This window comes from Actinoplanes italicus, from assembly GCF_003001815.1.
Taxonomy (GTDB): domain Bacteria; phylum Actinomycetota; class Actinomycetes; order Mycobacteriales; family Micromonosporaceae; genus Actinoplanes; species Actinoplanes italicus.
In genome coordinates, this window is sequence record NZ_PVMZ01000002.1 from 738,082 (window position 1) to 795,360 (window position 57,279).

The window sequence follows — 57,279 nt, forward strand, 5'->3', positions numbered from 1 at the left end:
ACTGTCTCGGTTTGACCGCGGCCTGAGGTCCGCACCATAAAGAGCCCCGCAGCTTCACTGGCGGGATTCTGCGCTCACGCGTGCCCGTGAGCATGTGGTGTGTCGGTTCGCATGAGTTTCACTGCGCACTGAACCACTGGGTGCGTGCACAGGGCGCCACGCTGGCCGGCTATTCCGGCAGCGAAAAAAGACAGCGCACCACACAAAAATCGACGCAGCGCGTCACAAGGAGTCACGATGGCGAAGGCCCTCTTTGGCCACGTAGGTGCGGCGCCCGACCGGCGCCTCCTCGACGAGGTCACCCGACTGCGTTCCCGGGTGCAGTCCCTGGAGTTCGAGGTCACCCGCCTCCAGGCGGAGAATGATCGTCTCGCGGCGGCGGCCGTGGAGGCAGACGATTTCGCGCGGCTGACCGAGCCCGCGCTGACCTGAGCCTCAGCGGATGCCGGAGGGTACTCGCGGGGAGACCGTCCGGCGTTCAATCCCCTCGGATCGCAACTGAACAGCACTGAAGACGCAACAAAGACGCACCGAAGAAAAAGCGCGCCTCCACTCCCGTGGCGGCGCGCCGTTTTTTCCGGCCACGTGATTCCGCTGCGGAACAGCACCGGCGGGTAGCCTGCCTCCCAGCAGAAACGTCCCGCAGACCCGACCCTCGGAGATCCGTGCACCTCAAGAGCCTGACGGTCAAGGGCTTCAAGTCCTTCGCCTCCGCCACCACATTGCGGCTGGAGCCGGGCATCACCTGTGTGGTGGGGCCGAACGGTTCCGGCAAGTCCAACGTCGTCGACGCCATCGCCTGGGTTCTCGGCGAGCAGGGCGCCAAGGCGCTGCGTGGCGGCAAGATGGAGGACGTCATCTTCGCCGGTACGGCCGGTCGCGCCCCACTGGGCCGGGCCGAGGTGACGCTCACGATCGACAACAACGACGGTGCCCTGCCGATCGACTACACCGAGGTCTCGATCACCCGGCGGATGTTCCGGGACGGCGCCAGTGAGTACGAGATCAACGGCAACTCCTGCCGCCTGCTCGACATCCAGGAGCTGCTCAGCGACTCCGGCATCGGCCGCGAGATGCACATCATCGTCGGCCAGGGCCGGCTCGACGCCATGCTGCACGCGAAACCCGAGGACCGCCGCTCGTTCATCGAGGAGGCGGCGGGCGTACTCAAGCATCGCAAACGCAAGGAAAAGGCGATCCGCAAGCTGGACGCCATGGGTGTCAACCTGAACCGCCTCGGTGACCTGACCACCGAGCTGCGGCGGCAGCTGAAGCCGCTCGGCCGTCAGGCCGAGGTGGCCCGCCGGGCCGCCGGCATCCAGTCCGACCTGCGTGACGCCCGCCTCCGCCTGCTCGCCGACGACCTGTTCACGCTGCGCACCACGCTCGACCGGGAGATCGCCGACGAGTCGGCGAGCCGTGAGCGCCGCGGTCAGGTGGAGGAGGAGAACCGCGAGGTCCAGCGGATGCTCGCCGACCTGGAGCACGAGCACGCCGAGGACGCGCCGCTGCTGCAGGCCGCCCAGGACGCCTGGTACAAACTGTCCTCCCTGCAGGAGCGGTTCCGTTCGACCGAGCAGCTGGCCACCGAGCGGCTGCGGCACCTGGCCGCCACTCCCGAGGACGAGCGGCCCGGCCGTGACCCGGAGATGCTCGAGGCCGAGGCGGAGAGCGTACGCGAGCAGGAGGAGGAGCTCCGCGAGGCGCTCACCGAGGACCAGATGCGCCTGGCCGAGGCTGTCGAGTACCGCCAGGACCTGGAACGCCAGCTGGCCGCGGCCGAGGGTGAGCTGCGGGCGGCCGCCAAGGCGATCGCCGACCGCCGGGAGGGGCTGGCCAAGCTCACCGGCAACGTGAACGCGGCCCGGGCCCGGACGAACAGCGCGGCCGAGGAGATCGAGCGCCTCGCCGACGCGCACACCGACGCCCTGATGCGGGCCGAGGCCGCGCAGGAGGAGGTCGACCTGGTCGCGGCCGAGTCGACCGAGGCCGACCGGGACAACGCCGACCTGGACGCGCGGCACGACGAGGCGGTGGCCGCGCACGACCGGGCCGCCGCAGTGGTCCGTGAGCTGTCCGACACCGAGCGCGCCGCCGAGAAGGACGCCGCCAGCTGGAAGGCCCGCGAGGAGGCACTCGCGCTCGGCCTCAAGCGCAAGGACGGCGCCGGGGCGCTGCTGGCCAAGGCCGGCCAGGTGCCGGGCCTGCTCGGCAGTCTCGCCTCGATGCTCACCGTCCGGCCCGGTCACGAGGTGGCGCTGGCCGCGGCGCTGGGCGGGCTGGCCGACTCGGTCGCGCTCTCCGGCGTGGACGAGGCGATCGAGGCGATGAGGACCCTCAAGATCGCCGACGCCGGCCGCGCCGATCTGGTCGTCGCCGGAACCGCCGGGCCCGGCATGCAGGGTCCGCTCGCGAACCTGCGCCCGAACCTGCCGGACGGGGCGGTCTGGGCGCCCGAGGTGGTCGACTGTCCGGAACAGATCCGTCCCGCGCTCAACCGGGCACTGCGCGACGTGGTGCTGGTCCCCGATCTGACGGCCGCCGCCGCGCTGGTCGCGGCGAACAGCGAGCTGCGCGCGGTCACGCCCGAGGGCGACGTGCTCGGGGCCTATGCGGCGGCCGGCGGCTCGTCGAAGGCGACCAGCTACATCGAGGTGCAGGCCGCGGTCGACGAGGCCAAGGCGAAGCGGGCGACGGCCGAGCAGACCATCGCCGAGGTCAAGGAACAGCTCGGCGAGGCCCGTGCCCAGGTGGCCGAGCTCAAGCAGGCCGTGAACGTGGCGGCCCAGGCCAAGCGCGCCGCCGAGGGCGAGCGCAACGCGGCCGCTCGCCGGCTGGCCGAGCTCGGTGCCGCGGCCCGGTCCGCGAAGGCGGAGACCGACCGGCTCGGCGCGTCCCTGCAGAAGGCGCAGGCGGCTCGCGAGACCGATCTGATGCGGGTGGCCGAGCTGGAGGAGCGGCTGCGGCTGGCCGAGGACACCCCGCTCGACGAGGAGCCGTCCACCGAGGAACGCGACCGGCTCGGCGCGCTGGTGCCCCAGGCACGGCAGAACGAGATGGAGGTACGACTCGCTGTCCGTACCGCCGAAGAACGGGTTTCCTCCATCGCGGGCCGCGCCGATTCGCTGCTCCGCCAGGCCAACGCCGAGCGCCAGGCCAGGGAACGCGCCGCCGCCCGCCGGGCCGCACGTGCCCGCGGTGCCGAGATCGCCCGTGCCGTCGCGCACGGCGCGGCCGCCGCCCTGGAACGCGTGGCCGTGTCGCTGGCCGCCGCGGCCGAGAACCGTGACCAGATCGCCCAGGCCCGGACCAGCCGGGAGGCCGAGCTGCAGGAGGTGAGGGCACACGCCAAGCGTCTGGTCGCCGAGCTGGAGCGGCTCACCAGCGAGGTGCACCGCGACGAGATGGCCCGCGCCGAGCAGCGGATGCGCATCGAGCAGCTGGAGGCCAAGGCCGCCGAGGACTTCTCGCTCGATGTCGAGACGCTGATCAGCGAGTACGGCCCGGACCAGCTGGTGCCGCCGACCCATGCCGACGTGGCCCAGGCCGAGAAGGACGGCAAGCCCGAACCTCAGCCGGCGCCGTTCCACCGGCCCACCCAGGAGAAGCGGGCCAACAAGGCGGAGCGTGACCTCACCCTGCTCGGCAAGGTCAACCCGCTGGCGCTGGAGGAGTTCGCCGCGCTGGAGGAGCGCTACAAATTCCTCTCCGACCAGCTCGAGGACCTCAAGGCCACCCGCAAGGACCTGCTCACCGTGGTCAAGGACGTCGACGACCGGATCCTGGAGGTCTTCACGTCGGCGTTCGAGGACACCGCCCGCGAGTTCCAGGCCGTGTTCCAGGTGCTGTTCCCCGGCGGTGAGGGCCGGCTGATCCTCACCGACCCGGAGGACATGCTCACGACCGGTGTCGAGGTGGAGGCCCGTCCGCCGGGCAAGAAGATCAAGCGGCTGTCGCTGCTGTCCGGTGGCGAGCGCTCACTGACCGCGGTGGCCATGCTCTGTGCCATCTTCCGGGCCCGGCCCTCGCCCTTCTACATCATGGACGAGGTGGAGGCGGCCCTCGACGACGTCAACCTGGGCCGGTTGATTACCCTCTTCCAGCAGTTGCGGGAGAAGAGCCAGCTGCTCATCATCACGCACCAGAAACGGACGATGGAGGTCGCGGACGCCCTGTACGGCGTCACGATGCGTGCCGGCGTCACCCAGGTGATCAGCCAGCGCCTCGCCCGCGACCCGGAGGAGTAGGGAAGTACATGCGCGACCGCGCCCAGGCCCTGATGATCGACCTGGACGGCGTGCTGCGCCGCTGGGACCCGGCCCCGATGATCGCCGTCGAGATCGAGTACGGCCTCAAGCCGGCCTCACTGCTGGAGACGGCCATGTCGTGGGACATCTACCGGCCCGCGATGGCCGGTGAGATCACCGACGCCGAGTGGATGAGGCTGGTCGCCGACCGGCTGCCGCTCGAGGCCGCGGACGCCGCCACCGCGGTCGCCGCGTGGCAGTCGTACCGCGGCGAGGTGGACCCCGAGGCGCTCGCTTTCGTGCGTGAGGTCCGGGACGGCGGCCGGAAGGTGGCGATCGCGACGAACGCGACCGACCGCCTGCGCCCCGACCTCGAGGCGCTCGGGCTCCTCGGCGAGGTCGACCTGGTCCTCAGCTCGTGGGAGATGAAGATTCACAAGCCGGCCCCGGAGTACTTCCAGCAGGCCTGTTTGCAGCTCGGTGTCCTGCCGAAGCACGTGCTGTTCGTGGACGACGACGACCGGGTGATCCGTGGTGCCCGCTCGGCGGGTCTCGCCGGATACCGGTGGGCCGGGCCGGAACACGTACCGTATCTCCGCAAGGTCCTCGACCTACCGGATTGATGCCGCCCGCGCTGCCGATCGGGCGGCACGGCCACTCGTTCCGCCGAGGATGGGCGTGTGCCGACCGGGCACGCCCAGCGGAGGGAACGTCATGTCCAGGATCGGCGCGGTCATCGCCGGAACCGTCCTCGTCGGCGGCCTCGCCGGCTGCACGTCCACCGATGGCACCGCGCCCATCAACGGGCCGGACCCGGCGGGCCCGTCGCCCTCGTCGGCGGCTACGGCCGGCCCGGGTGCCGACATCCGCGGGAACAGGCAGTTCCTGTTCGCCACCGTGGACGGCGGGAAGGCGCTGACCGTCGACGCGGACGGCCTGCTGACGGTGGCCGGCAAGTCCACCGGCCGCTCGCTGTTCGTGACCACGCCGCTCGCTCCCGGATCCCGCCACCACCTGCTGCAGACCGCGAGGATGACGGTGGGCGACGAGCCGTGGTGCCTGCAGGTGCACGACCCGGGTGGGAGCAGGCCCCTGCAACTCAAGACCGAGGCCTGTGACGCCGCCGAGAAGAATCAGGTGTTCACCTTCCCGACGGCGCCGGACGGCCGGGGACGGCTGATCGAGGTCAACGGCCTCTTCGTCCTGGCCGACACCGGCGACGGCCGGGTCATGATGCAGCAGGGCGGTGAAGGCGACGCGATGAGTTCCTTCACCGTCACCGACAAGGGTGAGTCCACCCTCCCGCATCCGGGCGACTGATTCGTCAGGGGTGGTAGTCCACCCCGGCGACGTTGTGGAGCGTGCCGTCCTTGGTGGTCCCCTCGATCCGGGCGGTGGCGACCTGGCCGTCCAGGCGCAGGGTGCCGACCGCGTTGCCGAAGTACGGCCCGGCCAGCTTCTTCCAGCGCAGTGCCGGCTTGTGCACCGACATGGTCCGGGCGAGTCCGCGCACGGCCTGCACCACGCCCGGCCACCAGGCCACCCGCATCAGCGGGCGCAGCGGCAGCGGCACCTCGTTGTGGATCGGTGAGCAGGTCAGCTGGAAGACCGGGGTCGCCATGGCGTGGCCGAAGTCGGCGCGAGCCACGTACGAGTGATGAACGTCACCCGAGAGAACGCTGATGGAGGCGGGCGCCCGATAGGCCCCGCCCGCGCCGACCCGGTGCCCCGGAGCCTCCGGCCCGCCCTCGCCGAGCCGCCGGAACAGCTCGCCCAGCGCCGCGAACGAACGGCTGAACGCCGCCCAGTGCTCCAGGTCGAACGTCCGGCGTACCTTCTCGCCGAAGGCCGCCGCCCGCGGCCGGTGCGATTCGGACATCCGCTCGTTCCACGCCTCCAGGTAGTGGATGGCGGGCGGCATGAGCCACGGCAGTGACGAACCGACCACCAGATGGTCGTAGTCGCCGTGGGCGCGGTCCACGAACCAGTTCCACTCGGCGGCCGGCAGCATCGCCCGGGCGCCCGGGGTCAGAACCCGGTTGCACCGGTTGTCCAGCACGATGAGCCGGGTCCGGCCCACGTCCAGGGCGAAACTCCACTGGTACGGCACGTCGGTGTTCTCCGCCGACTCCGGCTCGTCGACCTGGAGCCCGAACTCGCGCAACAGGTCGGTGGCGTCCTCGGCTGCGGTCACCTTCTGGAACAGCGGATCGGCGGCCAGGTCGTCGGGGCTCAGGTTGCCCAGGTGCTGATAGATCCAGTACGACGCCAGGCCGCCGGAGATCCGCTCGCGCCACCACGACTCGCGGGCCATGTCGCTGCGCCACGACGACGAGGTGTTCCAGTCGTCGATCAGCTCGTGATCGTCGAAGATCATCACGCTCGGCACGGTGGAGAACAGCCAGCGCACCTCGGGGTCGCGCCACGACTCCAGGTACAGCTTGGTGTACTCCTCGAAGGAGACGACCTGGTCGGTCGGGCCCTCGTGGCCGTTGCGGCGGCGGTGCTTCAAGAAGCGGCGCACCTTGGTCGAGGTCTCGTCCGCGTACACCTGGTCGCCGAGCAGGACCAGCAGGTCGGGACGGGTCTCCGGGTCGGTCATCAGGCGGCGTGAGAACGCGTCCAGCGCGTCCGGCGGCAGCCAGCGCCCGCTCACCTGCGGCGTGCCCTTCCGGCACGAGCCGAAGATCAGGTCCACCGGCTGCTCCCGGTCGTCGGCGGCCCGGGTGCGGATCACCGGCGGCGGATACTCCGAGTCCTGCTCGGGCCACGCCTGCCGGTCGTCGAGGAACAGGCGGTACGGGTTCGCGGAGCCGGGGGCGAGGTCGTCGACCGTGACGATCGCGTAGTGGTGGCCGTACGCCGAGAAGGTCCGTGTGGACCCGGCGCCCGCGCCGTCCACCTCGACCCGTACCTCTGCCGGCGAGCTGGTCTCCAGCCACAGCGTCGCGCGATCACCGACGACCCGGCGCAGCACCGGTCCGATGAGTAGTTGTGCTGTCACCGGCGAGTACCGGGGTTGTGCTGCATGGGGGATCCTCCACGCCGTTTCAAGGGGCGTCCCATCCTCCGCCAATCCGTACCGGAACCGCCAGTCGTACGGCCTCCGCCACGGCCGGACGGCTCATCTGTCAGGATTCGGGCATGGAATACGTGGTCGCCGCAGTGATCCTGCTCGTCGTCCTGATCGTGGGCGCGGTCGGGCTGGTGGTGCCGAAGATGCGCCGCCGCGATCTTCCCCCGCCGCCCACCGCGGGCTCGACCACCACCTTGGAACGGCCGCCCACCGCGCCGGAGGCGCCGGTCGAGGAGGAGCTCCCGCCGCTGATCGAGCGGCCGGAGCCGGCCGCCCCGGTCGTGGTGGAGGAGCCGCCGGCTCCCGTCGTCGAGGAGAAGCCGGCGCTGGAGAGGCCGGAGCCGTCCGCCGGCCGCCTGGTCCGGTTGCGTGCCCGTCTGGCCCGCTCGCAGAGCGCCTTCGGCCGCGGCCTGCTCAGCGTCCTGTCCCGGGACCACCTCGAGGAGGAGGACTGGGAGGAGATCGAGGAGAGCCTGATCACCGCGGACGTCGGGATCGAGGCGACCCAGGTGATCGTTGAGCGGCTGCGTGAGCGGGTCCGCATCCTCGGTACCAAGACCGTCGCCGAGGTTCGTGCGCAGCTGGTCGAGGAACTCGTGGCCGCCCTCGAGCCGGACATGGACCGCAGTCTCAAGACCGCCCCGCACGACGGCCGCCCCGCCGTGGTGCTCGTGGTCGGCGTCAACGGGGCCGGCAAGACCACCACCTGCGGCAAGATCGGCCGGGTGCTGATCGGGGACGGCGGCACCGTGCTGTTCGGCGCGGCCGACACGTTCCGGGCCGCCGCGGCCGATCAGATCCAGACCTGGGGTGAGCGGGTCGGCGCCGAGACGGTCCGCGGGCCGGAGGGCGGTGACCCGGCCAGCGTGGCGTTCGACGCCGTGAAACGGGGTATCGACACGAACGTGGACACCGTGCTGATCGACACCGCGGGCCGCCTGCAGAACAAGGTCGGCCTGATGGACGAGCTCGGCAAGGTCAAGCGGGTGGTGGAGAAGCACGGCCCGGTCGACGAGACGCTGCTCGTGCTCGACGCCACCACCGGCCAGAACGGCCTGGAGCAGGCCCGGGTGTTCACCGAGGTGGTGGACGTCACGGGTGTGGTGCTGACCAAGCTGGACGGCACCGCGAAGGGCGGCATCGTCATCGCCGTACAGCGCAAACTGGGGATTCCGGTCAAGCTGGTGGGTCTCGGTGAGGGCCCGGACGACATGGCTCCGTTCGAGCCGGCGGCGTTCGTCGAGGCCCTTGTTGGCGGCGACGCGTAGTCTCGGGGGCGAGTAGGAGGCCTTTCCCTCGATTTTACGGGCGGCGGGCGGGGTGGTTGGACGGGAATCCGGGAGGCTGTGAGTGACGCAGGAGCCGCTGCGCGAGATACCGCTGCACGGTGGCAACGTCTCCACGGTCTCCCGGATCGGCGACACGGTCCGGCGCAACGCGGGGCCGTGGACGCCCGCCGTGCACGCTCTCCTTCACCACCTCGAACGGGTCGGGTTCACCGGCTCGCCCAGCGCGCTCGGCATGGACGAGAAGGGCCGCGAGGTCCTCTCCTATCTGGACGGCGAGTGCGGGGAGTACCCCCTGGCGCCGCACTGGGTCACCGAGGAGGCGCTGGTCACCGTGGCGACCATGCTGCGGATGTTCCACGACGCGCAGTACGGGTTCGTCCCGCCGCCCGGCTCGGTCTGGCGCTCGTTCGGGCCGCCTCCACCGGACACCGAGGTGATCTGCCACCACGACGCCGCTCCGCACAACGTGGTGTGGCGTCCGGACGGCACCCTGGCGCTCATCGATTTTGACCTCGCGTCACCGGGCTCACGGCTCTACGACGTGGCGTACGCGGCATGGACCTGGGTCCCGCTGTTCAGCGACCGTGACTCGTACACCCTCGGCTGGAAGCGCCCGAACCGACCGCGCCGGCTGCGCCTGTTCGCCGACGCGTACGGCCTGATCCCACGGGACCGGCACCGGCTCGTGCGGACCATAAGGAAACGGATCGTCGATCACGTCGAGGGCATCCGGCGGATGGCGGCCGCCGGCGATCCGGCTTTCGTTCGGATCGTGCACAAGGGCCATCTGCGCCGTCCGATGCGCGATCTCCGGCTGCTCGACTACGAGCGCCACACCCTGGAGTACGCGCTCCGCTAGAGGTGCCGAGAAGTGCTGCGATCGGTGCGAAAGCGACGATATTGTGGCAGCTCAGGACGCCTACCCTCGCGGACTGTGAGGTTTTCTTCACACGTCGGAAACAACCCGTGACGTCTCGGAAATCGCGCGAAGACCGTGCTCGAAACAGCAGGCCGGAAAGCTTCGCGCCGAACCGGCCGACAGGCGGCGTTGCCCCAGGTCCGGTGTGAGAGGACACCTTAATTCCGAGAGGAGGCAGCGTGGAGATCAACACCGGCAATACCGCCTGGTTGCTCCTGTCGTCTGCGCTCGTTTTGCTCATGACACCGGGTCTGGCGCTGTTCTACGGTGGCCTCAACCGGTCCAAGGGCGTTCTGAACATGATGATGATGAGCTTCTCGTGTCTCGGGCTCATCAGCGTCCTGTGGATCCTGTACGGCTTCAGCCTCGCTTTCGGGGTCAACGAGAGCTCCGGCCTCAACAACATCATCGGCAACTTCGACTACCTCGGCGCCGACGCCGCCAAGATCACTGAGGAGTGGCTGTTCTTCGGGGCCAACACCGGCATCCCGACCTACGCCTTCCTGGTCTTCCAGATGATGTTCGCGATCATCACGGTCGCGCTGATCAGCGGCGCGGTCTCGGACCGCCTGAAGTTCGGCGGCTGGGTGCTCTTCGCTCTCGGCTGGTTCACCCTCGTCTACATCCCGGTCGCCCACATGGTCTGGGGTGGCGGCTTCATCGGCACCACGATCCGGGCCCTCGACTTCGCCGGTGGTACCGCGGTCCACATCAACGCCGGTGCCGCGGCCCTCGCGCTGGTCCTGGTCCTCGGCAAGCGGATCGGCTGGCCGAAGGACAACATGCGGCCGCACAACGTGCCGTTCGTCGCCCTCGGCGCCGGCCTGCTGTGGTTCGGCTGGTTCGGCTTCAACGCCGGCTCCGAGCTGACCGTCGACGGCACCACCGTCATCGCCTTCATCAACACCCAGGTCGCCACCGGCGCCGCGCTCGTCGGCTGGGTCGCCGTCGAGTGGATCCGGGACCGCAAGCCGACCCTGGTCGGTGCCTCCTCCGGTGCTGTCGCCGGTCTGGTCGCCATCACCCCGGCCTGTGGCTTCGTCGAGCCGGTGCCGGCCGTCATCATCGGCCTCGTCGCCGGCGTGCTCTGCGCCCTGGCGGTCGGCCTGAAGTACAAGCTCGGCTACGACGACTCGCTCGACGTGGTCGGCGTCCACTTCGTCGGCGGTTGGATCGGCTCCCTGGCGATCGGTTTCTTCGCCACCGACTCGGTCAACGCCGGTATCACCGACGAGAAGATCCTCAACGCCAGCAACGGTCTCTTCTACGGCGGTGGCGCGACTCAGCTGCTCCGTCAGTTCGAGGGAAGCGCCCTGGTCACGGTCTACTCCTTCGTGGTCGCGGCGATCCTGGCCTTCATCCTCAAGGCAGTCAAGCTCGGCCGGGTCAGCGAGGAGGCCGAGATCGGCGGCATCGACATCTCGGCGCACGGCGAGACCGGCTACGACTTCACCCCGGCCTCCGGGGCGGGCGGTGGCGGCGCGTTCGCCCTGGCCGGTATCGGCACCAAGGAAACCGTGGACGCTGACGGCAAGGCTTCCGTCAGCCAGAAGGTCACCAGCTAGATTCCCCCGATGGCTGCAATGGAAGGACTGAGCATGAAGCTGGTGACCGCGGTCATCAAGCCGTACCAGCTCGACGCGGTGAAGGAGGCTCTGCACGCCCTGGGCGTCGCCGGGCTCACCGTCAGCGAGGTACAGGGCTACGGCCGGCAGAAGGGCCACACCGAGGTGTACCGGGGCGCCGAGTACACCGTCGAGTTCCTGCCGAAGATCAAGGTCGAGGTGCTGACCGACGAGATCGACGTCGAGAAGATCGTCGACGCCATCGTCACCGCCTCGCGGACCGGCAAGATCGGCGACGGAAAGGTCTGGGTGACCTCGATCGACGAGGTCGTCCGGGTCCGGACCGGCGAGCGCGGCCTCGACGCCCTCTGATCCGATGACGAACCCGTTGAGCGAGCCGCCGGCCCCGCCCGCACGTCCGGCAGCGGGCGGCTCGCTCGACGAACTCAAGCACCACATCGGCGCCACCGCCCGCACCGAGCGGGCGGTGGCGCTCGACACGTGGCTCAAGGGCCTCTTCCCGTCCCACCTGCCCGGCGTGAGCCTCGTCGCGGTCGGTGGCCTCGGCCGGCGCGACTGCGCCCCCTACAGCGACCTCGACCTCGTGCTGGTGCACAACGGCACCGCCGGGATCGACCGGATCGCCTCCTCGCTCTGGTACCCGATCTGGGACGCCCGCCTCGGGCTGGACCACTCCGTGCGTACCCTCCCCGAAGCTCTTTCCGTCGCCCACGACGACGTCAAGGTCTCCCTCGGCCTGCTCGACGCCCGGCACGTGGCCGGCGACGCCGCCCTCTCCGCCGAGCTCATCGCCGCGGCAACCGACCAGTGGCGGCGGACCGCGATGCGCCTGATGTCCCAGCTGCGGGAACTCACCACCAGCCGCTGGACCCAGCACGGCGAGCTCGCCTTCCTGCTCGAGGGCGACATCAAGGAGGCCAGCGGCGGGCTCCGCGACGTGACCCTGCTGCGCGGCATCGGACGGACCGGGATCGCCGACACCATGCGGCCCGCCGTCCGGGCCGCCACCCTGCGCCTGCTCGACACCCGCGACGCCCTGCACCTGGCGGTCGGCCGCCGCGTGGACCGGCTCGTCGCCCAGGAGCGCAAGGCCGTCGCCGACCTGCTCGACATCGACGACCCGGACAACCTGCTGCGACGGGTGGCGGGCGACGCCCGTACCGTCGCCCATGCCGTCGACGACGCCTGGCGTGCCGTCGACCGTATGAGGGGCGGACGCCGCCGCGGAGGACCCGCCGGTGTGCCGCATCGTCGCCCGGTCGCCCGCGACGTCGTGGAGCAGGACGGTGAGCTGGTGCTGGCCCGCACCGCCATCGGCCCGGTGCCCGACCCCAGCCTCTCGCTGCGGGTGGCCGCCGCGGCCGCGATCTCCCAGCTGCCCATCGCCCGCGCCACCAGCGAGTGGCTCGCCGCGTTCTGCCCGCCGCTGCCCACCCCGTGGCCGCCCGCGGCCCGCGCCGCGCTGGTCTCGCTGCTGGGCTCCGGGCCCGGCCTGCTGCCCACCTGGGAGACCTGTGACCGGTACGGCCTGATCGACGCCTGGCTGCCCGAGTGGGCCCGGATGCGCAGCCTGCCGCAGCACCACCCGATCCACCGGTACACCCTCGACCGGCACCTGGTGCAGACCGCCTACGAGGCAACCGCGCACACCCGCGAGGTGGACCGCCCCGACCTGCTGCTGATCGGCGCGTTCCTGCACGACGTCGGCAAGGGCCTGCCCGGCGACCACAGCATCGTGGGCGCCCCGATCGCCGCCGAGATCGCGGCCCGGATCGGCCTGCCACCCGCCGACGTGGCCACCATCGAGAAGCTGGTGCTGCTGCACCTGCTCCTGCCGGACGTGGCCACCAGGCGCGACCTGAGCGACCCGAAGACGATCTCCACGGTCGCCGATACGGTCGGTGACACGCACGTCCTGCACCTGCTGCACGCACTGGCCCGTGCCGACTCGCGGGCCACCGGCCCGGCCGCCTGGTCGGACTGGAAGGGCCGGCTGATGGCCGAGCTGGTCGACAAGGTGGACACCGCGCTCGACACCGGCGCGCTGCCCGAGCCGCCGGAACCCGACCCGGAGCTGCTCGAGGGCACGCTGCCGGTGGTGCACCTGGACGGCGACCGGGTGGCGGTGGCCGCGGCCGACCGCCGGGGCCTGCTCGCCGGGGTGGCGGCCTGCCTGGCCATGCACCGGCTCGACGTGGTCGCCGCCGACACGATCACCGTGGACGGGCGGGCCATCGTCGAGTTCTACACCTCGCCGCGGTACGGGTCGCCGTACGACCCGGTCGCCCTCGCCGCCGACCTGCGCCGCGTCGGTGCCGGCGACGTCTCGGTGACCCAGCGGGTCCGGGCCCGCGCGATGAGCGCCCGCGGCGGCACCGCCTCGCCGCGCGTCGTCTGGCAGCGCGACGTGGCCACCGACGCCGTGGTGCTCGAACTGCGCGCCGCCGACTCGCCGGGCCTGCTCTACCGCGTGACGCACGCCCTCGACGAGGCCGGCGCGGAGATCCGCGCGGCACGCATCTCCACCCTCGGCAGCGATGTCGTCGACGCGTTCTACCTGGTCGGCGCGTGGTCCTCGGCGGCCGAACGGGACCGGGTGCAGGCAGCGGTCCTCGCGGCCGTCTAGCGTCACCGGGCCGTCGCCCCGGCGTTGATCCGAAAGGACATTGCCGGGTACGGACGGAGAGTCGATGGCTGAGGCACAGCCGGACGGTGGGGCACCGCCGGTCGCGTTGCTGGACGACCATGTCGCCCTCGCCGGTGCCGGGGCGGAGGTGTCGCTGCCGAACACGGCGATGCGCAACCGTTCGGTGGCCGCGCGCGGGGTGCTGGCACGGGCGGCCGGTATCGGCCTGGACGAGGTCCTGGAGGCGGCCCGTAAGGGCGACACCCGCCGGATCCGCCGTCCCGTCGACCCGGTGCTGCTCGCCGGGCTGGCACAGACCATCGCGCTGCAGGACGAGCTGCCCGGTGACCGCGACGACGCGCTGGCGTTGTACGCGCTGATCCGTACCGCCCGGGGCGCCCGTGCACTGCCCCCGAGCCACCAGGCGCTGCACGCACAGCTCGTCTACGCCTGGCAGGGGCCGGTGAACGCGCGGCAGCTGCTCGGCGCGTACCGGTCGATCCCCGCGGCGGCCCGCGAGTCGCTGGAGATCGATCTCGCCAATCCGTACGCCGGTGGCCTGCCCTCGATTCCCGAGGAGACCTGGCTGGCCCGGTTCGGTGCGCTGTTCCCGGCGCCCGGGCCACTGCTGGCCGCGGCCCCGGAGAAGGTGCCGTTCGACCGGCTCACCGGTTCGGCCGGCCACCTGGTGGAGACCGGTGGTGAGCGTGTCTCGGTGGTCGTCACCGCGTACCGGCCGGGGGAGGGTCTGCTCACCGCCGTCCGATCGATCGCCGCCCAGTCCTGGCCGGACCTGGAGATCATCGTGGTGGACGACGCGTCGCCGCCGGAGTACGACGCGATCCTGGCCGCCGCCGAGGACCTGGACCCCCGGGTGCGGCTGCTCCGGCTCACCGGGAACGGCGGCACCTACGCGGCCCGCAACGCCGGTCTGGCGGCGGCCCGCGGCGACTTCGTCACCTTCCAGGACTCCGACGACTGGTCGCACCCGCGGCGCATCGAGCTCCAGACGCTGCCGATGCTCACGGACCCGGCCGTGGTGGCCACCACCTCGGAGGGCATCAGCGTCACCGACCAGCTCGTGATGACCCGCCCCGGCATCCGGCGCGGCCGGGTCAACGTGTCGTCGCTGCTGTTCCGGCGGGAGGCGGTGACCCGGCGGATCGGCTGGTTCGATCAGGTGCGCAAGGCGGCCGACTCCGAGTTCCTGGAGCGCATCCAAGCCGCCTTCGGCGCGGATTCGGTACGCCGGATCGCGAAACCACTGGCTCTCATCAGGCTCTCCGAGGGTTCCCTGTCGCGGTCGGAGATCCGTGCCTACTGGATGCATCCGGCCCGTACCGCGTACATGTCGGCCTACCGCTGCTGGCACGCCACGACGCGTCCGCTGCACCGGGCGCGGGCCGGGGACGTCCGGCCGTTCGTCGCACCGGCCCACCTCAGCGGCCTGGCCGCGCCCCGGCGTTACGACGTGGTGGTGGCCGCCGACTGGCGGTTCCTCACCGGCGCGCACCGGTCCGCGCTCGCCGAGATCGGAGCGCTGCGCGCGGCCGGTCACGCGGTGGCGATCCTGCACCTGGAAGCGCTGCGCTCGGTGAACCGGCAGCGGCGGTCGCTCAGCCCGGACGTCCAGCGGCTGATCAACATCGGCCGCCTCGAGCAGGTCCTGGAGACCGACGAGGTGTCGGCCGGTGTCCTGCTGGTACGCCAGCCCGAGGTGCTGCAGTTCGCACCGGAGGACGGCTGCCGGATCCGGCCGGGCCGGGTGCTGATCGTGGCCGACCGGGCACCGGCCCGCCGCGACGGCAGTGACCGGCGCTACACCGTGGACACGGTCACCGGGGCCGCGCTGCGGCTGTTCGGGACCGCACCGCTCTGGTGCCCGCAGGACGCCGCCGTCCGGGATCTGCTGGGGCCCGCCGAGCTGACCGATTTCGACCTGCCGATCGTCGCCGAACCGGCCGATGTGGCCCGGCCGCTGCCCGACCCGCGCGGCCCGGCCGTGGCCGGCACCGACCTGTGCGACGTCGGCGAGTGGCCCGGCGACCTGGCCGCCGCGCTCGCCGTGCCGCGCCGCTGCGAGAGCGCCGACGTACGGCTGCGGCTGCCGGAGACTCCGCTGCGTCCGGCCGGGCTGCCCGCCTCCTGGCTGGTGTACGAGCCCGCCGACCTCGACCCGCGGACCTTCGCCGCGCAGCTCGACTTCTACCTGCACTTCCCGCCGGAGCACGCGCCGGAGCTGGTGTCCCGCCCGGCCCTGGAGGCCGCCGCCACCGGCTGCGTGGTCCTGGTGCCGGGCCACCTCGCCGGCGCGTTCGGGGACGCCGCCGTGGCGTGCGCGCCCGCCGACGTACCGGCCATGATCCGGCGCTATCGGACCGATCCCGGCCGATACGCGGCCCAGAGCGCCCGGGCCCGGGCCGCCGTCGTCCGTGACCACCGTCCGTCCTACTTCGCTGAGCGGATCGCCGGCCTTCTCCGCACAGGGGCTCCGGCACCCGCCCAGCGCGTGCCGTAACGAGGCCGGTCCCGGCCCCGTTACCCCGTCGGAACCGCACACGAGGAGCGTCCGCATGAGCAAACTGAGCCGAATCCGCCGGAGGCTGCCGCGCCTCACCGGCCCGCAGTTCGCGGTGATGTCGGCCGCCGGTGTCCTCTGCGCCGGCGCCGCGGCGACCGCGCTCACCGGGTACACCGGGATCGCCACCGCGCTGCTCGCCCTGCTCGGCGGCATCATCCTGGCCGGTCTGATGCTGCTGTACCGGCGACTCGCCCGGGTGCAGAAGACCGGGCTGGCCGCCCAGCGCGACCTGCGTACCACCGTCGAGGAGATGCAGCGCCGCCTGGTCGCCGCCGTCGAACGGGAACGCCTCACCGCCGGCGACCGGCACCTGGAACTCGCCGACGCGATCGCGCGGGTCAAGCAGGTCACCGACCGCAAGGCCGCCGCCAGCCAGCTGCTCGCACTGCCGCGCGAGTTCGAGGCCACCGTGCAGCTCTTCCAGGGCTTCACCCCGCGGGCGCCGATGCCGTCGTCCGGCGATTTCGCGCTCAACCCGACCGACCTGCTGGAGCTGCTGCACCTGATCCGGCTCCGCCAGCCCCGGCTGGTCCTCGAGCTGGGCAGCGGCACGTCCTCGGTGTGGATCGCGTACGCCCTGGAGAAGTCCGGCGGCCGCCTGGTCTCGCTGGACCACGACGCCGGTTACGCGGCGCGGACCCGTGCCGCTCTCGCGGCACACGGCCTTTCCGAGATCGCCGAGGTACGCGACGCGCCGCTCACACCGGTCGGCATCGACGGCCGCGACTTCCCCTGGTACGACCCGGAGGCGCTCGCCGACCTGCACGACATCGACTTCGTGCTGATCGACGGACCGCCCGCGTCGACCGGGGCGGACGCCCGCTACCCGGCCATGCACATGATCGAGAAGCGGCTCGCGGACACCGCCACCCTCGTCTTCGACGACGCGGGACGCCCCGACGAGCAGGCCGCCATGGCCGCCTGGACCGAGCGCTACCAGGGACTGCGCCGCGAGGGCGAACTGCTGGGCCGGCACGCGGTGCTGGCCTTCGCCCGGCCGCCGGCGATGGCTGCCGCCCGCGCCTGATGACGGTCACGCTGCCCCTGCGCCGGCCCCGGCCGGTCCCGCCCGGGACACCGGCGGCCCACCGGGGCGACATCGAGGGGCTGCGTGCCGTCGCGGTGCTGCTCGTGGTTCTGGCCCACGTCGGGGTGCCGGGCCTGTCCGGCGGATTCGTCGGGGTGGACGTCTTCTTCGTCATCTCCGGGTTCCTGATCACCTCGCTGCTGCGCCGGGAGTTCGCCGCGACCGGCCGGATCGATCTGGCCCGCTTCTACGCGCGGCGGGCCGTGCGGCTGCTGCCCGTCGCCACGCTGGTCATCGCCGTGACCCTGGCCGGAGCGTGGTACCTGGCGCCGCCCGTGCGGTTCGCCACGTGGGCCGGCGACGCGCTGGCCGCGGCCACCTGGACCATGAACCTGCGCCTCGACACGGCCGGGACCGACTACTTCGGCGACCCGGTGCCGTCGCCGTTCCAGCACTTCTGGTCGCTGGCCGTCGAGGAGCAGTTCTACCTGGTGTGGCCGCTGCTGGTGGCCCGCGGACGGTTCGCGCCGGTCCTCATGGTGGTGGTCACCGCCGGGTCGTTCGCCTGGAACACCCACGACACGTCGTACTTCGGCACCCCGGGCCGGGCCTGGGAACTCGGCGCCGGGGCAATGCTCGCGCTCGTCGCGATCCGCCGCCGCCGGTGGCTCGGCTGGATCGGCCTGGCCGCCATCGGCGCGGCGGCGGTCCTGTTCGACGAGACGACACCGTTCCCCGGCACCGCGGCCCTGCTGCCGGTCCTCGGCGCCGTCGCCGTCATCGCGGCCGGCGGCAACCGGCTGCTGTCCACCGGGCCGATGCGCTGGGTCGGCCGCATGTCGTACGGCTGGTACCTCTGGCACTGGCCGCTCCTGCTCGTCGCCCCCGCCGGCCTGACCGCCCGGACCGCGGTCGCCGCCGCCGCTCTGGGGCTCGCCGTCGTCAGCCACCACCTGCTGGAGAACCCGGTGCGGCATCATCGCGTCTGGACCGTACGCCCCCGTCGTGGCCTTTTTCTCGGTCTCGGCCTGTCCGCCTCGGCCGCCACCCTGGCCGCCCTCGGCCTGCTCAACCCACCGGAGATCCCGGCACACGGGAATGCGCCCGACGCGAACCGGGCCATCGCCGCCGCGGGTGACCCGGCCACCACCCTCCGCCGCATGCTGACCACCGCGACCACCGCCACCGACCTGCCCCGCAACCTCACGCCCACCTTCGAGGACGCGGCCCGGCAGCGGCTCGCACCCCAGCTGGACGGCTGCCACGTCGGGCTCACCGGCCCGTTCCGGCCCAAGAGCGACTGCTCGTACACCACCGGCCGGCGCACCGTCGTCCTCTTCGGTGACTCGCACGCCCTGCAGTGGTTCCCCGCCATGGAGACGCTGGCCCGCAAGAACGGCTGGCGGCTCTACGCCTTCACCCGCAGCTCGTGCAGTCCCGCCCAGATCGCCCTCGACGAGCGGCGGGCCCGCAGCCGGTACGTGGAGTGCGACAACTGGCGCGCCCAGGTGCTCGGCCGGATCGCCCAGCTGCGGCCCGACCTGCTCGTCGTGTCGTCCAGCGTCAACTATCGCCAGGTCCTCGCGGGCGCGCCCGCCGACCCGGACGCCGTCTGGCAGACCGGCTGGCTGCGCACCCTGATCACCCTGAAGCGTTCCGCCGGGCACGTGGCGGTGCTCGCCGACACCCCGTTCCTCACCGTGGCGCCCGCCGACTGTCTCAGCACCAACGCCACCGCCGTCTCGGTGTGCGCGGCGTCGCGTGTGGACGTGCTGCCCGAACCTCGCTGGCGCGAACTCCAGCGGATCATCGCGGTCGCCTCCGGCGTGCCGGTGATCGACCCGGTGCCGTGGTTGTGCGCCGCGAAGTGCCCGCTGGTCATCGGGGACACGCTCGTCTACCGCGACAGCAACCATCTGACCGAGGCGTACGCCCGCCTGGTCGCCCCGCTGCTGGAACCCCGTCTCCCACAGCCCCGCAGATGAGCCCGGCGGCCGTACCTGAGGCAGGTTTCGAGGGCGTTCGCGGCGCGGACAGCCGTCCTGAGGTGCGGCTGACGGTCTGGTGCCGGGAAGTGAGCGCGCCCCCGCCATGGGGTGTGATGGCGGGGGCGCGCATTTCGCGGTGCGGGGGCACCGCGCGGGCCGGGGAGGGGGTTCCGGCCCGTGCTCGTGTCGTCCCCGTTCTCATCGGCGCCCATCCGCCTGACTCGAATGCCGTCCGGGTGCGGTCCCGTCGTCGTCCGGTTGCCACGTTCAGTGGCGGGCTGCCCGCCGCCCGCCGCCCGCCGCCCGCCGAGATCTTGTGGGGTTCGGGTCGGAGTGGCGGCCGAAGTTCACAAGATTGAGGCGGTGAGCGCGCGGTGGGCACCACGAGCGCCGCACAAGATCGACTCAGCTACGACGTGGCGTTGCTCGAGGTCTGACGGGGACGTGGGTCAGTAACCGGCCAGCGGGAGCGGGGACAGGACCTGGCCGGAAGCGGCGATGATCTCGCCGGTGATCACATCGCCGCTCGACGTGACCGGTGGGAGCAACAGGTCCTCGACCGCTTCCGCGTAGCGGGTGTGCGGGTGCCGCTCCTGGACGAAGGCGAGCCCTCGCTCGCTCTGGGCGAGCAGCTCGGCCGGGTTACGGTGCAGGCCGGTCACGACAGCCGCGACCTCGTCCGGCGTGGCGTAGACGGCCGCCTCGCCGAAGGCCGCCGCGTGGTGGGGTGGCAGGACCGGGATGCAGCCGGCGGCCATCGCGATCAGCACCTCGGGGCAGGTGGCCGGCAGCCGGTCGTCGGCCGGCAGGTGCAGGTAGAAGTCGAGCTGGTGCAGGAAGCCGCGGGTGTCCAGGTCGGACGGGCGGAAGACGAGCCAGCCGTGCGGCACCGCCTGCGCCGGGTCGTTGCGGTCGAGGACCCGTACGTCCAGCGCGGGTGTCGTGGTGGCGCGCAGCCGCTGCCATTCGGCGGGGCCGCCGGTGCAGACGCGGCCGATGACCGGGCGGTCGGCGCGCGGGCCCGAGCGGTGCAGCCGCCAGCGCCGCAGGTTGACGCTGCCGGGCAGGTCGACGGCGGTGAGGCGGGCGCCGAACTGGCCGGCGGTGAGGGTGGCACGGGAGGCGGCGTCGGTCGGCGCCCAGTGCGGTTCGACACCGAACAGGCGGCGGGCCTCGGCGGCGCAGTGCGCGGCGACCGGGATCCAGGCCGGGTCGGCCTCGATGACGACCTGGGAGCCGCGGATCCCGGACGGTGTGCCGGGCGCGAAGCCGAGGACCTCCGCGTCGTGCACCAGGACCAGGTGGGTGTGCACCTCGTCGGAGAGGACGACCTGGTCGATCGCCCCGGTGTTGATCATGTGCTGGAGGGTGGGATCGAGCTTGGCGGGTGACCCGGCGACACTGGCCAGCGAGTCCAGGTGCAGAAGCGCCACCGAGCGGCCGGGCCGGATGAGGGCGCGGACCCGCTCGGCGACCGGCCAGGCGGTGTCGCCGCGCACGTTCCAGTCGCCGGCCAGCACGACGTCGTAGACGATCCGGGGCGGCAGGGGCACGACGTCGCCGCTGAGGGCGGGAAGCAGGGAGGGCAGGGAGGCGGCCAGGGCGCGGGGAGCGGCGAACGGTCGTGAGCGGGGCGAGCGGGTGCGTACGGCGCTCTCGGTGCCCGCGGCCACCCGGGTGTGCCAGGCCTGGAACGCCGACAGGTACGCCCGGCGCGCCGGATGCATCCAGCCGGGCCCGATGTCGGCGCCGGACAGCGACCCGGCGGTGAGCCGGATCAGGGCGAGCGGCTCGCTGCCGAGGTGCCGGACGGCGGAGCGGCCGAAGACGGCCCGGGCCCGTTCCACGTATTCGGCGTCGGCGCCCTTGCGAACCGGGTCGAGGTAGCCGAGCCGGTCGAGGGCGACCTCCCGGCGGATCATCAGCGAGGACAGGTTGTACGACCGGAACTCCGCGAATCCGGGCCGGGTCACCACCAGGTCCTCGGTGACGCGGATCGCCGCCGAGGTGGTCGCGACCACGCCCGCGTCCTCGATGAGCGGGGCGGCCTGCCGTTCCAGGCGCAGCGGGTGCGACCAGTCGTCGGAGTCCTGGAAGGTGACGAAGTCCCCGCCGGCGATGTCCAGAGCGGCGTTACGGGCCCGGTAGGTGCCGCCGTTGACCGGGATCCGGAGGATCCGTACCCGCGGGTCGATGGCCGCGGCCCTGGCCAGGATCGGCTCGTACGCGGGGCCCGAGCCGTCGTCGACGACCAGGATCTCGTGGTTGGTCCAGCTCTGCGCCACCAGTGAGCGGATCGTGGTGATCAGGGCGGGGCCGGGCCGGTACGCGGTGACGATCGTGCTGATCCGGTGCGGTGAACCGTGCCGGGTGACCGGGTTCGCGCGGATCCGGTCGAAGCCGGTCACGTCCGAGGTGGCCAGCGTGAGCCCGGGCTCCGGAAGCAGTCCGGCGAACCGGCCGGGCCACTCGTCCTTGGTGGCCAGGTCGACGACCAGCGCCTCGCGGATCGGCGCGGGCACCGCCGGATAGTCGGCGAGCAGCTTCGCCACGCGGACCGGGTCGCCCGCGGCGAACGCGATCTGCGTGTGCAGTCCCTGGTGGGCGGGCGCCACCCCGGCCGGGCCGAACGTGCGCAGCAGCGAGTCGAACAGGGCCAGCCCGTCGGCCCGGTCGCCGGGATAGAGGTCCTGCAGCGCGACCACCCGGGCCAGTTCACCGAGCGCCCACGGGTCGGCGTCCGGGAAGAGGCGGCCCTCGCGGGCGGCGACTACCAGTTCGTCGGCGGAACGACGGGCCGCCGCGTAGGCGAGCAGGGTCCGGGCCGCGGCCGAACGGGTGTGCAGAGCGGCCGTGGCGGGGCCGGTCGGCGCCACCGCGGTCAGGTGCCGCCAGTGCCGTTCGAGCAGGTCCGTGCCGTACGCGTCGGGTGTCGTGTGCTGCCTGCGCATTGCCCCCCTCAGTTGTCGGGAGGATCAACGCATCGGGGCCGGGGTGCGTGACGCGGGGTGTGCACGGTTCGTTGACCTGACCATGACCGCGACCGTGCACGACGTGGCGATCCTCTCGGACTTCCGCTATCCGGGCGGCACCTCGGCCAGCATCGCCGCGGAGGTGCGCGCGCAGGCCAGGGCCGGGCTGACCACCGTGCTCGTGCACGTGCGGTCCCCGCATCTGAAACGGGACCGGCCGTTCCATCCGCTGATCACCGAACTGATCCGGGACTCCTCGGCGTACCTGGCCGCCGAGGGCGAGGACGTCGCCGCGAGGCTGCTGGTCGTCCGGCAGCCTCGGATCTTCACCGAGGACCTGCCGGTGCGGCCGAAGGTGGCGGCCGGCCGGTCGGTGATGGTCCTCAACCAGGCGCCCGGCGATGCGGGCGACCCGGCCCGCTACTACGACTTCGCCGAGGTCAGGACGCGGGTGGAGAGCCTTTTCGGTGCCGGCATCGAGTGGGCGCCGATCAGTCCGCAGGTCCGTGCCGAGGTGCTGCGCTCCGAGCCGGAGGCGATCCTGACCGGCGTCGACTGGCACGAGGTCATCGACGGTTCGGAGTGGTGGGCCGAGCACGTCCCGCGCGACGGGGCGCCGGTGATCGGGCGGCACGGCCGGGCCGACCCGGTGAAGTGGCCCCGGACCGGCGAGGAACTGCTCCAGGCGTACCCGGATCTCCCCGATGTGAAGGTCCGGATCCTGGGCGGCGGTGAGCTGGCCGTCGAACGGCTCGGCCGGACCCCGGCCAATTGGGAGATCATCGGATTCGGTACGTGTGAGCCGGCCGAATTCCTGCGCGGACTCGACTTCTTCGTCTACTTCCACGACCCCGACCTGATCGAGGCGTTCGGCCGCACGATCATGGAAGCGATGGCGGCCGGGGTGCCGGTGATCGTGGGCGAGCACTTCCGGCCGCTCTTCGGCGACGCGGCGCTCTACACCACTCCGGAGGGCGTGCTCCCGCTGGTCCGCGAGCTGTGGGCGGACCGTGGGCGCTACCGGTCGGTGTGCCTGCGGGGGCGGGAGTTCATCGAGGCCCGGTACGGCTACGGCTCCCACCTGGCCCGGCTCGCCGCCCGCGGGATCCGCCCGGACGCCCCGCCGCCCCCGGCACTGGCCCCGCCGCAGCCGCCCCCACCGCGCGGCGTGCTCCTGGTCAGCGACAACGGTGTCGGGCTCGGCCACCTGTCACGGCTGATGGCGATCGGCCGGCGGCTGCCCGGCGACGCCCCGGCGGTCGTGGCCACCCAGTCGCACGGCGCCATGGTCGCGCACCGGGAGGGGTTCCTCACCGAGTACATCCCGTCCCGCAGCGTGCTCGGCCTGGCCCGGCAGTCCTGGACGGAGTTGCTGCGCAGCCGCCTGGAGCACCTGATCGACCTGCACCGGCCGGCCGTCGTGGCGGTGGACAGCGTCCCGCACGACGGCATCGTCGCGGCGGCCCGCTCGCGGCCCGGCGTGCGATGGGTGTGGGTGCGCCGGCCGATGTGGCGGCGCGGCACCGGAGCCGAGTGGATCGAGCGGCGGCAGGCCTTCCACCACATCCTGGAACCGGGCGAGTTCGCGGCGGCCGCCGACGAGGGCCCGACCGTCGACGACCGGGACGGGGTGCACACGGTCCGGCCGATCACCTACCTGGACGCCGCCGAGCTGATCACCCGTACCGAGGCCCGTACCGCGCTCGAACTGGACCCCGACCGGCCCGCCGCACTGCTGCAGCTCGGCGCCGGGAACATCAACGACATCTCGTCGCCGGCCGCCCGCATCGCCCGGCACCTGCGTGACGCCGATTTCCAGGTGGTGCTGGCCGAGTCCGCGATCGCCTGCGAGCCGATGCCGCCGGTGCCCGGCGCGCACGTGGTCCGGGTCTACCCGATCAGTCGATACCTGCGCGGATTCGACCTGGTGGTGAGTGCTTCGGGTTACAACTCGTTCCATGAGCTGATCGCCTTCGGCATCCCGGCGGTGTTCGTGCCGAACCGGGAGACGGCCCTGGACGATCAGGTCAGCCGGGCCCGGTTCGCCGCGGCCGCCGGCGCCGCGCTGATCGTCGAGGACCCGGACGGCGACGACCTGGACCGGGTGCTGGCCCGGGCGGTGCGGGCCGACGTCCGCGACGCGCTGAGCAGCCGCTGCGCGGAGGTGGCGCCCGGCAACGGGGCCGCCGACGCCGCGGACTGGCTGACCGCTCTCACCGCTCTCACGTGAGGAAGACCATGGCCGACGAAGGCGAAATGCAGTCCCTGGTGGTACGGCTGCGCACGGTCGAGCAGGAGCGGGACGCCTGGCGGTCCCGGTGCGCGGGCCTGGCAGGGGAACGCGACTCGGAACGGGAGACCGCCCAGCGGTTGCGCGGCAGCGGGTCGTACCGGCTGGGCCGTGGCCTGGTGACCCTGGCCCGTGATCCGTTGCGGCTGGTACGCCGGATCCGCCGTGATCAGGTCGTGCCCCGCCGCCGGACCGTCAAGCGGCCGCTGCCGGCCCGCCTGTACGTGGCGATCGGTCTCGACCTGGACCGGCTGCGCGATTTCGTGCAGACGGTCCGGCGCCGGGTGCTCGTCGAACCCGACCACCGGGCCGTGGTGCTCACCGACAACGCAGGGTTCTCGCTGCTGCGCGGCTCGGGGCTGATCCTGGAGTACCTGGCCGACCGGGAGACCTGGGAGCGGCACCGCCCGGACCAGCCGTGGGACGTGGTGCTCTCGGAACGGCTGTCCCGGCTCTACGCCGAGCACGACGCGACGCACGTGTCGTTCGTCGACCCGGAACGTCCGCCGACCCTGCCGGAGCTGCTGGACACAACCCCGCCGGGCCGCACGTCGTTGCAGCAGTCATGACCGCGCAAACGGTGATGATTCCGGCGGCACGGCTGCCCGAGGAACCCGAGACCCCCGAGCGGACCGGACTCTGGGGCCACGTCGCCCGGCGGTGCGTCCTCGTCCCGCTCGTGGTCCTCACCCCGCTGCTGGCCGTCGCGCCGAGCCGCGACCACCGGTTCAACGTGTACTGGCACGGTGGCATGTTCCGCGACGACCCCGGCGCGATCGTGTCCCACACCATCGCCAGCGGCGACGCCTACCTGCGGCTCGGCAACTTCCGTCCGCTCGGCCGGATGCTCGAGAAGAGCCTCGACCTGCTCGCCTTCACCGGCATGCAGCAGCTCGGGCTGTCCGCCACGGTCATGCTGCGGGCCGTCTCCATCCTGGCCGCGATCGCCCTCACCTTCGCCGTGGTGGTCCTCGCCGAGAGTGTGCTCCACCGCGGCCGGCTCCTGGGCGGGACACCGTCGGTGGTGGGGCTGCTCCTGCCGTACGCGGTCGGCGCCGGGTTCGTGGCCGCCGGTCAGGACAGCACCACCGTCCTCTTCGGCGGGCTCTACTACGGCACCGCCACCCTGGTCCTGCTGGTCGCCGCCGCGGCCTGCCGTCTCGACCGGCTGCGCTGGTGGAACGGGGTGCTCGCGGTCACCGCCGGGGCGGCGCTGGCGATCTTCAACGAACCCGCCTGCTTCGCGGTCCCGCTCGCCACCGCCGCGGTGCTGATCCGTGGCCGGTTCGTCCTCGGGCACGGCCCCCGGCGGCTGCTCACCTCGCCCGGCCTGCGGTTCGCCGGACTGCTCTGGGCCGGGTTCCTGCCGGTCTTCGCGACCGTCCGGTGGATCATTCGCGGGTTCTGTGCCGACGGCGGCTGCTACCAGGGTTCCGACCTGGTGGTCGACGCCCGGTCGATCCTGTTGCTGCCGGTCCGGATGACGGCCTGGCTGCCGCCGCTGCAGTGGCGGGCCGCCACCGACGCGACCGCCGGGCCGTGGTTGCGCGGGCTGATCCCGGTGGTGGCGTTCCTGCTGATCGGGGCGCTCGCCCTCCGTACCGCCAAAGTCTTGCCGAAGGCCACCCGCCCGGACCGGACCGCATTGCTGGGCCTCGCCGCCCTCGCCGTCGCCGTCCTCGCCTGCGGCGCCCTGCTCGCCACCCTGAGCGTCGCCGTCCGGGCCGCCATGAGTGGTCACCAGCTGTGGGAACAGGGCTGGCGCGACTCGGCGCTGACCATCCCCGGCGGCATGCTGCTCACCGTCGCGCTGCTGCTGCTCCTCGGCCGTCGCGCCGCCGCCGGGCTCCTCGCCGCCCTGGTCCTCTGCGGCGCCGTCTCGGCCACCGCCAACCGCGCCTACGCCGACACCACCGCCACCCTGCGCGCCGCCCAGCTCGACAACCGGATCGCCGCGGCGATGGGCTCCTTCGAGCGCAGCCGCGCCGGGAACGCCCGCCGATGTGCTCTGCTCGACGAGGCGCTGCAGACCAACCAGCACAAACCGTTCCTGCAGCGCCGCTACGACGACTCGCTCGACGTGGCCGCCCGGACCATCGCCGGCGTCCCCTTCTGCGTACGGGCGCCCCGATGAACGCGCTGATCTCGGTGATCGCGCCGATCTACAACGAGGGTCCCGGCGTGGACCGCTTCGTCGCCCGGCTCACCGAGGTGCTCACCGCCGCGGCCCTCGACTACGAGCTGGTGCTGGTCGACGACGGCTCCGCCGACGACTCCTGGTCGCGCATCGCCCGCCAGACCCTGGTCGACCCGCGGGTCCGCGGCCTGCGGCTGTCCCGCAACTTCGGCAAGGAGGCCGCCCTGCTGGCCGGCCTCGAACACGCCGCCGGCGACGCCGTCGTGATCATCGACTCCGACCTGCAGCACCCGCCGTCCGCCATCCCGGCCATGGTGCGGCGCTGGCAGGACGGCGCCCAGGTGGTCGAGGCCGTCAAACGCAACCGGACCGGCCAGTCGATCGGCAACCGGCTCAGCTCACGGGTCTTCAACCGCACGTTCACCCGATTCACCGGCGTGGACCTGGTCGACGCCACCGACTTCCGGCTCCTCGGCCGCCCCGCCGTCGACGCGCTGCGCCGGATGCCCGAACACTCGTCGTTCTTCCGCGGCACGAGCAGCTGGATCGGCTTCACCCGCGACACCGTCGAGATCGACATCGACCACCGCGAGGGCGGCGCGTCCCGCTGGACCGTCCGCGGCCTGTTCCGGCTGGCCGTCAACGGGCTGACCTCGTTCACCTCGGCCCCGCTGCACATGGTCACCCTGGCCGGGTTCGGCTTCGCTGCCTTCGCCGTGGTCCTCGGCGTGCAGACGCTGGTCCGCTGGATCAGCGGAGGCTCGGTCGCCGGCTTCACCACGGTCATCCTGCTGCTGCTGGTCACCGGCACGTTCGTGCTCATCGGACTGGGCGTGATCGGCGAATACCTGGCCCGCATCCACGAGGAGGTCCGGGGCCGCCCCCGCTACCTGGTCCAGGAGCGGGCCGGATCCACCGTCCCGGACCGCTGGGTGGTCGAACAGCGTGCCGAACGTTGAGGTACGGACCCGTCTGGCCCGCTACGCCGTCAGCGGTGGCCTCAGCGCGCTCACCCACTTCACGGTCGGCCTCGCGGCCACGTGGCTCGGTGCCGCTGCCGTACCCGCCTCCACGATCGGCTTCGCCGCCAGCATCGCCGTCTCGTACCTGTTGCAGCGCGCCTGGGTCTTCCGCTCCGGTGCCGCACACACGGTCACCGGGCCGCGGTTCCTCACCGTCACGGCGGCGGCCTTCAGCCTCAACACCGCGGTCCTCTGGGTGGGGGCTGATCTGCTCGGTGGGCCGTATGCGCTGGTCCAGGCGGTCGCGATCGTCCTGATCCCGGGGCTGAACTACGTCCTCAACTCCCGGTGGACCTTCGCTTGATCTTGTACGGCTGCGCCGTACCGCTGCCTCGGGCGCGTTGAGACAGCGGTATGCCACAGCCGGGAAGATCCGGGTCAGAGGCGGTGGGCCTCACGGACCGTCGTCACGCCCCGGGTGTCGAAGAAGCGCTTCGCGATGCGGGCCAGGTGGTCCGGGTCGTACTCGCGGTGGTTCTGAACGAGGATGACCAGGTCGGCGGAGGCGGCCGCGCCCTCGAGGTCGTCGGTGCGCGAGACCGGCACGCCGTCGAGCTCCCACGTCGTCACGTGCGGGTCGTGGTAGGCCACGGTGGCGCCGAGGGATGCCAGCTGACGGGCCAGCGGCGCGGCCGGGGACTCGCGCTGGTCGGCGATGTTGGCCTTGTACGTGATGCCGAGCAGCAGGACGGTCGCGCCCCGGACGGCCTGGCCGTCGGCGTTCAACAGGTTCTGGGCGCGGCGCGCGACGTACGCCGGCATCGTGGTGTTGATCTCCTGAGCGAGCTCCACGAACCGGAACGGATAACCGAGCTTGCTCCGGACGTTGTGGGAGAGGTAGTTCGGGTCGATCGGGATGCAGTGACCGCCGACGCCGGGCCCGGGGTAGAACGCCTGGAAGCCGAACGGCTTCGTGGACGCCGCGTGGATGACGTCCCACAGGTCGATGTCGAGCTCGTGGCAGAACCGGGCCATCTCGTTGACCAGGGCGATGTTGACGTGCCGGTACGTGTTCTCGAGCAGCTTCGCGGTCTCCGCCTCGCGCGTCGACCGGGTCCGCACGACAGTCTCGACGAACCGGCTGTAGAACACCTCGGCCCGGTCGGTGCACGCCGGGGTGTAGCCGCCGACCACCTTGGGCGTGTTGTGGGCGCCGAACACCTCGTTGCCGGGGTCGATCCGCTCCGGCGAGAAGGCCAGGTGGAAGTCGATGCCGGCGGTGAGCCCGGAGAGCTGCTCGAGCCGTGGGCGCACCTCCTCGTCGGTGGTGCCGGGGTACGTCGTGGACTCCAGCACGACCAGCATGCCGGGGCGCAGGTTGCGGCCGACCGCCGACGTGGCGCCGAGAACCGCCCGCAGGTCGGGCCCGTCGCCCTCGGCGAGCGGCGTGGGCACGCAGATGACCGCGGTCCGCGCCTGCCCGATCAGGGCCTCGTCACTCGTCGGCAGGAAGCCGCCGGCCAGCATCTTCTCCACGTCGGTGCCGCTCAGGTCGTCGACGTGCGAGCGGCCCTCGCCGAGCGAGCGGACCACGTTCTCGTCGATGTCGAAGCCGAGGACCGACATGCCGGCGCGGATCGCCTGTTGCGCCAGTGGCAGGCCGACGTACCCCAGGCCCAGGATGACGACGTCGTAGCTCAAGGAGTCTCCTTCTCACAACAGGGTCAGGCGACGGGCGGGAGGGCCACGTCCGGCGGGACCGGCCGGTCGTCCCGGCCGGGGTTCGGCTTCCGGGGCGCCGCGATCGTGCGGACGTTCCGGTGCTGCAACTCGTACGGGGAGGTGAACGGCAGATAGGCCGGAAGGAACTCGGCGACCAGGGCCTCCTGATCGGCGACGGCGGCGCTGTGCACGTCCACGTCGTTGAGGCAGAACGCGTCGACGTTGCGGCCGCGCAGCAGCCGGGCCAGCCGCAGCGGGGTCGCCGGGCTCGCCAGGTCGGTGTAGAGGTAGCGGATCCGGCCGGGGGCGGCCTTGCCGGTGAGGTACGCGTAGTACTGCTGCAGTGACGACAGCAGCGAGATGTCGTCCGGATGCCGGAACTGGTGCCCGGCCGTGGCCGTCACCTGCTCGGCGAACCGCTCCTCGATCTCGGCGATGACACCGCGCCGCGACGGATGCGGGGTGTGCATCATCTTGCGGGTCAGCATCCGGCCGAACGTCTCCTGGATGAGCCGCCGGTTGTTCTTGGCGGCCGAGTCGGCGGGCCGGTCGGCGGGACCGCGCGGTGCGGTGTCGACCCGGGCCGCCGAGGCGAAGAACTTGGTGAGCCCACCCGGGGTGAAGAACAGGTCGGGGGTGACCGGCCGGCCCAGGATCACGTCGTCGTTGAGATACAGGAAGTGCTCGGCGAGGCCCGGGATGCGGTGCAGCCGGGACTCGATGGCCTGCGAGTTGAACGTCGGCAGCCGGCCGGTGTCGCCGAAGATCTCCCGGTGGCCGACCACGGTGAGCCGCGGATGGGCCCGGTCCAGCCAGGACGGCACCTGGTCGTCGGTGACCAGGAAGACCCGGCGCACCCACGGGGCGAAGCAGTGCAGGGCACGCAGCGAGTAGCGCAGCTCGTCACGGCTGACGTACCGGGAGTCGTTGGCGGCCTGCCCGCTGACGTCGCCCACCCAGGAGTTCTCGGCCATGGCCCGGGCCTTGCGGCGCTGCCAGTCCGGGTCGGAACCGTCCACCCAGGTGTAGACCACGTCGACCGGGAATTCGATCCGGTCCGGGTCCACGGTGGTGAAGACCCGGCGGGTGCGGTACGGCGTCGCGTCGTCCGGTGCGCTGAAGGGGCCGAAGACCGGCTCCGGTGCGGTGGTGACCGGCTCGTCGGCGGCGATCGTGTCGGCCACCGGGTTGCGGCGCGGCGACACCAGACGGCCGCCCTGTTCGCGCCAGAACTCGACCTCGCACGCCAGGTCGTGGCCGAGCAGCAGGGAGGCCCCCGGATCGGTGACCGGCCAGCAGACGCCGACCACGTCGGGATCGCGGCGGCGGCGTCCGGGCCGGATCACGCGCAGCGAGCCGTGGTCCTCGGTGATCAGGTCGCGGAGCAGGCGCAGCACATCGGCGCGGGCGGACTCGCGGACCGCCACGGCGGTGCGGGTCGCGGCGCGCGACGGCACCCGGAACCAGTCGACGCCGGCCTCGTCCAGCGCCCGGACGACCCGGTCCAGGTTGAGCCGGCGGACCTCGACGGGGGCGGCGGCCGGATCGATGCGGGCGGTGAGCACTCCGGCCGGGGTGCGTACCCGCCGGGTGGCGGTCCCCGCGCGACCGATGCGGGCCGGTCCGAGGGGCATCAGGGTGCGGGCGATCCGGAGCCGTCGTTCCGGCGCGACGCGGGGCAGGACACGCGCCTCGACCGTCTCGAAGATCCGCCGCCGGACCGGCCAGGGGGCCATCCGCAGGACCTGCCGCAGGGTCACGCCGTCGTCCTTTCGCCGCACTTCCGCCGAGGGTTCAACGCCGACTCTGAGATGGAAGTTGCGGTCTATATCCCCATTAGGTGCGTTATACGGCTTTGGGGAGACGGGCGTGCCCGGATGTGCCTACTTCACCCTTAGGGGAACGGATGGGGGTCTCAGCCGATGCGGCCCGTTGCGCGGGAAGGGCATGGTGGAAGACGCGACGACGCGACGACGGCGGGAGGCCGGCGATGGGCAAGGCAATCGCAATCCTGGTGGCACTGGCGGCCGTGGGCTGGCTCGCCAGCTCGATCCTCGGCCCTCTGCTCTACTACCTGGTCGTGGGCGCGCTGGTCATCGGCGGCGGCGCCTACGTCTACTCGCGGGTGAAGCGATCGCTTGCGCCCGGCACCCGGACCCAGCGGCGCATCGAGGCCGCGGCCCGGACCTACCGCATGCGGAACCGGTGAGGACGCGACGGTACGGCTAGGCTTGCGGTCGACGCCAACATTCACGACCAACGGGAAGTCTCACCGTGTTTGACACTTTGAGTGACCGCCTCTCCGGGATCTTCGGCAAGCTCCGCGGCAAGGGCAAGCTCACTGATGCCGACATCGACGCCACCGCGCGCGAGATCCGTCTCGCACTGCTGGAGGCCGATGTCGCGCTGCCCGTGGTCAAGGCGTTCATCGCCAACCTGAAGGAGCGGGCGCGCGGCGCCGAGGTCTCCCAGGCGCTGAACCCGGCCCAGCAGATCATCAAGATCGTCAACGAGGAGCTCATCGAGATCCTCGGTGGTGAGGGGCGGCGGCTGCAGTTCGCCAAGCAGCCGCCCACCGTCATCATGCTGGCCGGCCTCCAGGGCTCCGGTAAGACGACACTGGCCGGCAAGCTCTCCCGCTACCTCAAGAACCAGGGGCACCAGCCGCTGCTCGTCGCCTGTGACCTGCAGCGCCCCAACGCGGTCAACCAGCTGCAGGTGCTCGGCCAGCGGGTCGGGGTCGACGTCTACGCCCCGCAGCCGGGCAACGGCGTCGGCGACCCGGTCCAGGTCGCCCGCGACTCGATCGAGCACGCCAAGCGGGCCGCCAAGGACATCGTCATCGTCGACACCGCCGGTCGCCTCGGTATCGACGCCGAGATGATGCAGCAGGCCGCGAACATCCGGGCCGCGGTCGACCCCGACGAGGTCATCTTCGTCATCGACGCCATGGTCGGCCAGGACGCGGTCCGCACCGCCGAGGCCTTCCGTGACGGCGTCGGCATCACCGGCGTGGTCCTCTCCAAGCTCGACGGCGACGCCCGCGGTGGTGCCGCGCTCTCCGTCCGGCACGTCACCGGCCAGCCCATCCTGTTCGCCTCCACCGGCGAGAAGATGGAGGACTTCGACGTCTTCCACCCTGACCGGATGGCCGGCCGGATTCTCGACATGGGCGACCTCCTGACCCTCATCGAGCAGGCCGAGCAGGCCTTCGACGATGACCAGAAGGAGAAGATGGCCAGCAAGCTGCTCGGTGGCGAGCAGTTCACGCTGGAGGACTTCCTGGATCAGCTGATCGCGGTCCGGCGGATGGGCCCGATCGCCAACATCCTCGGCATGATGCCCGGCATGGGTCAGCTCAAGGGCCAGCTCGACGAACTCGACGACAGCCACTTCGACCGGGTCACCGCGATCATCCGGTCGATGACCCCGGGCGAGCGCACCAACCCGAAGATCATCAACGGCTCACGCCGGCTGCGCATCGCGAACGGCTCCGGCGTCACCGTGATGGACGTCAACCAGCTGCTCAACCGCTTCACCGACGCGCAGAAGATGATGAAGCAGATGAGCGGCATGATGGGTCTGCCGGGTGGCCGTCGCAGCGCGACGAAGAGCTCCAAGAACAAGCGCAAGGGCACCAAGGGCGGCAACCGGCCCCGCGTCGGCGGACGTCCCGGTGGCATGCCGGCCGGGTTCCCGGGTGGCTTCCCCGGTGGTGGGATGCCGCAGCTGCCGCCGGGTCTCGACCCGAGTGCGCTCGGTGGGGCGCCGGGCGGCTTCAAGCTGCCGAAGCTCGACTTCAACAAGCTGAGCAAGCCGAAGGACGAAGATCGTTGATCTAGTCGTGGTACTAGTTGAATTGCGCTAACTGTCAAGGGGCAAGTAGCATGGGTGGCGATTCACGTGAGGAGAAGCGCGTGACCGCTGCCCTTGATCTCCCTGCCCTGCGTGACGAGCGGGACTGGACCACTGACGACCTGGCCAGCCTTCCTGAGGGACTCCGTTATGAGTTGATCGACGGAAGGCTGATCTTGCCGTCCCCTAACGGTATTCATCAGAAGCTCGGCTACAAACTCACGCAGGCACTGGAGGAAAACTGTCCGCCGGGCTACGACGCGGTGTCTGACTATTCGCTGGCGGTTGATCGCAGCAACGAACCTCGACCGGACGTCGTCGTGGTGCACGAAAGCGTCATGGCACTGACTCCAGCGCCGATCGAAAAGGCCTTGCTCGTTCTCGAGATCATTTCGCCGACGTCTCACTTTCGGGACATGCATGCGAAAACCAAGTTCTACGCGGCAGCCGGGGTCGACTACTACTGGATCGTTGATCCGACCGGCGACGGCGGTGTGACTCTTACGGTGCTCCACGTCGGCCGGACAGGGGCCTACGAGACCGTCCTGAACACTGACAAGGTGTTCAACACGGATGTTCCGTACCCGATCACCGTCGATCTTCCGGCGCTGACGGCGCTGCGTGACAAATACCTCGCTGCCCAGGAGGGCGCTTGATCCGGTAGGACTTAACCCATGGCGCTTCATGTGCGTGGGACGGTTCTGCCGGACGGCGAGGTCCGGGATCTGTGGCTGGTCGGCGATCGGGTCACCTTCGAGCCGGTGGCCGATGCCCAGACGATCAGTGACGGCGGGTTCATCCTGCCGGGACTCGTCGACGCGCACTGCCACCTGGGGATCGCCTACGGGGCGAAACCGATCGAGAGCGTGGCCGAGGCCCGTGAGCTGGCCGTCGTCGACCGGGACGCGGGCGTGCTGGCGCTGCGTGACGCGGGTTCGCCTTTCCCGTACCCCGAATTGGATGATGAAGCCGGAGTGCCCCGCCTGGCCCGCGCCGGACGCCACGTCGCCGCGCCGCGACGCTATCTGCGGGACATCGGCGTCGAGGTGGCCGGTGACGACGTCGCCGCCGCCGTGACCGAGCAGGCGAAGGCCGGCACCGGCTGGGTGAAGCTGGTCGGCGACTGGATCGACCGTAACGTCGGCGATCTCGCCCCGAGCTGGGACGCCGCCACCATGGCCGCCGCCGTCGACGCCGCGCACGCCGCCGGAGCCCGCGCTGCCGTCCACACGTTCTCCGAGGAGGGTGTGGCGATCATGGTGAGGGCCGGCGTCGACTCGGTCGAGCACGGCACCGGCCTTTCCCTGGACCTGATCGACGAGATGGCGGCCCGGCGGACCGCCCTGGTGCCCACGATGATCAACATCAGGACGTTCGGGAAGATCGCCGACAGCGCGCGCGGCAAGTTCGACGACTACGCCGACCACATGATCGCCATGCGCGACCGTTTCCCATCAGTGGTGCTGGCCGCCCACGAGGCGGGCGTCCCGATCTACGTGGGTACCGACGCGGGTGGCGGCATCCGGCACGGCCTGGCCGCCGAGGAGATGCTCTACCTGCACGAGGCCGGCATCCCGGCGATCGACGTGCTGGCCGCCGCCTCGTGGGGAGCCCGCGAGTGGCTCGGTTTCCCCGGCCTGGTCGAGGGCGGTCTCGCCGATCTGGTCGTTTACGAGACCGACCCGCGCGCCGATCTGCGGGTGGTCCGGGCCCCCCGCCGGATCGTCCTGCGAGGGGCCGTCGTGAAGTGATCAGCGGGTGAGCCGCCAGACCCACAGCTCCCGGCCGGCCGGGCAGGTGAGCAGGTCCTCGTTCCAGTCGCACCGGCCGGAGATCTCCGGGATGACGCCCAGCTTCGCCGCCTGGTAGTCGATGTTGGAGACGCCGCGGACGGTGAACCGGCCGTCCCCGGCGTCCCGGGTCAGGGTCAGCGCGTTCCCGTTGTCGGCGAACCCGCCGATCCCGTCGTCGGAGTACCGCGCCCGCCCGTTCTCGTCGTAGAGCGTGGTCCCCTTCTCACCGGTGCCGCTGGTCAGGATGTGACCGAGCCGCGTCGAGTTGTCGCCGTACCGTGGCACGGCGCCGGTCGTCCGGATCACATCACCGGTGTTCGGATCGATCATGATCAGGCGGGCCTCCTGTTTCGCCCCGTTCGCTTCGCGCCTCTCGAGGACGCAGACCCGTGTCTGCCCGCAGGGGAAGGGATATCCGAACTCCGCCGAGTCATCGGGCTGGTAGAGGACGTGGTCGGGCGTGGTGATGCTCCAGACGCCGTCGATGCGCAAGGTGGCGTAGATCTTCCCCTCGTACGCGAACAGCTCCTCGGCACCCGCCCGGCCCCTCGCGACCGACCGGATCTTGCCGGTGCGGATGTCCCGCACCGTGATCCGGCCGGACTCGCTCAGATCGACCACCCGGTCGTCGGTGAACGGGAAGGCTTTGGCCGCGTCCGGACGGAAGAGGGCCGAGGTGGTTCCGCTGTGCTCCTCGCTGTCGTCCGGCCCGACCCGCATACCGCTGATCAGTTTCGTCGGGTCCCCGTCAGCCGGCTCGGTCCAGAGTCTCCGTCCACCGGCCAGGTCGTACGCCTCGATCGCGCGGGTCTCGTGGACCATCCGGACCAGCACGTCCTCGTGGAGCACGAGCTGGTCGCGGTCGGTGTGCCGCAGCTCCCAGCGCTTCGCGCCGGTGGCCGGGTCGTGGAACAGCAGGAGCCGGTCGGCAGGCTCGTCCAGAGACTCGGATTGCGGCTTGATCTCCCGCAGCAGGATCACCGCCTTGGACGTGGTGGCGACCCCCAGATGGAAGCTCTCCCGGCCGGTCGTCCGCCAGAGCGTCCTCCCGGTCCGGGCATCCACGGCTACGGTCTCCTGGGATCCGTCCCCGGCCCGGATCCAGCCGATCACCCGGTCCCCGGAGATCCGGGCGCCGTTCCACATCCGGCCCTCGCCGGTCCGCAGCGGCTCACCGACCGGCGCCAGCCCGCGGATCCGCGCCGGGGTGGTGGCCGGCAGGATCGGCTCGGCGTCGCTGTGCCGCCGGTCGAGGAGCACGCCGGTTCCGGCGAGGAGCACCAGCACCGCGGCGGCGGCCATCCCGGCTCGGCTGCGGGCGCGGCGCTGCCGGCCGCGACGGCGCACCTGCTCGACCTCCGCGAGCGGCACGGCGTCGGCCTGCCGGCCCAGCGCGGTGAAGAGTTCGTCCAGATCAGCGGGCACGGCGGGCTCCTTCCGGCGCCATGACGGTGGGGTCCTCCAGGGCCGCCGCGAGCAGCGTGCGACCCCGGAAGAGCCAGGACTTGACGGTGTTCTGGGAAGCGCCGGTCTCGGCCGCGATCTCGGCGATCGACCGGTCCAGCAGGTAGTGCAACGCCAGCGCACGGCGCAGTTTGTCCGGCAGCTCACGCATCGCCCGGACCAGCAGCACCAGGTCCTCCGACGGCGGGGCGACCGTCGGCAGCGGCGGTTCGGCCGCGGCCCGCGCCCGGCGCACGCCGATGCGGCGCCACCGGTCCGTGGACAGCCGGTTCACCACGACGCGCAGCCACGCCTCCGGGTCGTCGTACCCGGAGACCCGCCGCCATCGCTGCCAGGCGCGGGCGTACGCCTCCTGCACGAGATCCTGCGCCTCGCCGGGATCCCCGGTGAGGCCGTACGCGTAGCGCAGCAGCCGCCGGGACGTGTCCCGGTAGAAGCCATCGAAATCCATCCGCCACCCCGTCCTTCTCCGATGAGGGACACGGGATGCCCACCCGGCAGGTTGCACCCGGGACGCGACTACGATGCTTCCTCATGGCTCGCGTGCTCACTCCCCGTGCGGAGGACTTCCCCCGCTGGTACCAGGACCTCATCGCCAAGGCGCAGCTCGCCGACAACGGCCCGGTGCGCGGCACGATGGTGATCCGGCCGGTCGGCTACGCCATCTGGGAGCGCATGCAGGCCGACATGGACGCCCGGATCAAGGAGCAGGGCGTCCAGAACGCCTACTTCCCGCTCTTCATCCCGGAGAACTATCTGCGCCGCGAGGCCGACCACGTGGAGGGCTTCTCGCCGGAGCTGGCCGTGGTCACCCACGCCGGGGGCAAGGAGCTGTCCGAGCCCCTGGTCGTGCGCCCCACCAGCGAGACGGTGATCGGCGAGTTCATGGCCAAGTGGGTCGATTCGTACCGTGATCTGCCTCTGCTGCTCAACCAGTGGGCCAACGTGGTCCGGTGGGAGCTGCGCCCGCGCACCTTCCTGCGGACCACCGAGTTCCTCTGGCAGGAGGGCCACACCGCGCACGCGACCGAGGCCGACGCCCGCGAGCACGCCCGTGACATCCACCACAACGTCTACCAGGCGTTCATGGAGGAGATGCTGGCCATCCCGGTGGTGCCGGGTCGCAAGACCAAGGGCGAGCGCTTCGCCGGCGCCACCAACACGATGACCGTCGAGGCCATGATGCGCGACGGCAAGGCGCTGCAGATGGGCACCTCGCACGAGCTCGGTCAGAACTTCGCGAAGGCGTTCGACATCACCTACTCGTCGGCGGAACGCACCGTCGAGCACGCCTGGACCACGTCGTGGGGCACGTCGACCCGCATGCTCGGCGGTCTGATCATGGTGCACGGCGACGACAACGGCCTGCGGCTTCCGCCGCGGCTCGCGCCGATCCAGGTCCAGATCATGGTGGTCAAGGCGGGCGAGGGTGTCGCCGAGGCGGCGGACCAGCTCTTCAAAGACCTCAAGGCCGCTGGTGTACGGGTGAAGCTCGACGACCGGGCGGACATCCCCTTCGGCCGTCGCGCGGTCGACGCGGAACTGCAGGGCATCCCGATCCGGATCGAGGTCGGCCCGCGCGATCTGGCGAACGGCAACGCCGTGGTGGCCCGCCGGGTCGACGGCACCAAGTCGCCGATCCCGCTGGCCGAGGTGACGAACGCGGTGGTGGCCGCGCTCAAGGCCGATCAGCAGCGCCTCTTCGACGACGCCCTGGCTTTCCGGGTGGAGCGCACCGTCGACGTGAAGACGCTCGGCGAGGCGATCGAAGCGTCGCAGACCGGCTGGGCGCGGGTCCCGTGGTCGGCGGTCGGCGAGGCCGGCGAGAAGGAGGCGAACGGCAAGGCCGTCACGGTCCGCTGCCTGACCCGCGAGGACGGCTCGATGCCGGAGTCGGACGAGGAGCCGGACCTGATCGCCTACCTGGGTCGTTCCTACTGAGCGTGAGATTTCAACCGGGTCGCCTGATCCTGCACCGCGACACCCACCACGGCCGGATCGCCTTCGTGCATCCCGGCCGGGTGATCTCGGACGACGACCGTGGGCTGCTCATCTGGGTGGCCCGCGGCTCGACGATCGCCGTCGAGGCGACGCTGGACGGCCGTTTCCCGCGGGACCTGCCGTTCCCGGAGTGGATGGCGGCCGAGCGGGCGCTCCGGATCGCGCAGTGGCGCGGCCCGGGCGTGCTGCGGCTCTTCCCGCCCGGCGCGAACCACTCGGTGTGGTTCTTCCGGGACGACGAGGGCGAGTTCACCGGGTGGTACGTGAACCTGGAGGAGTCCGCGGTCCGCTGGGACGACGGTGACGTCGCCGGGATCGACGTGATCGACCAGGACCTCGACGTCGTGGTCGCCGCCGACCGCACCTGGAGCTGGAAGGACGAGGACGACTTCGCCGAGCGTCTGGCCTTCCCGGAGCTGTACTGGGTGCCCGACGAGGCGGCTGTCCGGGCCGAGGGCCGGCGGCTGATCGAGCGGGTCGAGGCGGGGGAGTTCCCCTTCGACGGCACCTGGACGGATTTCCGTCCCGACCCGTCCTGGCCCACCCCCGCCGAGCTGCCGTCCGGCTGGGACCGGCCGGTGGTGGCCCGGTTGGGAGAGACGGCCGCTCGTCTGGCAGAATGACTTGTTGGTATCCGGCATGCGTCAGGCGCCCTCTAACCCCTGATCGCCACGCCAGTCCATGAGGCATCGGTCCCGCAATCCCCACGTGGGTTCCGTTCGGCTCAACCACGCAGTCATCAGGAGCGAATAAACCGTGGCCGTTAAGATCCGGCTCCTGCGGATGGGCAAGATCCGCAACCCGCAGTACCGCATCGTCGTCGCCGACTCGCGCACCAAGCGCGACGGCCGCGCCATCGAGTACATCGGCATCTACCAGCCGAAGGAACACCCCTCGGTCATCGAGGTGAAGTCCGAGCGCGTTCAGTACTGGCTGTCCGTCGGCGCCCAGCCGTCCGAGCCGGTGCAGCGCATCCTGGAGAAGACCGGCGACTGGCAGAAGTTCAAGGGTCTGCCGGCCCCGCCGCCGCTGCTGGTCGCGCCGAGCAAGCAGAGCAAGGCCGAGGTGTACGAGGCTGAGGCCAAGGCTGCCGCCGGTCTGACCGAGACCACCAAGCCGGCCACCCAGAGCAAGTCGGCCAAGAAGGCCGCCGCTCCGGAGGTCGCCGAGGCCCGCCCGGCCGACACCAAGGCCGCCGACCCGGCTGAGCCGAACCGCGAGGCTGTCGCCGAGACTGCACAGGACCCCGCCGGTGCCGGCGCCGACGCGAGCTGACGGGGCGCTCCGGCCCGCGCTGGAGCACCTCGTCAAGGGCATCGTCGACAACCCGGACGACGTCCGGGTTCGTCTGGTCGACTCGCGTCGCGGCAAGCGGCTCGAGGTCCGTGTGCACCCGGAGGACCTGGGAACGGTCATCGGGCGCGGCGGTCGTACGGCCAAGGCCCTGCGTCAGGTGATCGGGTCGATCGGCGGTCGTGGCATCCGGGTCGACATCGTCGACGCGTACTGATCGATGCTGCTCGTCGTCGGCCAGATCGGTAAACCGCACGGCATCCGGGGCGAGGTCACGGTGGTCGTGCGGACCGACGAGCCCGAGGAACGCTTCACCGCCGGGTCGGTGTTCATCACGGAGGTCCCCAGGGACCGCCGGGTGAGCGCCGGCCCGGCGGCCGCTCCCGGTGCTCAGCCCCCCGCGTCTGAGAAGTTCGAAGTTCCGAAAGAGCTCGTCCTCGAGTCGATCCGCTGGCATCAGGGCCGCGGCATCGCCGTCTTCGAGGGCATCCACGACCGCAACGTCGCCGAGGCGTTGAAGGGTGTCTTTCTCCAGGTGGACAGCGCCGGCCTGGCACCGCCGGAGGACCCGGAGGAGTTCCACGACCACCAGCTCGTCGGGCTGCGCGTGGAGTCCGCGGACGGCACCGAGCACGGCACGGTCCAGCGGATCGAGCACGCTCCGTCGTCGGATCTGATCGTGCTCGCGAAGAAGGGCGGCGGTACCGCCCTGATCCCGTTCGTCACCGTGATGGTCCCGATCGTGGACCTGCGTGGCGGCCGGATCGTCGTCGACCTCCCGGAAGGCCTCCTCGATCTGTGAAGGTTCTCCTGTGAAGGTCGACATCATCTCGATCTTCCCGGACTACTTCGCGCCGCTCGAACTCTCGCTGATCGGCAAGGCGCGGACCACCGGGACACTCGACCTGACCGTGCACGATCTGCGTACCTGGACGTACGACGTGCATCGGACGGTGGACGACAGCCCGTACGGCGGTGGGCCGGGCATGGTGATGCGCCCGGAACCCTGGGGGCAGGCCCTGGACGCCGTCGCCTCGCCGGGTGCGACTCTGGTCGTACCGTCGCCGGTGGGGAAACCCTTCACCCAGGCCGACGCCGCGCGTCTCGCCGACCTCGACCACCTGGTCTTCGCCTGTGGCCGTTATGAGGGCATCGACCAACGGGTGATCGACGACGCCGCGGACCGGATGCCGGTGCTCGAGGTGTCCCTCGGCGACTACGTGCTGTTCGGCGGCGAGGTCGCGGTGATCGTGATCATGGAGGCGGTCACCCGCCTGCTGCCGGGGGTGCTCGGCAACGCCGAGTCGCTGACCGAGGAGTCGCACGCCGCCGGCCTGCTGGAGGCCCCGGTCTACACCAAGCCGCAGTCGTGGCGTGGTCGTGAGGTGCCGGACATCCTGCGATCGGGTGATCACGGCCGGATCGCCCGCTGGCGCCGTGAGCAGAGCCTGCTGCGCACCGCAGACCGCCGTCCCGACATGTATGCCGCCTACCCGCCGGAGAACCTCGACTCCAAGGACCGGAAAGCCCTTGCTGAGGCCGGATTACAGCTCCCGGCTCCGCGTGTGGCAGAGTAGGGAGGTTGCCGTCTCAGTCCTGCGCCGCAGGAACGGGACGAGGGCCTTTTGAAGTCACGAAAGGTCAGAATCACCCATCCGCGTGCCGAACTCCCGGCGCGCCACAGAGTACGAGGATGCAGCGATGAACACGCTGGACGCTCTTGACGCCCAGTCGGTGCGCACCGACCTTCCGGACTTCCGGGCCGGTGACACGGTCAAGGTGCACGCACGGGTCGTCGAAGGTAACCGGTCCCGTGTCCAGGTCTTCCAGGGCGTCGTGATCGCCCGCCAGGGCAGCGGCCTGCGGGAGACCTTCAAGGTCCGCAAGATCAGCTTCGGTGTCGGCGTCGAGCGGACCTACCCGCTCAACAGCCCGGCGATCGACAAGGTCGAGGTCGTCACCCGCGGTGACGTCCGTCGCGCCAAGCTCTACTACCTCCGCGAGCTGCGTGGCAAGAAGGCGAAGATCAAGGAGCTTCGGGAGAAGCAGACCGTCTGATCCACTCGGTTCTGATCCAGTCGGTGCGTCAGGAACCGGCGCGGGCGAACTACGCTTGCGCCAGTGCCTGACGCGCTGTAGGTGAACCTTTCCAGTCCTACCGCTCGTAACTTCCCCTAGCCGGGAATCTCGGGCGGTAGTGCTGTATCCGGGGCCTGGTCGGCGGCGGGAGATGCGAAGCGTGGATCCGATGGAAGGCTATCGGCCGGCACGGCGGCGGTCTGTCATGAGGCGCAAGGAGATGCCGCTGTGGCAGGAGTTGCCGTTGCTGTTGATCGTGGCGTTCTGCCTGGCGGTGCTGATCAGAACGTTTCTGGTCCAGGCCTTCTACATCCCCTCGGGGTCGATGCAGAGCACCCTGGAGATCAAGGACCGGGTGCTGGTCAACAAGGTCGTGTACGACATGCGCGACCCGCTGCGCGGCGAGATCGTGGTGTTCCGCGGCACCGAGGACTGGGCGCCCGAGGTGACCGAGGCGGTGAGCAACACCTTCCTCGCCAAGCTCGGCCGGACCATCGGCGACCTGGTCGGAGTCAGCCGCCCCGGTGAGCGCGACTTCATCAAACGGGTGATCGGTCTTCCGGGTGACAAGGTCGCCTGCTGCGACGCGCAGGGACGGATAACCGTCAACGGCGTCGGCATCGACGAGCCATACATCGCCGAGGGTTTCAACTCTGACCTGAGTCAGCCGCCGATCGCCGGCCAGTGCACCAGTCGCAGATTCGCCGAGGTCACCGTCCCGCCCGGCGAGATGTTCGTGATGGGCGACCACCGTTCGGTCTCGCAGGACGCCCGCTGCCAGGGAACAGTGCCGATCGAGAACATCATCGGCCGGGCCTTCGTGGTGGTCTGGCCGAGTGATCGTTTCACCGGTCTGGATGTGCCCGACGTCTGGAAGCAGTTCGCCCAGCAGTACCCGTCGGCGGCCGCCGCGCATCCCATCCCGGTCCGGGAGGAACGTCCGGCTACCGCCACAAACGTGGTCCCGCTTCTGTTCGGAGTGCTTTTATCCGCGCGTTCCGGCATGTCGTTGTGGGCCAGACGACGTAGGCTCCGAGCGTGATTGACGAGCAGACCGAGAAGCGCCAGGGTTCTTTCTGGCGTGAACTACCCATCTTGCTGGGGGTGGCGATCCTCGTCGCCATCCTTGTGCGCGCCTTCGTGTTGCAGACGTTCTACATCCCGTCGCCCTCGATGCAGCACACCCTCGAGCTGTGGGACAGGGTTCTGGTCAACAAGCTCGTCTACGACTTCCGTGAGCCGCGGCGGGGCGAGATCGTCGTCTTCAAGGCCCCGGGCGTCTGGCAGTCGGGCAACGAGGGCGACGACTTCATCAAGCGCGTCATCGGCCAGCCGGGCGACAACGTCGTCTGCTGCGACACCCAGCGCCGCCTGATGATCAACGGTAAGTCCCTCGACGAGCCGTACATCTACGTCGAGTCCGACGGCACCCGCGACCAGGTCGCCAGTCACGACTTCAACATCACCGTCCCGGAGGGCCGCCTGTGGGTGATGGGCGACCACCGGCAGGCCTCCGGTGACTCGCTCCAGCACTACCGGGACAGTGCCGCCACCGACGACGCGGGCAAGATCAACGAGGCGACCGTCCCGATCGACACGGTGGTCGGCCGGGCCTTCACGATCTTCTGGCCGGTCGGTCGTGCGACGTGGCTCACCGTCCCGGACGAGTTCGACTCCATCCCCGACGCGGGCGAATAGATTCCTTCGCAATAGGCTTGGTCCCGTGACCGAGGTGATTGACCGTCGCGCCGGCCGGATTCTCCTGGTCGATCTGGCCGGCCGCGTTCTGCTGCTGCACGGGGGCGACCCGGGGCGGCCCGGGCTGCGCTGGTGGTTCACCCCCGGCGGCGGGCTCGACGAGGGCGAGACGCCCGTCGAGGCCGCCTGCCGCGAGTTGCTCGAGGAGACCGGCCTGCGGGCGTCCCCTGCCGAGCTCGGCGAGCCCGTCCGCCACGAGGTGACCGAGTTCACCTACGACGGCCGCGACTATCGTCAGGAGCAGGACTTCTACCTGCTCCGGGTGGCCGACTGGCAGGTCGACACGGCCGGGATGGACGAGGAGGAACGGCGCACCATCACCGAACATCGATGGTGGTCGGCCGCCGAGATCGAGGCGAGCAGCGAGGAGATCTTCCCGGTCGACCTGGCCGCGCTGCTGCGGCGGCTCACCGTCGATGCCGTACCCGAAGGTTCTTGAGATGTTGGCCCCACCACGCACCGTCGTCCGCCGCGAGGCCGGCCTCTACGCCCTCGAGCAGGCGTTGCAGCGCCGTGGCTTCCGGCATGTGGCCGGCGCCGACGAGGCCGGGCGCGGAGCCTGTGCCGGACCGCTGGTCGCGGCCGCCGCGATCCTGCCCGAGGGCCGGCGCGGCGAGATCCCCGGCCTGGCCGACTCGAAACTGCTGACCCCCGCCGCCCGCGAGCGCGTCTACGAGCAGGTGGTCGCGAAGGCGCTGGCCTGGTCCGTGATGATCATCCCGCCGACCGAGGTCGATGCCCGTGGCCTGCACGTCTGCAACCTCGCAGCGATGCGCCGGGCACTGGCGTCGCTCACCGTCCGCCCGGAGTACGTGCTGACCGACGGCTTCCCGGTCGACGGCCTGGGCGTTCCCGGCCTCGCGGTGTGGAAGGGCGACCGGGTGGCGGCCTGCGTCGCCGCGGCGAGCGTCCTGGCCAAGGTCACCCGGGACCGGCTCATGGTCGAGCTGGACGAGAAGTTCCCCGCCTACGGGTTCGCGGTGCACAAGGGCTACATCACGGAGGAGCACAGCACCGCGCTCACCACCCACGGACCGTGCTCCGAGCACCGGTTCTCGTATGTGAACGTCGCCGCCGCCTCGGGACGCGGCAACCGTCCGCCACGGGCCCGGCGACCCGCCTCGTCACCGGCGCCGTCTTTGTTCGACGATGTATCCGTTACCGAGCCGCTGCTGATTCTGCAGGCGCCTGAGGGTACCGTCGGCGTGGCGTCGGGCGAGCAGCCTCAGCCGTTGCCGTCGGTGGGGGAAGATAGTGCCATGGAGGGCGAGAAACGATGAGCGCAGAGGATCTCGAGAAGTACGAGACCGAGATGGAGCTGCAGCTCTACCGGGAGTACCGCGACATCGTCCGCCAGTTCTCCTACGTGGTGGAGACCGAGCGCCGGTTCTACCTGGCCAATCAGGTCGACCTGCACGTGCGTAACTCCGACGGCGAGGTGTATTTCGAGGTCGAGATGCACGACGCCTGGGTCTGGGACATGTATCGACCGGCCCGGTTCGTCAAGAACGTCCGCGTCATGACGTTCAAGGACGTCAACGTCGAGGAGCTGGAGAAACCCGACATCTCCCTGCCCGACGACGCCGGCTTCGGCAGCTGACGGCCATCCACAATCCGCGGTCGTCCACAGGGGCGGTCGCCCACCGGGTCGCGGCCCGGCACTCTCGGCGGCATGCCTGCTCTCGCCGCCGTATTGATCCCGCTGCTTCTGCTTCCCCTGCCGCTCGCTGAGCCGCGATATCGCTGGCCGGTCGCCCCACCGCAGGTGCTGCGCCGCTTCGAGCCGCCGCCCCAGCGCTGGCTGCCCGGACACCGCGGTGTCGATCTCGGATCCTCGCCGGGCGCGCGGGTGCGGGCGGCCGGGGACGGCGTCGTCGTCTACGCGCAGGCGCTGGCCGGGCGCGGCGTGATCAGCATCCTGCACGCGGGCGGGCTGCGCACCACCTACGAGCCGGTCACCGCAACCGTGCGGACCGGCGACCGGGTCAGCGCGGGCGGGCCGATCGGTGCTCTCGAGGCCGGACATCCCGGCTGTCCCGTGGCCGCCTGCCTGCACTGGGGACTCCGCCGTGGCGACGTCTACCTCGACCCGCTGGCGTTGCTGGGGCTCGGCCGGGTGCGGCTGCTGCCGCTGCAGACCTACTTCCGGAAGGCCGCGAGCAGTGGCGGCAGGCGCTCGGCCAGCAGGTCGTACTCCTCCGGCCTGTTGTAGACCTGCGCGCTCAACCGGAGCAGACCCCGGCCACCCCAGGCGTTCACCGCCACCTCCGCCGCCAGCTTCTCGGCGATGTGCTGCCGCAACGCCTGCGCCTCCGGAAAGGTCGACGCCAGCCCGCCCGGCAACGGCACCACCCGCATCGCCACCCCCGGTCCGCCGGGATGCGGCAGGTCGGCGGGCGCGAGGTTGAGGGCCTCACCGACAACCCTCTGGCCGTACGAGACGAGCGCCTCGTTGTGCTCGCGGACCAATTCCAGGCCGAGCGTGCGCAGCGCAAAGAGCCCGGCCGGGGCCGCGAGCCACGGGGTGTAGTCGATCGTGCCCTGGAACTCGACGGCCCGCGGGAAGCCCTGCTCGTGCTCCCACGACACCACCAGCGGCTCGATCCGGCGCCGCCAGGCCGGGGCCACGTGCAGCAGGGCGGTGCCGCGCGGTGCCCAGCCCCACTTGTGCAGGTTCCCGACCCAGAAGTCGGCACCGATCACCGACACGTCCACCGGCAGCATGCCCGGCACGTGCGCGGCGTCGACCAGCACCGGGATGTCCTGCTCCCCCGCGGCGGCGACGATCTCGCGTACCGGAAAGAGCGAAGCAGTGGCCGACGCCAGCTGGTCGATGACGAGCAACCGCGTGCGACCCGGCCGCAACGCCGCCCGGACCCGTGCCACCGTCTGCGCCGCGGACAGCCCCAGCGGCACCGCCACCGTCCGTGCGCTCGCCCCCGTCTGCCGGCACCGGTGCCGTACCGCCATCGCCACCGCACCGTAGGCGTGATCGCTGAGCAGCACCTCGTCGTCCGGCCCCAGCCGCATGGACTGCAGCACCAGCGACACCGCCGCCGTCGTGTTCGGCACCAGCGCGCTGCCGTCCGGGTCCGCGCCCAGGAAGGTCGCCAGATGCCGTCGGCTGTGGAGGATCCGGTCCATCAGCCCGGTGCCGTAGAACCGCAGCGGATTGGCCTCCATCTCGTCGCGGAGCCGCTGCTGGGCGCGTTGCACGCTGATCGGGAGCGCCCCGAAGGAGCCGTGGTTGAGATAGGACACCGACGGGTCCAGCGAGAAGAGCAGACGGGCGCCCGGGACCGGCCGGGGCGGATCGATCATGCGTGTTCCGCAGCGCTCATGCCTCGGATCGTACGATGTCAGGCCCGTGGATGCGCCTGATTGAACGCCGCCCGGAGCCGTTCCGTCGACACGTGCGTGTAGATCTGGGTGCTCGCCAGCGAACTGTGCCCCAGCAGCTCCTGCACGGCTCGCAGATCCGCGCCCCCGTCCAGCAGATGGGTGGCCGCCGAGTGCCGCAGGTCGTGCGGGCTGGTGTGCGGCAGCCCCGCGGCCCGCGCCGCGTTCGCCACGATCCGCCGGACCACCGTCGGCTGCAGGCGACCGCCCTTGACACCCAGGAACAGCGCGTCCCGGCTGGGGCGGGCCACCAGCTCCGGTCGACCTCGGCGCAGCCAGGTCTCGAGCGCCCGCTCGGCGGGGTGGCCGAAGGGGACGGCACGCTCCTTGGCACCCTTGCCGAAGACTCGTACTACCTGGCGTGCGTGGTCTATGTCGGCCCGGTTCAGGGAGCAGAGCTCACTTACGCGGATTCCTGTGGCGTAGAGGAGTTCCAGTACCGCTCGGTCGCGGAGGGCCAGCGCGTTGCCGGTCGGCGTGTCCTCCCTACCCAGAACGAACGTTCTGTCTTCGTTCGCTGTCTCCTCCTCCGTCGCGGTGCCGGGCGTTCTGTCGTTGTCCGGGACACCTGTTCTTTCCACGCCGGCGGCGTCGGCGGGACGGCCGGCCGACTCCATCAGCTCGGCGGCCTGGTCGGCGCGGAGCACCGTGGGCAGGCTTCGATGCGCGCGCGGGCTGGCCAGCTGCGCTCCCGGATCTTCCGCCGAGAGCCCGGTCCGGTGTGCCCAGCCGGTGAAGGCCCGTGCCGCCGCGGCCCGCCGCGCCTGCGAGGACCTGGCCGCACCCGATCCCATCCGCGCCGCGAGCCACCCGCGCAGAACCATGATGTCCAGCTCGGCGACGGTCACCCGGCCCTCGTAGGCGGCATGGTCGAGAAGCGACACGACATCCCCGACATAGGCCCGGACCGTGTGCTCCGACCGTCCCTCGACCCCGGCGAGGTGGCGGCCGAAGTCGTCCACCGCCGCCCGGAGGGCCGCCGGCAGCCGCTCGTGCAGTTCCCGAATCCCCATCGCCCCAGACCGTCCATCCCCACCGGGCGTCCGGTCAAGCTCCGGACGCGGCGTTTCTGTCATACCCGGGGTCTAACGTCGTCGGCATGGCACGCTGGGAGGAAATCGAGAAGGACGCCCCGGAGTTCGCGGCCCGTGTGCGGGCACTCTTCGAGGCGGGCACCAACAAGACGATCGCCACGCTGCGCCGGGACGGCTCACCCCGGATCAGCGCGACCGAGGCGCAGTTCACCGACGGCGAGCTCACCCTCGGCTCGATGCCCGGCGCGGTGAAACTGCTGGATCTCCGCCGCGACCCACGCATCGCGATGCACAGCCCCACTCTGGAGCCACCCGCCGACGACCCGGCGAGCGGCCCTGGCGATGCCAAGCTGTCCGGCCGGGCGGTCGAGATGCCGCTCCCACCCGACACCCCACACGCGGACGCGGCCTTCTTCCGCATCGACATCGACGAGGTTGCCCTGACATATGTCGGCACCCCCGCCGACCATCTGGTGATCGAGTCCTGGCACGCGGGCCGAGGCTACCGCCGCCGAACCCGGACCTGACCGGACCGGTTCGCCTTCCCACCCGGTGCCGGGACGCGCGTCCGGCCGCAGCGATGGGACAGCTTTCAGGCCATCCGGGCGCGGGGAGCCGGGTCTGGCCGCAGCGCTGGGAGAGCTCTCAGATGGTTGCCGAGGTGCCGCGCAACGCTGATAGGGCGGCGCCTCGGGGGTCAGGGGAGGGCGAGCTGGTATCGATCCGCGGGGTAGGCGGTCTGTGTGCCGTCCGGCGCGGTCACCACCAGGACGGGAACGCCTTCACGCAGGTTGAACCTCCGGCGTTCCGTATCGGTGGGCATGCGCGCGCCCGCCCGTTCACCACTGCTGAGCACGACGACCTCGACCGGTTCCGAGACACGGACGAACGTCCCGCGCGGCCTGTCCACGGTGACCAGGCCCTCGCTGCGGAGCTGCGCGATGGCCTGCCGCACCGTGGTCCGGCTGATGTGGTGATCCTCGCCCAGTCGCAACTCGCTGGGCAGCGGGTCGCCCGGCGCGAGCTCGCCGCTCTCGATCTGCCCGCGTAGCAGGTCAGCCAACTGGCGGAACACCGCACGGTCCGCCGAAGGATCGATCATAGTAATTATTTTACGTGCCCCGGCGTCCTGTCATGTTGTAACGACATTCCTACATGCCAGCCCCGGACCGCCGCCCCAGTGGCAGGCGGGCCGCTGACGGCCCACGTGACCTGTCCGGAGCGGTGGCTGCGGAGATGGGCATGCCGTGGCACGAGCCGCCGCAGGCCGCGGAGGAGTCCGGCGCGGCACAACTGCCTGCGGCACGGTTCCTCGGTCAGGTACGACGCGAGAACAGCTTGGCTCAGCGCTGGGCCCGTTCCGCGAGACGGTTCCTCCGGTATCGCAGTGACGGAAGGACTGGGGACGGCGAGAGGCACCCGGTCCGGCTGCGGCCGGCGAGGACGGGTGGAGGGTGGGCAGCCGTTCAGGTCGACGGGTGGTCCCTGATCCAGGAGAGGAAACGCTCGTACAGGTCCAGCGGCGGGGAGTGGCCGCCCACGGTGAAGTCGTCGAGAGCGTCGTACATCTGGGCGGACAGGTAGATCTTCAGCAGGGACGGATAGGCGCGGTACTCATCGAGAAGGGTCGCCCGGGCGTCGGTACAGGGCCACGGATGCCCGCAGACCCGGCATCGCCAATGAGGACGGTCGTGCAGGTGCTCGTGTTCCGGTGCCGTGGACAAAGAAAATTCCCCCGTCAGTGGGTCGGCCGGTCGGGTGACGAAATGTCAGTGATTGCGGTGCCGTCGCTGGGACGGCTGCCGCGCTCCCTCATTCGCCCGGTGTTCCTGGGCCGGCGTGAGGCGGCCGGCGCGGCCCACGTTCGAGTCCGGATGTGCGGTGCGGGCGGGGATCTCGGTGCTGCCGGAATCCGGTGCGACGCCCGCGCCGGGGCCGGCGGCCCGCGATCGGTAGAGCCCGCCACTGCCCTGTATCCGCTGCTCGGGGGCGATGTAGGTGCGGCGTGGGTAGGGCGGCGGAGGCGATGGTGGGAAACGGTCGATGCAGGGGGCCGGAAGCCCGCAGATGCACCTGCGCCAGAGGGTCCGCCAATCGCGCCGATGGTTCGGGTGGTGGGGAACCGGATCGCTAGTCCGTCGCCTTCTAGTCATAGGACCACCTTAGTTGACCACGGACTAGCTGTCTTCTAACAACTTTGTAAGGGACTAATAGTCTCACGCCTACGGTCGATCATGTGGGAGTGAAGCCGATCCGCCTCATGGGGGCGCACGAAATCCGCATCCGTCTGGGCGGAGTAAGCCGACAGCGGGCGTACCAGATCACGAGCCGTGCCGATTTTCCGAAGCCTGTGGCCGATCTTGCGCAAGGCAAGGTATGGCTGACCGAGGACGTCGAGGCATGGATGAAGGTTCATCGCCGGGACCTGGACGAGTCAGAGGACTGATCCGTCCGGTCACGGCGGTGACCGAAGCCGGCCCTGAGCCGGTCGCCGTTCGTGCGGCGGCCGGCTCACGACGGGCCGGTCACAGTCATGCCCGCAAACTGATGCGGATTGTCCGATCAGTCGGCATCGCGGCCTTTAGTCCTGCTCGGATACCGATGAAGTCTGCCCGGAGACAGGCGATGACCGCTCGGGTACGGCAGAAGTCCGCCTCTCCGCGGGCGGGTCCGGCGGGACCTGCCGGGGAACGAGCGAGACGCCCTCGGCCGTACGCGTAACCAGGCCCGCCACCTCCAGCAGTGACAGGCGCCGCAGGACGGTCCGGAGGTGCAGCCGTGCCTCGGCAGCCAACTGCTCCGGCGTGACCGATCCCTTCCGGGGGAGGGCCTCGAGTACGAGCGCGGTCTCCTCGTCGAGGTGATCGTGCCGGCGCTGCGGCCCGCGTGGCGGTTCGGCGAGGTATTCACCGATGTGGCCGATCTCCTCCAGCACCTCGGCAGCCGAGGTGACCACCCGCGCGAACGGGTTGCTCCGCAGGATCTCGTGGCATCCGACGGACATCGCCGACGTCACAGGTCCGGGTACCACCATCGCGGGCCGTCCCAGCGCCAGCACCCTGCTCATCGTCTGTGTCGCGCCGCTGCGCGCGGCCGCTTCGACGACGACCGTGCCCGCGGTGCTCGCGGCGATCACCCGGTTCCGGATCAGGAACCGGTGCCGCAGTGGCTCGGCGCCGATCGGCCATTCGCTGATCAGCAGCCCGGTCTCGATGATCTGCTCGAACATCGCCGAGTTCCCGATCGGGTACGGGCGATCGACACCGCACGCCAGCACCGCCACGGTCGGGCCACCCGCGGCGAGCGCCCCTCGGTGGGCCGCCGCGTCGATACCGAACGCTCCTCCGGAGAGCACCGTCCACCCGTCGCGGCCGATCGCGTACGCCATCTCGCTGGTGACGTTCACTCCGTAACCGGTGGCGGCCCGCGCGCCGACGATCGCGACCGAACGTTCCAGTGCCTCGCCGAGCGGCCACGCCCCGCGGACCCAGAAGCACAGCGGCGGCCGGATGTCGAAGTTGATCCGGCCGGCGGTATCCAGTTCCAGCCCGGCCAGGTCGGTGACCCGGCGTGGCCATTCCTCGTCCGAGGGCACGACCAGACGGGCGCCGAGACGCTCCGCTCGGCGCAGCGCGATCTCGGCCATCCGGCGTGGATCACCGGCCGCGAGCCGTGCGGAGACCGCGCCGCGCAGGCGGTTGTCCGGGACGTCACCACTGAGCAGCAGCTCCAGGGCGGCCGGTGCGCCGGTCTCCTCGACCAGCGTCCAGACCGCACGGTTGCCGGGCTCCGCCAGCCAGGTGAGCGCCGCCCGGGCGGCGCGGTCCTCAGCACCGCTCATCGCGGTCCTCGCCCGGGCCGGTCCAGCACTGAGAGGTTCACGAGATTCTCCGATCAGAGAAGGCCCCGGAAAGAAGACGGGTGGAGGGTGGCGGAGCTGAGCGGGCCGGTCGGCGGAGACGCCGGAGGAACGGGAGACGGACGAGACAGGGTGGAAGGAGCGGACGGAACGGGTACGCCAGAAGGCAGTCACCGGGAGCCGCGGACATTGGCCTCCCCCATCCGCAGCTGATAGGCCTCGCAGACGTCGCCCTCCGACGGGCGCGAACGGCCGTCGAGATCCGCCACGGTCCAGGCCAATCGCAGGCACCGGTCATAGCCACGCGCCGACAGGACGCCTCGATCGAGCGCACTGTGCAGCACCGCGGTGTCCCGGCCCGGCAGCCGCCACGGCGCCCGCCGCAGGGTCGGCCCCGGCACCTCCGCGTTGGTCCGCCATCCGCCCGGCGCCCACCTCTCGGCCGCCGCGGCCCGCGCCCGGGCGACCCGTGCCGCGACGGTCGCCGACGGCTCGGCCGGTTCGGAGTCGACCAGGAGCTGCGCCGCGCGGACCGGGAGCAGGTTGACCCGCATGTCGATGCGGTCGAGCAGCGGCCCGGAGAGCCGGCCGAGGTAACGCCGTCGCACGGTGGGCCCGCACCGGCAGGCCTGATCTCCTGCCGGTGAGGCGCACGGGCAGGGGTTGGCGGCAACCACGAGCTGGGCCCGTGCCGGGTACTCGACGGTCCCGCGGGCCCGGGACAGGACGACCCGTCCGCTCTCCAGCGGTTGCCGCAGTGCCTGCAAGGTGGCCCGGCCCATCTCGGGCACCTCGTCGAGGAACAGGACTCCGCGGTGGGCCAGCGAGAGCGCGCCCGGCCGGATCAGCCCGGAACCGCCGCCGACCAGGGCGGCGAGGGTGGAGCTGTGATGCGGGGCCTGGAACGGCGGCCTGCGGACGAGCCGCCCGTCCGGTGGCAGGATCCCGGCGATCGACTGCAGCGCTGTCACTTCGAGGGCAGCGTCGTCGTCGAGCTCGGGGAGGATGGTCGGCAGCCGCTCGGCGAGCATCGTCTTGCCGGCGCCGGGCGGGCCGAACAGGGCCAGATGGTGCCCACCGGCCGCGGCGATCTCCAAGGCGTACCGCCCGGTCTCCTGCCCGGCGAGATCGGCCAGGTCCGGACCCGGCGGCAGAGGTGCCGGCGGTACGGCCGGAGGGTCCAGGAGTGTGCCGGCACCCCGGGCGTACTCGATGAGCCGGTGCAGTGTGTCCACGGCACGCACCGTCACCCCGGGGACGACGGTGGCCTCGCACGCGTTGCCCAGCGGCACGATCACCCGGCCGACTCCGGCCCGCGCCGCCGCGGCGACCATCGGCAGCACACCTCGCACCGGCCGGACCGTCCCGTCGAGGCCGAGTTCGCCGATCAGCGCCACCCCGCCGAGCCGTTCCGGTGGTAGGGAACCGGCTCCGACGAGCACCGCGGCGGCGACCGGAAGATCGAATCCGCTGCCGTGCTTCGGCAGGGCCGCGGGCAGCAGGTTCACGGTGATCCGCCGCTGGGGCCAGTCGTGGCCGGAGTTCACGATCGCGGCGCGCACCCGGTCGCGGGCCTCGTTGAGCGAGGTGTCCGGCAGCCCGGTGAGCACCAGGGTGGGCAGGCCGTTGGAGAGGTCGGCCTCCACCTCCACCACGTGGCCGGCGACGCCGACGAGCCCGGCGCAGAGCACCCGTGCGTAGCTCATCAGAACGCGCCCCGGATGTGGACCAGACGGGTGGCGCCGCGGCGTTGCGGCAGGACCTCCATCACGTCGAAACGGATGTGTTCCGCGCGTACCCCCGACTCGGAAAGCCACCTGGAGGCCAGCTGCCGTAACCGGCGCACCTTCCGGTGATCGACGGCCGCCGCCGGTGGGCCGAAGGTCGCCGTGCGCCGGGTCTTCACCTCGCAGAAGACCAGGCCGTCGCCGTCGCGCAGGATGAGGTCGATCTCACCCTCGGAGCAGCGCCAGTTGCGTTGCAGCAGTGTGAGACCGATCTCCTGCAGATACCGGGCGGCCAGCCGCTCGCCGTAGGCGCCGATCGCCCGTCGCTGAGTCGTCATGGCGTGCGACGTTCACAGGAATCCGGTCACGGCGCGCGACGCCCTGTGGATTTCGCGGCGGTGTGGACGAAGGTGTCGCACAGGCCGGGACGTGCTAGACGTGAGGGCGAACCGGAGCGCCCGGTGGCTTGGCGTATGCTTGTCAACGGCGACCGCCCAGGCGGTCGACCTCGCGTGCCCTCCGAACGCCCGCTTCCTGGTCACCCAGCGTAAGCGGACCTCGGCGGCGGCCCTCCCTGGTCCCGATCGTCATCGGGTCCGACCGTGGCCGCCGACAAGGCGCCAGGACGCTCGTCGCCGACGAGTGTGACAACCGGGGAAGATCAGGGAGTAACAACCATGGCCGTAGTGACCATGCGCCAGCTGCTGGAGAGCGGTGTCCACTTCGGGCACCAGACCCGGCGGTGGAACCCGAAGATGAAGCGCTTCATCTTCACCGAGCGCAACGGTATCTACATCATCGACCTGCGCCAGACCCTCGACTACATCGAGAAGGCGTACAGCTTCGTGCGTGACACCGTCGCCGAGGGTGGCCACATCCTCTTCGTCGGTACCAAGAAGCAGGCCCAGGAGGCCATCGCCGAGCAGGCGACGCGGGTCGGCCAGCCGTACGTCAACCACCGCTGGCTCGGTGGCATGCTGACCAACTTCCAGACGGTGTACAAGCGTCTTCAGCGCATGAAGGAGCTCGAGGCCCTGGGTGACCTGACCGGCACCGCCGCGGGTTACACCAAGAAGGAGACCCTCCAGCTCTTCCGCGAGAAGACCAAGCTCACCAAGACCCTCGGTGGTCTGCGTGACATGACCAAGACGCCGTCGGCGATCTGGGTCGTGGACACCAAGAAGGAGCACATCGCGGTCGACGAGGCCCGGAAGCTCAACATCCCGGTCATCGCGGTGCTGGACACCAACTGTGACCCGGACGAGGTCGACTTCCCGATCCCGGGCAACGACGACGCGATCCGTTCCGCCGAGCTGCTGACCAAGGTCATCGCGGCCGCCGTCGCCGATGGTCTGATCGCCCGCTCCGGCCGTGGCCGTGGCGGCAACGCCGACGAGAAGCCCGAGGCCGGTACCGTCGCCGCCGGTGAGCCGCTGCCCGAGTGGGAGCGCGACCTCTACGAGGGCGCCGAGAAGAAGGCCGAGGAGCCGGCTGCCGCTGCTGCTGCTCCCGCTGCCGCTGCTGCTCCTGCCGCTGTCGCCGCTGAGTAAGTCGACCGACTGACATCGAGAGAAGAGTCATGGCTAACTACACCGCCGCGGACGTCAAGAAGCTCCGCGACCTCACCGGTGCCGGCATGATGGACTGCAAGAAGGCGCTCGAGGAGTCCGAGGGCGACTTCGAGAAGGCCGTCGAGTTCCTGCGCATCAAGGGTGCCAAGGACGTCGGCAAGCGGGCCGGCCGTACCGCCGCCAACGGCATCGTCAGCCACTCCGGCAGCGCGCTGCTCGAGCTGAACTGCGAGACCGACTTCGTCGCCAAGACCCCCGACTTCGTGGCCCTGGGCCAGCGCCTGGTCGAGTTCGGCGAGCAGAACAAGGTCGCCGACGCCGCCGCGCTGCTCGCCGCGACGCTCGAGGACGGCAAGACCGTCGCCGACACCGTCGAGGAGTACGCCGCGAAGATCGGCGAGAAGATCGTCGTGAACCGCTTCACGATCGTCGACGGCACCGTCGCGGTCTACCTGCACCGCAAGGCGCAGGACCTGCCGCCGCAGGTCGGCGTCCTGGTGCAGTACTCCGGCAAGAACGACGAGGCGGCCGACTCGGACGCCCGCGGCATCGGCATGCAGATCACCGCGATGCGGCCGAAGTTCCTCAGCCGTGAGGAGGTGCCGGCCGAGGTCGTCGAGACCGAGCGCCGTGTCGCCGAGCAGACCGCTCGTGAGGAGGGCAAGCCCGAGCAGGCTCTGCCCAAGATCATCGAAGGTCGCGTGAACTCCTTCTTCAAGGACTTCGTCCTGCTGGAGCAGGCTTCGGTCGTCGACAACAAGAAGACGGTCAAGCAGATCGCCGCCGAGGCTGGAATCGAGATCACCCGGTTCGTCCGGTTCGAGGTCGGCCAGGAGTAAGGCAGTACCGAAAGCAATGCGTCGGGAGGTCGGGTACGCGATTGAGCGCCCGGCCTCCCGGTCGCATAAGGTCTCTTAGCAGATGGAAAAGGGAAAGGCGGGTCTCATGACGATGGTGACCGAGCAGTCCGCCACGGTTGACGATCAGAACCCGCCGACCATGCGGCCACGGCGGGTCGTCCTCAAACTGTCCGGCGAGGTCTTCGGTGGCGGCGACGTCGGGGTCGAGCCCGATGTGGTGCAGTCACTGGCCAAGCAGATCGCCACGGTCACGCGCCGCGGCATCCAGGTCGCGGTCGTGGTCGGCGGCGGCAACTTCTTCCGTGGCGCCGAGCTGCAGAAACGCGGGATGGACCGCAACCGGGCCGACTACATGGGCATGCTCGGCACGGTGATGAACTGCCTGGCGCTCCAGGACTTCCTGGAGAAGGAGGGCATCGAGACCCGCGTGCAGACCGCCATCACGATGGCCCAGGTCGCCGAGCCCTACCTCCCGCTGCGTGCCATCCGGCACCTGGAGAAGGGCCGTGTCGTCATCTTCGGCGCTGGCGCCGGGATGCCGTATTTCTCCACCGACACCGTCACCGCCCAGCGCGCGCTCGAGATCCGCGCGGACATGGTGCTGATGAGCAAGAACGGTGTGGACGGCGTCTACACCGCCGACCCGCGGGTCGACCCGACCGCCAGCAAGCTGGAATCCATCACCTTCCAGGAGGTCCTCCTGCGCGGGCTGCGGGTCGCCGACCAGGCCGCCTTCAGCCTCTGTCAGGAGAACAAGCTGCCGATGCTGATCTTCGGCGCGGAGGGCGACGACACCATCGTGCGTGCGTGCGCCGGCGAGCGGATCGGCACCCTGATCACCGCCGACTGAAGTCGCGTCCCACGTCCCCACATCCCGCACCACCGAAGACAGCAAGGAGGCGAGAAGAGCCGGTGATCGAGGAAACCCTCTTCGAGGCCGAGGAGAAGATGGAGAGCGCGGTCGAGCACGCCAAGGAGGAGTTCGCCGCCATCCGGACCGGCCGGGCTACTCCCGCGATGTTCTCCAAGATCCTGGTCGACTACTACGGCGCGCCCACGCCGGTGACGCAGATGGCCTCCGTCGGCGTCCCGGAGCCGCGCATGGTCATCGTGAAGCCCTACGACGCGTCCCAGCTGGGCCCGATCGAGCGGGCTATCCGTGAC

Annotated in this window: 53 protein-coding genes (1 of these 53 only partly in view); 40 read left to right on the forward strand and 13 right to left on the reverse strand. The window is 71.0% G+C overall.

What is annotated here, in order from left to right; translation table 11 throughout:
* Window positions 1-237: 237 nt before the first annotated feature.
* From CLV67_RS07370 to CLV67_RS07385, 4 genes are all read left to right on the forward strand, one after another.
* Window positions 238-432 (forward strand): hypothetical protein, encoded by a 195-nt coding sequence (locus CLV67_RS07370; RefSeq protein ID WP_106316364.1) that lies wholly within the window; start codon window positions 238-240, stop codon window positions 430-432.
* A 233-nt stretch (window positions 433-665) separates the two neighbouring features.
* Window positions 666-4,247: a chromosome segregation protein SMC gene (smc, locus tag CLV67_RS07375; RefSeq protein ID WP_106316365.1), complete on the forward strand. Its 3,582-nt coding sequence runs from the start codon at window positions 666-668 to the stop codon at window positions 4,245-4,247.
* An 8-nt stretch (window positions 4,248-4,255) separates the two neighbouring features.
* Complete coding sequence (locus tag CLV67_RS07380) at window positions 4,256-4,870, forward strand: HAD family hydrolase (RefSeq protein WP_106316366.1); 615 nt, start codon at window positions 4,256-4,258, stop codon at window positions 4,868-4,870.
* Window positions 4,871-4,961: 91 nt separating this feature from the next.
* Entirely contained in the window at window positions 4,962-5,567 is a 606-nt protein-coding gene (locus CLV67_RS07385) for a hypothetical protein (protein ID WP_106316367.1), read from the forward strand.
* Between the two features lie 4 nt (window positions 5,568-5,571).
* Here the strand turns inward: CLV67_RS07385 and CLV67_RS07390 are convergent, their stop codons facing one another.
* Entirely contained in the window at window positions 5,572-7,251 is a 1,680-nt protein-coding gene (locus tag CLV67_RS07390; RefSeq protein ID WP_106316368.1) for an alkaline phosphatase D family protein, read from the reverse strand.
* A 140-nt stretch (window positions 7,252-7,391) separates the two neighbouring features.
* Between CLV67_RS07390 and ftsY the strand changes: the two genes are divergently transcribed.
* The 8 genes from ftsY to CLV67_RS07430 all read left to right on the forward strand — a co-directional run bounded on the left by ftsY (window position 7,392) and on the right by CLV67_RS07430 (window position 19,336).
* Window positions 7,392-8,591, forward strand: coding sequence for a signal recognition particle-docking protein FtsY (ftsY, locus tag CLV67_RS07395; protein WP_106316369.1), 1,200 nt, complete (start codon window positions 7,392-7,394; stop codon window positions 8,589-8,591).
* 82 nt (window positions 8,592-8,673) lie between these two features.
* Window positions 8,674-9,471, forward strand: coding sequence for an aminoglycoside phosphotransferase family protein (locus CLV67_RS07400; RefSeq protein WP_106316370.1), 798 nt, complete (start codon window positions 8,674-8,676; stop codon window positions 9,469-9,471).
* 239 nt (window positions 9,472-9,710) lie between these two features.
* Window positions 9,711-11,096 (forward strand): ammonium transporter, encoded by a 1,386-nt coding sequence (locus CLV67_RS07405; RefSeq protein WP_106316371.1) that lies wholly within the window; start codon window positions 9,711-9,713, stop codon window positions 11,094-11,096.
* 33 nt (window positions 11,097-11,129) lie between these two features.
* Window positions 11,130-11,468, forward strand: coding sequence for a P-II family nitrogen regulator (locus CLV67_RS07410; RefSeq protein WP_170153773.1), 339 nt, complete (start codon window positions 11,130-11,132; stop codon window positions 11,466-11,468).
* A 4-nt stretch (window positions 11,469-11,472) separates the two neighbouring features.
* Complete coding sequence (locus tag CLV67_RS07415) at window positions 11,473-13,743, forward strand: [protein-PII] uridylyltransferase (RefSeq protein ID WP_106316373.1); 2,271 nt, start codon at window positions 11,473-11,475, stop codon at window positions 13,741-13,743.
* A 64-nt stretch (window positions 13,744-13,807) separates the two neighbouring features.
* Window positions 13,808-16,261, forward strand: coding sequence for a glycosyltransferase family A protein (locus tag CLV67_RS07420; protein WP_106316374.1), 2,454 nt, complete (start codon window positions 13,808-13,810; stop codon window positions 16,259-16,261).
* 55 nt (window positions 16,262-16,316) lie between these two features.
* Window positions 16,317-17,351 carry a class I SAM-dependent methyltransferase gene (locus tag CLV67_RS07425; RefSeq protein ID WP_106316375.1) on the forward strand — a complete coding sequence of 345 codons (1,035 nt, stop codon included), beginning with the start codon at window positions 16,317-16,319 and terminating at the stop codon, window positions 17,349-17,351.
* Window positions 17,351-19,336 (forward strand): acyltransferase family protein, encoded by a 1,986-nt coding sequence (locus CLV67_RS07430; protein WP_106316376.1) that lies wholly within the window; start codon window positions 17,351-17,353, stop codon window positions 19,334-19,336. Before CLV67_RS07425 ends, CLV67_RS07430 begins: the two co-directional genes overlap by 1 nt.
* Before the next feature lie 452 nt (window positions 19,337-19,788).
* On the opposite strand, the gene CLV67_RS07435 is transcribed toward CLV67_RS07430, so the two are convergent.
* The gene (locus tag CLV67_RS07435) at window positions 19,789-22,290 is read right to left on the reverse strand and encodes a glycosyltransferase (RefSeq protein ID WP_106316377.1); all 2,502 of its coding nucleotides are present in this window, start codon (window positions 22,288-22,290) and stop codon (window positions 19,789-19,791) included.
* An 82-nt stretch (window positions 22,291-22,372) separates the two neighbouring features.
* On the opposite strand from CLV67_RS07435, the gene CLV67_RS07440 reads away from it, so the two are divergent.
* The 5 genes from CLV67_RS07440 to CLV67_RS07460 are packed head-to-tail and all read left to right on the forward strand — an operon-like array spanning window position 22,373 to window position 28,064.
* Window positions 22,373-24,541 carry a glycosyltransferase gene (locus tag CLV67_RS07440; protein WP_106316485.1) on the forward strand — a complete coding sequence of 723 codons (2,169 nt, stop codon included), beginning with the start codon at window positions 22,373-22,375 and terminating at the stop codon, window positions 24,539-24,541.
* Window positions 24,542-24,567: 26 nt separating this feature from the next.
* Window positions 24,568-25,170: a hypothetical protein gene (locus CLV67_RS07445; protein ID WP_146169003.1), complete on the forward strand. Its 603-nt coding sequence runs from the start codon at window positions 24,568-24,570 to the stop codon at window positions 25,168-25,170.
* A complete protein-coding gene (locus CLV67_RS07450) occupies window positions 25,167-26,735 on the forward strand; it encodes a hypothetical protein (protein ID WP_106316379.1) in 1,569 nt (522 codons plus the stop codon). The genes CLV67_RS07445 and CLV67_RS07450 overlap by 4 nt, the downstream gene beginning before the upstream one ends.
* Complete coding sequence (locus tag CLV67_RS07455; protein WP_106316380.1) at window positions 26,732-27,697, forward strand: glycosyltransferase family 2 protein; 966 nt, start codon at window positions 26,732-26,734, stop codon at window positions 27,695-27,697. Before CLV67_RS07450 ends, CLV67_RS07455 begins: the two co-directional genes overlap by 4 nt.
* Window positions 27,684-28,064, forward strand: coding sequence for a GtrA family protein (locus CLV67_RS07460; RefSeq protein ID WP_106316381.1), 381 nt, complete (start codon window positions 27,684-27,686; stop codon window positions 28,062-28,064). The genes CLV67_RS07455 and CLV67_RS07460 overlap by 14 nt, the downstream gene beginning before the upstream one ends.
* 74 nt (window positions 28,065-28,138) lie before the next feature.
* Here CLV67_RS07460 and CLV67_RS07465 read toward each other — a convergent pair whose 3' ends face one another.
* Both CLV67_RS07465 and CLV67_RS07470 read right to left on the reverse strand, forming a co-directional pair.
* Entirely contained in the window at window positions 28,139-29,401 is a 1,263-nt protein-coding gene (locus CLV67_RS07465; protein WP_106316382.1) for a nucleotide sugar dehydrogenase, read from the reverse strand.
* Between the two features lie 23 nt (window positions 29,402-29,424).
* Window positions 29,425-31,182, reverse strand: coding sequence for a stealth family protein (locus tag CLV67_RS07470; protein WP_239165977.1), 1,758 nt, complete (start codon window positions 31,180-31,182; stop codon window positions 29,425-29,427).
* A 230-nt stretch (window positions 31,183-31,412) separates the two neighbouring features.
* Here CLV67_RS07470 and CLV67_RS07475 point away from each other — a divergent pair, with 230 nt between their 5' ends.
* From CLV67_RS07475 to CLV67_RS07490, 4 genes are all read left to right on the forward strand, one after another.
* Window positions 31,413-31,631 (forward strand): hypothetical protein, encoded by a 219-nt coding sequence (locus tag CLV67_RS07475; protein WP_106316383.1) that lies wholly within the window; start codon window positions 31,413-31,415, stop codon window positions 31,629-31,631.
* A 65-nt stretch (window positions 31,632-31,696) separates the two neighbouring features.
* A complete protein-coding gene (ffh, locus tag CLV67_RS07480) occupies window positions 31,697-33,259 on the forward strand; it encodes a signal recognition particle protein (protein WP_106316384.1) in 1,563 nt (520 codons plus the stop codon).
* A gap of 80 nt (window positions 33,260-33,339) precedes the next feature.
* Window positions 33,340-33,933, forward strand: a complete 594-nt coding sequence (locus tag CLV67_RS07485) for a Uma2 family endonuclease (protein WP_106316385.1) — start codon at window positions 33,340-33,342, stop codon at window positions 33,931-33,933.
* Between the two features lie 18 nt (window positions 33,934-33,951).
* Complete coding sequence (locus CLV67_RS07490) at window positions 33,952-35,028, forward strand: amidohydrolase family protein (protein WP_106316386.1); 1,077 nt, start codon at window positions 33,952-33,954, stop codon at window positions 35,026-35,028.
* Here CLV67_RS07490 and CLV67_RS07495 read toward each other — a convergent pair whose 3' ends face one another.
* Both CLV67_RS07495 and CLV67_RS07500 read right to left on the reverse strand, forming a co-directional pair.
* Complete coding sequence (locus CLV67_RS07495) at window positions 35,029-36,495, reverse strand: outer membrane protein assembly factor BamB family protein (RefSeq protein ID WP_106316387.1); 1,467 nt, start codon at window positions 36,493-36,495, stop codon at window positions 35,029-35,031.
* Window positions 36,485-36,985: a SigE family RNA polymerase sigma factor gene (locus tag CLV67_RS07500; RefSeq protein WP_106316388.1), complete on the reverse strand. Its 501-nt coding sequence runs from the start codon at window positions 36,983-36,985 to the stop codon at window positions 36,485-36,487. Before CLV67_RS07500 ends, CLV67_RS07495 begins: the two co-directional genes overlap by 11 nt.
* Window positions 36,986-37,068: 83 nt before the next feature.
* On the opposite strand from CLV67_RS07500, the gene proS reads away from it, so the two are divergent.
* From proS to CLV67_RS07565, 13 genes are all read left to right on the forward strand, one after another.
* Window positions 37,069-38,475, forward strand: coding sequence for a proline--tRNA ligase (gene proS / locus CLV67_RS07505; RefSeq protein WP_106316389.1), 1,407 nt, complete (start codon window positions 37,069-37,071; stop codon window positions 38,473-38,475).
* Window positions 38,476-38,477: 2 nt separating this feature from the next.
* Entirely contained in the window at window positions 38,478-39,158 is a 681-nt protein-coding gene (locus CLV67_RS07510; RefSeq protein ID WP_106316390.1) for a ribonuclease FAU-1 family protein, read from the forward strand.
* A 133-nt stretch (window positions 39,159-39,291) separates the two neighbouring features.
* Window positions 39,292-39,810, forward strand: coding sequence for a 30S ribosomal protein S16 (gene rpsP / locus CLV67_RS07515; protein ID WP_106316391.1), 519 nt, complete (start codon window positions 39,292-39,294; stop codon window positions 39,808-39,810).
* Window positions 39,788-40,045 carry an RNA-binding protein gene (locus CLV67_RS07520; RefSeq protein WP_014447131.1) on the forward strand — a complete coding sequence of 86 codons (258 nt, stop codon included), beginning with the start codon at window positions 39,788-39,790 and terminating at the stop codon, window positions 40,043-40,045. The genes rpsP and CLV67_RS07520 overlap by 23 nt, the downstream gene beginning before the upstream one ends.
* 6 nt (window positions 40,046-40,051) lie before the next feature.
* The gene (gene rimM, locus CLV67_RS07525; RefSeq protein WP_203736857.1) at window positions 40,052-40,630 is read left to right on the forward strand and encodes a ribosome maturation factor RimM; all 579 of its coding nucleotides are present in this window, start codon (window positions 40,052-40,054) and stop codon (window positions 40,628-40,630) included.
* A 10-nt stretch (window positions 40,631-40,640) separates the two neighbouring features.
* Window positions 40,641-41,405, forward strand: coding sequence for a tRNA (guanosine(37)-N1)-methyltransferase TrmD (trmD, locus tag CLV67_RS07530; protein WP_106316393.1), 765 nt, complete (start codon window positions 40,641-40,643; stop codon window positions 41,403-41,405).
* Window positions 41,406-41,529: 124 nt separating this feature from the next.
* A complete protein-coding gene (gene rplS / locus CLV67_RS07535) occupies window positions 41,530-41,886 on the forward strand; it encodes a 50S ribosomal protein L19 (protein WP_106316394.1) in 357 nt (118 codons plus the stop codon).
* 226 nt (window positions 41,887-42,112) lie between these two features.
* Window positions 42,113-42,949: a signal peptidase I gene (lepB, locus tag CLV67_RS07540; RefSeq protein WP_373873116.1), complete on the forward strand. Its 837-nt coding sequence runs from the start codon at window positions 42,113-42,115 to the stop codon at window positions 42,947-42,949.
* Entirely contained in the window at window positions 42,946-43,605 is a 660-nt protein-coding gene (gene lepB / locus CLV67_RS07545; RefSeq protein WP_106316396.1) for a signal peptidase I, read from the forward strand. The genes lepB (CLV67_RS07540) and lepB (CLV67_RS07545) overlap by 4 nt, the downstream gene beginning before the upstream one ends.
* A 25-nt stretch (window positions 43,606-43,630) precedes the next feature.
* Window positions 43,631-44,104 (forward strand): NUDIX hydrolase, encoded by a 474-nt coding sequence (locus CLV67_RS07550; RefSeq protein WP_239165976.1) that lies wholly within the window; start codon window positions 43,631-43,633, stop codon window positions 44,102-44,104.
* A gap of 1 nt (window position 44,105) precedes the next feature.
* Window positions 44,106-44,945: a ribonuclease HII gene (locus CLV67_RS07555; RefSeq protein WP_106316397.1), complete on the forward strand. Its 840-nt coding sequence runs from the start codon at window positions 44,106-44,108 to the stop codon at window positions 44,943-44,945.
* Window positions 44,942-45,265 carry a DUF2469 domain-containing protein gene (locus tag CLV67_RS07560; RefSeq protein WP_020517955.1) on the forward strand — a complete coding sequence of 108 codons (324 nt, stop codon included), beginning with the start codon at window positions 44,942-44,944 and terminating at the stop codon, window positions 45,263-45,265. The genes CLV67_RS07555 and CLV67_RS07560 overlap by 4 nt, the downstream gene beginning before the upstream one ends.
* Window positions 45,266-45,337: 72 nt before the next feature.
* Complete coding sequence (locus tag CLV67_RS07565; protein WP_106316398.1) at window positions 45,338-45,877, forward strand: murein hydrolase activator EnvC family protein; 540 nt, start codon at window positions 45,338-45,340, stop codon at window positions 45,875-45,877.
* Here the strand turns inward: CLV67_RS07565 and CLV67_RS07570 are convergent.
* Window positions 45,805-46,986, reverse strand: a complete 1,182-nt coding sequence (locus tag CLV67_RS07570; protein ID WP_106316399.1) for an aminotransferase class V-fold PLP-dependent enzyme — start codon at window positions 46,984-46,986, stop codon at window positions 45,805-45,807. The two genes, CLV67_RS07565 and CLV67_RS07570, sit on opposite strands and share 73 nt — an antisense overlap.
* A gap of 38 nt (window positions 46,987-47,024) precedes the next feature.
* Window positions 47,025-48,077, reverse strand: coding sequence for a tyrosine recombinase XerC (locus tag CLV67_RS07575; protein ID WP_106316400.1), 1,053 nt, complete (start codon window positions 48,075-48,077; stop codon window positions 47,025-47,027).
* Window positions 48,078-48,163: 86 nt separating this feature from the next.
* Here CLV67_RS07575 and CLV67_RS07580 point away from each other — a divergent pair, with 86 nt between their 5' ends.
* The gene (locus CLV67_RS07580) at window positions 48,164-48,625 is read left to right on the forward strand and encodes a pyridoxamine 5'-phosphate oxidase family protein (protein WP_106316401.1); all 462 of its coding nucleotides are present in this window, start codon (window positions 48,164-48,166) and stop codon (window positions 48,623-48,625) included.
* Window positions 48,626-48,795: 170 nt separating this feature from the next.
* On the opposite strand, the gene CLV67_RS07585 is transcribed toward CLV67_RS07580, so the two are convergent.
* Together CLV67_RS07585 and CLV67_RS07590 are read right to left on the reverse strand one after the other, a co-directional pair.
* Window positions 48,796-49,200 carry a winged helix-turn-helix domain-containing protein gene (locus CLV67_RS07585; protein WP_106316402.1) on the reverse strand — a complete coding sequence of 135 codons (405 nt, stop codon included), beginning with the start codon at window positions 49,198-49,200 and terminating at the stop codon, window positions 48,796-48,798.
* A gap of 364 nt (window positions 49,201-49,564) precedes the next feature.
* Window positions 49,565-49,822 carry a hypothetical protein gene (locus CLV67_RS07590; protein WP_239165975.1) on the reverse strand — a complete coding sequence of 86 codons (258 nt, stop codon included), beginning with the start codon at window positions 49,820-49,822 and terminating at the stop codon, window positions 49,565-49,567.
* Window positions 49,823-50,358: 536 nt separating this feature from the next.
* Between CLV67_RS07590 and CLV67_RS07595 the strand changes: the two genes are divergently transcribed.
* Entirely contained in the window at window positions 50,359-50,544 is a 186-nt protein-coding gene (locus CLV67_RS07595; protein ID WP_052164533.1) for an AlpA family phage regulatory protein, read from the forward strand.
* Window positions 50,545-50,679: 135 nt separating this feature from the next.
* On the opposite strand, the gene CLV67_RS07600 is transcribed toward CLV67_RS07595, so the two are convergent.
* The 3 genes from CLV67_RS07600 to CLV67_RS07610 all read right to left on the reverse strand — a co-directional run bounded on the left by CLV67_RS07600 (window position 50,680) and on the right by CLV67_RS07610 (window position 54,022).
* A complete protein-coding gene (locus CLV67_RS07600; protein ID WP_106316404.1) occupies window positions 50,680-51,939 on the reverse strand; it encodes a DNA-processing protein DprA in 1,260 nt (419 codons plus the stop codon).
* Between the two features lie 188 nt (window positions 51,940-52,127).
* Window positions 52,128-53,663 carry a YifB family Mg chelatase-like AAA ATPase gene (locus CLV67_RS07605; RefSeq protein ID WP_106316405.1) on the reverse strand — a complete coding sequence of 512 codons (1,536 nt, stop codon included), beginning with the start codon at window positions 53,661-53,663 and terminating at the stop codon, window positions 52,128-52,130.
* Entirely contained in the window at window positions 53,663-54,022 is a 360-nt protein-coding gene (locus CLV67_RS07610; protein ID WP_106316406.1) for a YraN family protein, read from the reverse strand. Before CLV67_RS07610 ends, CLV67_RS07605 begins: the two co-directional genes overlap by 1 nt.
* 339 nt (window positions 54,023-54,361) lie before the next feature.
* Here CLV67_RS07610 and rpsB point away from each other — a divergent pair, with 339 nt between their 5' ends.
* The 4 genes from rpsB to frr form a co-directional block, all read left to right on the forward strand.
* A complete protein-coding gene (gene rpsB / locus CLV67_RS07615; protein ID WP_106316407.1) occupies window positions 54,362-55,234 on the forward strand; it encodes a 30S ribosomal protein S2 in 873 nt (290 codons plus the stop codon).
* A gap of 29 nt (window positions 55,235-55,263) precedes the next feature.
* Window positions 55,264-56,094, forward strand: a complete 831-nt coding sequence (gene tsf / locus CLV67_RS07620; protein ID WP_106316408.1) for a translation elongation factor Ts — start codon at window positions 55,264-55,266, stop codon at window positions 56,092-56,094.
* 160 nt (window positions 56,095-56,254) lie between these two features.
* Window positions 56,255-56,965 (forward strand): UMP kinase, encoded by a 711-nt coding sequence (gene pyrH / locus CLV67_RS07625; RefSeq protein ID WP_239165980.1) that lies wholly within the window; start codon window positions 56,255-56,257, stop codon window positions 56,963-56,965.
* Between the two features lie 62 nt (window positions 56,966-57,027).
* Window positions 57,028-57,279 carry the beginning of a ribosome recycling factor gene (gene frr / locus CLV67_RS07630; protein WP_106316410.1) on the forward strand. Its footprint extends 306 nt past the window's final position, so 252 of the gene's 558 nt are visible here — the first part of the coding sequence; it begins with the start codon at window positions 57,028-57,030; its stop codon lies beyond the right edge, outside the window.

Coding starts and splice junctions, on each gene's coding strand:
- CLV67_RS07475 (WP_106316383.1), top strand. CDS start 31,413: ATGGGCAAGGCAATCGCAATCCTGGTGGCACTGGCGGCCGTGGGCTGG.
- CLV67_RS07450 (WP_106316379.1), top strand. CDS start 25,167: ATGACCGCGCAAACGGTGATGATTCCGGCGGCACGGCTGCCCGAGGAA.
- CLV67_RS07385 (WP_106316367.1), top strand. CDS start 4,962: ATGTCCAGGATCGGCGCGGTCATCGCCGGAACCGTCCTCGTCGGCGGC.
- CLV67_RS07575 (WP_106316400.1), bottom strand. CDS start 48,077: ATGGGGATTCGGGAACTGCACGAGCGGCTGCCGGCGGCCCTCCGGGCG.
- CLV67_RS07415 (WP_106316373.1), top strand. CDS start 11,473: ATGACGAACCCGTTGAGCGAGCCGCCGGCCCCGCCCGCACGTCCGGCA.
- CLV67_RS07565 (WP_106316398.1), top strand. CDS start 45,338: ATGCCTGCTCTCGCCGCCGTATTGATCCCGCTGCTTCTGCTTCCCCTG.
- CLV67_RS07570 (WP_106316399.1), bottom strand. CDS start 46,986: ATGATCGATCCGCCCCGGCCGGTCCCGGGCGCCCGTCTGCTCTTCTCG.
- CLV67_RS07595 (WP_052164533.1), top strand. CDS start 50,359: ATGGGGGCGCACGAAATCCGCATCCGTCTGGGCGGAGTAAGCCGACAG.
- proS (WP_106316389.1), top strand. CDS start 37,069: ATGGCTCGCGTGCTCACTCCCCGTGCGGAGGACTTCCCCCGCTGGTAC.
- ftsY (WP_106316369.1), top strand. CDS start 7,392: ATGGAATACGTGGTCGCCGCAGTGATCCTGCTCGTCGTCCTGATCGTG.
- CLV67_RS07425 (WP_106316375.1), top strand. CDS start 16,317: ATGAGCAAACTGAGCCGAATCCGCCGGAGGCTGCCGCGCCTCACCGGC.
- CLV67_RS07410 (WP_170153773.1), top strand. CDS start 11,130: ATGAAGCTGGTGACCGCGGTCATCAAGCCGTACCAGCTCGACGCGGTG.
- CLV67_RS07420 (WP_106316374.1), top strand. CDS start 13,808: ATGGCTGAGGCACAGCCGGACGGTGGGGCACCGCCGGTCGCGTTGCTG.
- CLV67_RS07610 (WP_106316406.1), bottom strand. CDS start 54,022: ATGACGACTCAGCGACGGGCGATCGGCGCCTACGGCGAGCGGCTGGCC.
- CLV67_RS07445 (WP_146169003.1), top strand. CDS start 24,568: ATGCAGTCCCTGGTGGTACGGCTGCGCACGGTCGAGCAGGAGCGGGAC.
- CLV67_RS07370 (WP_106316364.1), top strand. CDS start 238: ATGGCGAAGGCCCTCTTTGGCCACGTAGGTGCGGCGCCCGACCGGCGC.
- CLV67_RS07585 (WP_106316402.1), bottom strand. CDS start 49,200: ATGATCGATCCTTCGGCGGACCGTGCGGTGTTCCGCCAGTTGGCTGAC.
- CLV67_RS07490 (WP_106316386.1), top strand. CDS start 33,952: ATGGCGCTTCATGTGCGTGGGACGGTTCTGCCGGACGGCGAGGTCCGG.
- CLV67_RS07435 (WP_106316377.1), bottom strand. CDS start 22,290: ATGCGCAGGCAGCACACGACACCCGACGCGTACGGCACGGACCTGCTC.
- tsf (WP_106316408.1), top strand. CDS start 55,264: ATGGCTAACTACACCGCCGCGGACGTCAAGAAGCTCCGCGACCTCACC.
- CLV67_RS07455 (WP_106316380.1), top strand. CDS start 26,732: ATGAACGCGCTGATCTCGGTGATCGCGCCGATCTACAACGAGGGTCCC.
- CLV67_RS07555 (WP_106316397.1), top strand. CDS start 44,106: ATGTTGGCCCCACCACGCACCGTCGTCCGCCGCGAGGCCGGCCTCTAC.
- CLV67_RS07380 (WP_106316366.1), top strand. CDS start 4,256: ATGCGCGACCGCGCCCAGGCCCTGATGATCGACCTGGACGGCGTGCTG.
- CLV67_RS07500 (WP_106316388.1), bottom strand. CDS start 36,985: ATGGATTTCGATGGCTTCTACCGGGACACGTCCCGGCGGCTGCTGCGC.
- lepB (WP_373873116.1), top strand. CDS start 42,113: ATGAGGCGCAAGGAGATGCCGCTGTGGCAGGAGTTGCCGTTGCTGTTG.
- CLV67_RS07440 (WP_106316485.1), top strand. CDS start 22,373: ATGACCGCGACCGTGCACGACGTGGCGATCCTCTCGGACTTCCGCTAT.
- rpsB (WP_106316407.1), top strand. CDS start 54,362: ATGGCCGTAGTGACCATGCGCCAGCTGCTGGAGAGCGGTGTCCACTTC.
- CLV67_RS07580 (WP_106316401.1), top strand. CDS start 48,164: ATGGCACGCTGGGAGGAAATCGAGAAGGACGCCCCGGAGTTCGCGGCC.
- rplS (WP_106316394.1), top strand. CDS start 41,530: ATGAACACGCTGGACGCTCTTGACGCCCAGTCGGTGCGCACCGACCTT.
- CLV67_RS07430 (WP_106316376.1), top strand. CDS start 17,351: ATGACGGTCACGCTGCCCCTGCGCCGGCCCCGGCCGGTCCCGCCCGGG.
- CLV67_RS07560 (WP_020517955.1), top strand. CDS start 44,942: ATGAGCGCAGAGGATCTCGAGAAGTACGAGACCGAGATGGAGCTGCAG.
- CLV67_RS07605 (WP_106316405.1), bottom strand. CDS start 53,663: ATGAGCTACGCACGGGTGCTCTGCGCCGGGCTCGTCGGCGTCGCCGGC.
- pyrH (WP_239165980.1), top strand. CDS start 56,255: ATGCGGCCACGGCGGGTCGTCCTCAAACTGTCCGGCGAGGTCTTCGGT.
- CLV67_RS07600 (WP_106316404.1), bottom strand. CDS start 51,939: ATGAGCGGTGCTGAGGACCGCGCCGCCCGGGCGGCGCTCACCTGGCTG.